This window comes from Limosilactobacillus sp., assembly GCF_041859915.1.
Classification (GTDB): Bacteria; Bacillota; Bacilli; order Lactobacillales; family Lactobacillaceae; genus Limosilactobacillus.
Map to the genome: position 1 here is coordinate 1 of NZ_JBFLGB010000006.1, position 49,109 is coordinate 49,109.

Sequence of the window (49,109 nt, forward strand, 5' to 3'; positions counted from 1 at the left end):
TTTTATTTTCTAACTACCTTATAACGATTACTACGATCTTCTTCAGGTGTTTCAGCTGCATGACCAACTGCAACAATTACAGCAGTCTCATAATCTGAATCGATTCCTAATTCTTTTTGTAAATCTTTGGCGGAATTAAGTGCACCTAATTCATCCAATCAATATGCACCTTGATCCGTTAGTTTGTGCGATTTTTGGTGGTATGATCAATGGTCTAGGTACTGGTTTTGTTGATTAATATGGCTGGTCAGGTCATTGGAATTAACTCGATGAAACTGTCTTCTGATAACCAGGGTTCTTCGATTGAAGGGATGGGCTTTGCCATTCCAAGTAATGAGGTTGTCTCTATTATTAATCAGTTAATCAAGCACGGTAAGATTGAACGTCCAGCCCTGGGAATTGGGATGGTCGACCTGAGTAATGTTACAACTGATCAGCAAAAGTCAGTTTTAAAACTGCCTTCTAGCGTTACCCGTGGGGTTGTTGTGATGCAGGTAGCAAATGGCTCTGCGGCTGCTAATGCTGGCCTTAAACAATATGATGTGATTACCCAATTAGGTAATAGAAGGATAACCAATGCAAATACCCTTAAGGTTGCGCTCTACAAGTATAAAGTTGGGGATAGTACTAAAATTACCTATTACCGCAATGGAAAACAACAGACGAGTACCATTCACCTGACAAAGGCGGCCACGAATGATGACAGCCAGAATAGTCAGGATGGTGGACAATAAAAATTGGCTCAGGATGTTCCCTGAGCTTTTTTCATTAAATTAAAGGAAGTGAGAATAATGAATAATCCGCAGTTTAAGTATCCGGATACTAAGGCTTATAACTTTGTTGTCAATCGTCTTCATGAACGGGGCGTTGATTTAGAAGACTTAGTAGCCATCATTTACCAAACTCAAAAGAAATTTGAACCAACACTGACGGCCGATCGGTGTCGGAAATATTTAACAGATGCTCTTCATAAACGCGAACTCCTTAACAATGCCATGGTGATGCTAGAGCTTGATCGTTTAACCGAGGCCGGTCAAATTGCTGAACCATTATCAAGCATTATTAGAAATGATGTTGGCGTTTTTGGGGTAGATGAAACACTGGCACTCCAGATTGCCAATATTTATGGGACGATCGGCACAACTAATTTCGGTTATTTTGATCGGGTTAAGAAGGGGATCCTAGCTAAATATGATACTGATTCGCATCATGTTAATACTTTTATTGATGACTTATTAGCAGCAATTGTAGCGGCGGTATGTGGAAAGATCGCTCATCAATATGCCTAATTGAAATTACTTGATTGGAATAAAACGAACAATTTGATTTAAATGGTATTAAAAAGTTTAAGTGACCACGAGAAGTTGCCTGATTATCACGTTCCGTGGTATTTTTAATGGGAATTCGATAAAAGTATTCTAAAATAAGGAGCTGTGGATAAGTCCGTGGATAAATCAAACTGAATAAAGAAAAATCTGAAGAATGCTTTTATAACAAGGATAAGTGAAGTTGAAAAGTTATCCACAGATACTTATCAGCATTGTTGATAAGTGGACTTTTAAGACTTAAAGAAGCGCTAATTGCTTGATATTAAAGGGCTAGTGCTGACTTTTACCGAACGGTTGTTTTTGTGGAAAACTGTGGATAACTGTTTTTTCAGAAAGGGCTTTATTAACTTTATTTTGGCCGAACATTCATTAAATGCCTAATAAAAGTTATGCACCTGTGGATAAGTATGTGGATAAAATGTGGAAAGCGGTGGATAGACAGTGAATATCAAAATAATTGGTGTTGGTAAACTGAAAGAAAAGTACTTTAAAGCCGGGATTGCCGAGTATGCGAAACGATTAAGCCGGTTTTGCAAGTTTAAGATTGTTGAAGTCGCCGATGAAAAAGCTCCCGAGTCATTGAGCCAAGCAGAAATGGATGAAGTAATGGCTAAGGAGGGTAAACGGATCTTGGCTAAGATCAAGGACAAGGAGTATGTTTATGCTCTTGCAATTAAAGGAAAGGAACGAACCTCTGAACAGTTTGCCAAAGAAATTAACCAGTTGGCCACTTATGGGCACAGTGATATTACCTTTGTGATCGGTGGTTCCCTAGGATTAAGTCCAGCCGTCTTGAAGCGGGCGGATACGCAGATTTCTTTTGGTCGCTTTACTCTCCCTCATCAATTGATGCGTCTGGTTTTGGCTGAACAGGTTTACCGCGCTTTTACGATTATTAATGGTTTGCCATATCATAAATGAAAAATTATGCAATTAATTGGTTAAATAGCTTTACTAATAAACTTATATATTAAATCACGACCATCATAGTTGATGGTCTTTTTTAATTTATTTTGTTATCATTTGATGGCGCTTACAGTTAAATAACGCTATGTTGCACGGAATAATAAAATAAATTTGTTCATAAATGAACAAAAGCGGCTTTAAATGCCTTGAAATTGATTTCAAATTATGGGATTATGGAAACGTATTCAAATGCCACGAGGAGGCTAATCTATTATGAATAGACAATTTGATTTCTTAATGCCAAGTGTGAACTTCTTTGGCCCTGGCGTAATTGAGAAGATTGGTGACCGTGCAAAGATGTTAAACATGCACAAGCCATTAATTGTTACCCAGGAAAACTTGGAAAAGATTGAAAATGGCCCAGTTGCTCAGACGCGTCAATCATTGGAAAAAGCCGGGGTTGACTACGCTATCTTTAATGGAGTTGAACCAAACCCGAAGATTCGTAACATTAAAGCTGGTAAGAAAGTCTATGAAGAAGAAAAGTGTGATTCCATTATTACTGTTGGTGGGGGTTCCTCTCACGACTGTGGTAAGGGAATCGGTATCATTCTGACTAATGGTGATGACATCACCAAGTTAGCCGGAATTGAGACCCTGAAGAACCCACTCCCGCCTCTCATGGCTGTTAACACGACTGCCGGAACCGGTTCTGAATTAACCCGGCACGCCGTTATCACTAACGAAAAAGACCACCTCAAGTTCGTGGTTGTTTCCTGGCGTAATATTCCATTGGTATCCTTCAATGATCCAATGCTGATGTTAGGTGTTCCAAAGTCTGTAACTGCTGCTACTGGTTGTGACGCCTTCGTTCAGGCAATTGAACCATATGTTTCCGTCGACCACAACCCAATTACTGACAGTCAGTGTAAGGAAGCTATTCAACTGATCCAGGAAGCATTACCAGCTGCCGTTGCTAATGGCCAAAACGTGGAAGCACGGACTAAGATGGTAGAAGCTGAAATGCTTGCTGGAATGGCCTTTAACAATGCTAACCTGGGTTACGTTCACGCTATGGCTCACCAACTTGGTGGTCAGTACGATGCTCCTCATGGTGTCTGCTGTGCTTTGCTGTTAACGACGGTTGAAGAGTATAACATCATTGCTTGCCCAGACCGGTTCGCTCAATTAGCACGGATTATGGGTTACGACACTACTGGCTTAACGACTATGCAAGCCGCTCAAAAGTCAATTGATGGGATGCGTGAGATGTGCAAGGCTGTTGGCATTCCAGCATCAATCAAGGAGATTGGTGCTAAGCCGGAAGACTTCCCATTGATGGCTGAAAATGCTCTTAAGGATGGGAACGCCTTCTCTAACCCACGGAAGGGTAACAAGCAAGATATCATTAACCTTTACCAAAAGGCTTATGATGGTATTTACTAATAATAAAAGCTGCGAGTTTAGCTAAAAATTTTAATTAATAAGGCTGGTCAAGATGAGCAATTCATTTTGATCAGCCTTTTGCTATAATTAAAGCTATAAAGGGAGGGGACCCATGTGGTGAAGTCAGCTCGCAATAAAACCATTGATTTTTCATTAAGTAACGCACCAGCCGGGGTGCTAGAACAGATTCGAACGATTGATGATGATCTCGGGACGTTGGATCAGTTGGTGGATCAAACGATTACTGGGGATGCCTTCCGAGTTTTACCAAAGATGCCGAATCATTTTGCCGACTTAGCGTTGGTGGATCCTCCATATAATCTCAATAAACGTTACAACGGCCTTAATTTTAAAAAGACGACTTCGTCTAAATATGAAGACTTCACTCAGCGCTGGATCAAAGCCTTGTTACCTAAATTGCAAGCCCACGCTAGTGTATATGTTTTTGCTGATTGGGCGACCAGCATGGTTTTGGCACCAGTCTTAGCACGGTACTTTACGATTAAGAATCGGATCACCTGGCAGCGGGAAAAGGGACGTGGTGCTAAATCAAATTGGAAGAACGGGATGGAAGACATTTGGTACCTCGTTTGTGATCCGCAGCATTACACCTTTAATGTTGATGCGGTTCGACAGCGGCGACAAGTAATCGCTCCCTACCGTGAAAATGGTAAGGCTAAGGACTGGCAAGAAACAGCTCAAGGACGATTTCGCGACACGATGCCCTCTAATTTTTGGGATGATATTTCGATTCCTTATTGGTCGATGGCCGAAAACACTGGCCACCCGACTCAGAAACCAGAGAAATTACTGGCTAAGTTAATCTTGGCCAGTTCGAATCCCGGCGATTTAGTTCTCGATCCCTTTGCTGGAGCGGGTTCTAGTCTGGTGACTGCTAAAAAGCTGGGTCGGCATTACGTTGGGGTCGAACAGAGTAAACTTTACACTGCTTGGGGAGCTTATCGTCTACTCAAAGCCGATCATGATAAGAAAATTCAAGGGTATACTGATGGTGTGTTTTGGGAACGCAATACCGGTTGGGCCCAGCATCATAAACACCGAAACAACAGACGTACTAAAAAATGAGGCTAATCGTTAGCCTCATTTTTTAGTAATGTTAGTTTTCTTTTACAAAGCCATCCGGAACGAACTTAGTACCAAAGGCAAGAGTATTTTCAACTGGGCACTTTTTAGCCACATCAGCTAAAAAGTTTTTGATATCTTCATCAGACTCGTTACTGCGCAAGTGTGGTTGATAACGAATTTCGGTAAACTTGTAGCGATTGTCACCATTAGCAACATCTTCATGGCCGAGATCACCCTCAATCTCAACCCAGAAAGATTGGAGATTAAAATGACGTTGTCGGGCTAATTCGGTGGCAGTAATTGCCTGGCAGGCACCGAATGAAGTTAACAGGATTTCAACGGGATTCATTCCCGTGTTGGTACTGCTTGGTTCATCAAAGGTGATCTCAAATCCCCGGGTACCGGCAGAAACCTGCATTCCGGTAGTCGTTTTAGTGGCTTTTACTTTATACGTACTCATATTAAATACTCCCTTGTTTTTTCTTTTAGTGTAGTGGAGAAAGTTAGGAAGCGCAATTTTAATGCCTAAGCGCTATTTGACGTAAAATTACCCGCAGAAAGTAATCAAATTTTCTACGGGTAATTTTTAATGTTATTTAATCTCATGTGGGGATGGCTTTCCATTGAGAATTAGGAGAACATCATTGAGAGAAATGTCGACCATATTCTTAACAGCTAGGTTAGTGAAGAAGGCAATGTGGGGCGTCAAGATGACATTGTCCATATCATGAAGTTCTTGAATTTGTGGCACATCAGCTAACCCTGTCTTGCGGCGGTCGGTTTGAAAGACCGGCCCTTCACCTTCGACTGTATCTAGTGCTGCGGCGGCGATAGTACCATTCTTCAATGCGGTAATCAGGTCGGCTGTCTTAACAACTGGACCTCGGCTGGCATTAACCAGTCCTGCAGTTGGCTTCATCAATTGAAAGTCCTTAGCAGTTAATAGGCCTTCAGAGGTCGGGTTGAGGTCAACATGGAGAGTAACTACATCGGAACGCCTCAACAGGTCCTCTTTAGTAGTGTATTCGACGATGTTCTTCATTTCATCACGGGGCTTGGTATCAAAGCCGAGAACGGTTGCGCCAAGAGCCTTGAGCAATTTAGCTAGGGTGCCGCCGATTCGGCCAACACCGATAATACCGATTGTGGCGGTATGAATTTCTAATGCTTGTTCGTCACTGAACCACCGGTAGTCGTTGTTAGCAACTTGGGTATCAAAGCGGTAAGATTTTCGTAATAGGCGGAAAATTTGCATTAAGGCATGCTCGGCAACGCTGCGTGGAGAGTAAGCCGGAACATTAGTAACGATTAGTCCGTTTTGGCGGGCGGCAGCAACATCAACCATGTCAACACCGGCAGTTCGGGTAGCAAGTTGTTTGATCCCGTTTGCTCTTAGTTTGGCGTAAACATCCGGAGCTACTGGAGTACGCTGCTGGATAACCAAACCATCGACATCGGCAGTCAGATCCACTGCTTCGTTGATGAGCTGGGGAGTTGTCTCGATCTCTACATCATTGTGATTTTTCATAAATTCTTTAATTGCCGGCTGTTCATCATCTCGAACACTGGTCATTAGAATCTTGGTCATATTAATTCTCCTCATCTATAAATTCCTTAATTCGGTTAACTGCTGTTTTGATGTTGGCAAGGCTGGTTGCGTAGCTGATTCGCAGATGGCCCTGACCGCCAGCACCAAAGTAAGCACCTGGGATGACGGCTACCTTACCTTTTTCAGCTAAGTCGGTTGCAAATTTGATGTCGTCGGTGCCAAACTGAGCTGGTAACTTGGCAAAGACGTAGAAGGCACCGTTAGGGGTGGTAATGGTAAAACCGAGTTTGCGTAGGGCAGCTACCAGGAAGTCTCGCCGTTCTTGATAAGCAGCTTTCATTTTCAGCGTAGCTTGCTTTCCTTCTTTGGTTGCAAAGCCAGCTGTAGCAGCGGCCATAGCAGGGTCAGAAGCAGCGGTGACCATCATTGCGTGGGCAGCACTAACCGGACCCATTAATTCCTTTGGACCGGCGATGAAGCCGACTCGGTAACCGGTCATCGCATGAGACTTAGAAGCGCCGTTGAGAACTAATGTCTGACCGGGAATAAATTCAGCGATTGAGGTATGAGTGCCATTGTAAACTAGCTCGGAGTAAATTTCGTCGGCAATCACTACCAGGTCGGTGTCTTTAACGGCATTGGCCAAGGCTTTAATTTGATCCCGAGTGTAGGTTACGCCAGTCGGATTGGACGGATAGTTAAGAACTAATGCCTTAGCATCTGGATGAGCGGCTAGAGTTTGTTTGAGCTTAGTGGGAGTCAAAATAAAATCATCAGCACTGGTATCGATTTCGACTGGGTTCCCACCTAACAGCGTGGTGACAGCCATGTAAAGCGGAAAGGTGGGTGTGGCAACTAGAACCTCATCACCTGGGTTAATCACCGTAGTAAGGGAGGCATAGATTCCTTCCGTTGCCCCAACAGTGACGGCGATTTCATTGTCAGGATTATAGGTTAAACCATAACGATCTTGCATGAAGTGGGCGATTGCCTTACGCAGGGCGACGGTCCCATTGCCAGGTGCATAATGTGAATCATTGTCTTTGATACTTTTAATAGCGGCTTGTTTCATTGGCTCGGGAACATTAAAGTCTGGTTCACCCAAAGTTAATTTGACGATTCCAGGAATGGTACTAGCGTGATAATCAAATTCCCGGATACCAACCGGCTTGAGACGACCAAAATTCTTATTAAGCTTTTTCATAATTGTGGGTTTAGTAGTAGGCATAATTTAACTCCTCCTTAATAAATAATAAAAGGGCCTAGACACTGAATGCTTCAGTATCCGGACCCTTCATCAGATTGGAATGAGTATATAAAGAAGGCTTCCGGATACTTGGGGCTTATCCGGAAGGGCACAATGATGAAATCACTGCTGGCTAGCGGATAAGGATTCGCTAAACCAGTAGTCATACGCGTGTTTCAGTTGGTGCATGGCGTTATTCATCATTGATAACCTCCTTTGATTAACTGATTGGCTCTTATTTTAATGTATTTCTAATAAAAGTCAATAGTAAAATTAGAAAGAATTTAATTTTTATTAATAAAGGACAACTTAAGGATGATTTTGGCCTGTTTTTTAGTGCTAACAATAAGGTACTAAAAAAATCAAAAATATATCACATTTTTCATATATTACACTTGTGTTATATCACAAATGTGGTATAATAATAACTGTGAAGGAAGTGGATAGCGATGCGGATCGATATTAAACGTTACTTGGAGGTCCACAAGTTGACGATCTACCAGGTATCTAAGCGTTCCGGCTATGGCTACACGACTCTCCACAAATCTTTCAATAAACAACAATCGAGTTCCACATCGTTAAATTTGCGTGACCTGGACGCATTGGCCCGTGCTCAACACGAAGCCATGTGGGAGGTTCTCCGTGAGTTAGAGACGCACTATCTGGAGCAAGATCGTGATCAGTCGTCGTAGCAATAGCTAGTAAATTGATTATTAAATATTAAAAACTAATTATTAAGGGAGGTACTGCATAATGGCTCAAAATCCAATGGATCCATTTAACAGCGACATGAATGACATCTTTAACCAATTAATGGGTGGCATGAATGGCTACAATTCAGAAAATCGTCGTTACCTAATTAACGGTCGTGAAGTAACACCAGAAGAATTTGCTGAATACCGGCGGACTGGACAGTTGCCTGGTGGTGCAGCACCACAAGGCGGTCAACCTGGTCAACAAGCTAATAACAATAAGGGTAGCCTGTTGAAGAAGCTTGGTCGTAACCTGACCGAAGAAGCCCGGGAAGGTAAGCTTGACCCGGTCATTGGTCGGAATAAGGAAATTCAAGAAACTGCCGAAATCTTAAGTCGGCGAACTAAGAACAATCCAGTCCTAGTTGGAGATGCCGGTGTTGGTAAGACGGCTGTCGTTGAAGGATTGGCGCAAGCTATCGTTCACGGTGACGTCCCTGCACCAATTAAGGATAAGGAGATCATCAGTATTGACATTTCCGGTTTGGAAGCCGGTACTCAATACCGGGGTTCCTTTGAAGAAAACATGCAGAAACTAATTGATGAAGTTAAGAAGGCCGGGAATGTAATCCTGTTCTTCGATGAAATTCACCAAATTGTCGGTGCTGGTTCTACTGGTTCAGACAGTGGCTCTAAAGGGATGGCAGATATTATTAAGCCGGCTTTGTCTCGGGGCGAAATTACCGTAATTGGTGCTACTACTCAGGATGAATATCGGAACACCATCATGAAGGATGCTGCCTTAGCACGGCGGTTTAACCCGGTAACGGTTAATGCTCCTAGCAAGGCTGATACGGTTGCCATTTTGAAGGGAATTCGGAGCTTGTATGAAAAGCACCACAACGTCAAATTACCTGACGATGTTTTGAAGGCGGCTGTTGATTACTCCGTTCAATACATGCCACAACGGTCACTGCCAGATAAGGCAATTGACTTGATCGATATGACAGCCGCTCACCTGGCCGCTAAACATCCGGCTCATGATGCAAAACAGATTGAAGCTGAGATTAAGTCCGAAGAAAAGAAACAGAAAGAGTCAGCTAAGAAGGAAGACTACAAGGCTGCTCAAGCTGCAAAGGATAAGATTGCGGACTTGAAGAAACAATTGAGTCAAAATTCTGAAGACGAACAAGTAACCGCAACTCCAGCCGACGTTGCTAATGCTGTTGAACAGATGACGGGTATTCCGGTTTCTAAGATCGGTGCTTCTGATGTTGAACGGCTAAAGGACATGGATAAGCGGCTAGAAGGCAAAGTCATTGGTCAGGATGAAGCCGTTGAAGCCGTATCACGTGCTATTCGGCGGAACCGGGCTGGCTTTGACGAAGGCGACCAACCAATTGGTTCCTTCCTCTTCGTTGGACCGACTGGTGTTGGAAAGACCGAACTGGCTAAGCAATTGGCTCTCGACATGTTTGGCTCCAAGAATGACCTGATTCGGCTTGATATGTCCGAATATTCTGACCGGACAGCTGTTTCTAAGTTAATTGGGACAACCGCTGGTTACGTTGGTTACGATGACAATTCCAACACCCTAACGGAAAAGGTACGTCGGCACCCATACTCCATCATTTTGCTAGATGAAATCGAAAAGGCCAACCCACAAGTTATTACTCTCTTGTTGCAGGTACTTGATGATGGTCGTTTGACTGATGGCCAGGGTAATACCATTGACTTCAAGAACACAATCATCATTGCTACTTCTAATGCTGGCTACTCTAATGATGCTCCAGTAAAGCTTGGCAACGAAAAAGATGAGGAAGACTTAATCAAGAAGTTAACTAATTACTTCCGTCCAGAATTCCTCAACCGGTTCAATGCCATCGTTGAGTTCCACAGTTTGACGAAGGATAATCTGCAAAAGATCGTTGACTTGATGCTGGCTGACGTTAACAAGACTTTGGCTAAGAAAGGAATGGATGTTAAGGTAACACCAACCGCCAAGAAGTTCTTGATTGACAAGGGCTACGACAAGGCAATGGGTGCTCGTCCACTTCGTCGGGTTATCGAACGGGAAATCCGTGACAAGGTCACTGACTTCTACCTTGACCACCTTGATGCTAAGCACCTGGTTGCTGAAATGCAGGATGGCAAGTTGGTTATTGTGGATGCCAAGGATGCCGCTAGTGATGATAGCAAAGAATACACACCAGCAGATGACAAGTCTACTGACAAAGAAGATAAGTAATCTACTGGGTTAAGAATAGAAAAAGTCGGTCACCTTGGCCGACTTTTTTGTTTTTAAATTATTAATGCTGGCGATGGGTGAGTGGGGCCATGAAATCGTTGGTGATGTGGTGGAGTGGTGACTGTTTAGGTTGAAGGTTAAGTTCAAACCCAATCCGGTGGGGATTAATCTTATCCTTTACCTCAACGTGGCCACGAGCAACGAAGCCAAAACTTTTAGCCAGTGTCTGCATGGCAACGTTTTTCTTAAAGGTGTCGAGGCGGAAGTTATGGAAGCCGAGGCTAATACCAATTGTCAACAAGTTTGAAAACATAAACCGACTTAAATGCTGTCCTCGGAAATGATCACTAATAGCGACCCGGTGGAAAGTAGCGTAAGGTTGGTCTGGTACCTGCCAATGACCATCGGTAATGACTTGATAATCAGGCTCGGGTTTCAGCAGCATGGCAGTGTAACCGGCTAACTGGTGATTGATAACCAGAACCCAGCCGATTTCCCGGGAAATATCCTCAGTAATCATCGTCAAATTGGGGTGACCATCTTGCCACTGGGGACTGCCAGCGGCTTTAAGAGTGGCTTTAGCTTCATTAATGATTTTCATGATAATATCGCGGTCGGCTAAGGTTGCTTTACGAAGGTAGATTTGTTGCATAAAATTCAGGTCTCCTTTGCATTTGATATCCTTAAAATAACACAATTCAATGGCCATGTTGCTATTAGATTGGTTAGCTGTGCGTTAAAATAGAATTATGCTTAATCGGAAAAGGGGCGTGAATGAGATGGCTTTGACCTGGGCAATCGTGCGTTGGGTATTATTAACGATTATAGTTCTCAACGAAATAGCAGCAATCTATACCGTCTTTCGTGAAAAGCGCGATATTGCTGCCACCTGGGCCTGGTTACTGGTGTTGACTTTGATTCCGGTAATTGGCTTTATTATTTACGCCTTTTTGGGGCGGAAATTGCCTCATCGACGGTTAAACTTGATGAAGTCACAGACCCAGTTGAAATTACGGAAGGCACTTGAACGACAAAAACAACAATTCATTTCGATGCCCAAGCCGCGTCACCAGGTCACTCAAATTTATCGACGAACAATCATGCTCTTTCAAGATCTGGACAATTCCTTCTTAAGTCGTCATAACCATGTTGATATTTATACTGATGGTAATACGCTCTTTCGTAAAATGTTTGATGAAATTGCGGCGGCTACCCAGAGTATTCACATCGAATTCTACACGATCTACAATGATCAGATCGGTAATCAATTGCGAACACTTTTAGAACGCAAGGCCAGTGAGGGAGTCGAAGTGCGGGTACTTTATGATTCTTGGGGATCGATGGGGGTGCGATCTAGTTTCTATGATGGCTTGCGTGAACAGGGTGGTTATGCAACTCAGTTCCTACTAACCCATAATAACTTCTTTGATTTTCGACTAAATTATCGTGATCACCGAAAGATCGTTGTTATCGATGGCAAGGTTGGCTACGTTGGCGGTTTTAACGTCGGTGACCAATACCTAGGACGGGTAAAAAAGTTTGGCAACTGGCGTGATACTCATCTCCGGATTATCGGTGGTGGAGTATATGGCCTTCAGCGTCGTTTTATCAGTGATTGGAATGCTTCTGTTAATAAACCTGAGGAGAAACTAGCACACTACCGAAACTATTTTCCGGAGATCGAAGTCCGTCACGGAACCACTGCTCTTCAGGTAGTTTCAAGCGGCCCCGAAGCATCTCTTGAGAAAATTAAACTAGGCTATTTACGGTTGATCAATGCTGCACAGGATCATATTTGGATTCAAACTCCCTATTTGATTCCTGATGATAGTGTGTTTGATGCCTTACGGGTAGCGGTCCATTCTGGAATTGATGTCCGAATCATGATCCCATGCAAACCAGACCATCCCTTCGTTTACCGTGCAACCCAGTATTATGCGCGTGCGTTAGCCAATGAAGGGGTAACGATTTATGCTTACCAGGATGGCTTTCTTCATGCGAAGGCAATGATGATTGATGGCCGGATGGCTTCTGTCGGTTCGGCTAACATGGATTTTCGCAGTTTTAAGCTGAACTTCGAAATCAACACTTTTATTTATGATCGAAAAACGACAGACCGATTAGAGTGGATTTTCATGGACGATGTCCGGGTTAGTCGAGTCATGACTAAGGAACGGTTTGATCACCAATCGCGTTGGTTGCATTTCAAACAACGTTTTTCCCGGTTGTTGTCGCCAATCTTATAATTTGTATTGCAGTATTTTTGTAAAACATAGAAGGAAGATTGAGTTATGCCCAGTCTCCTTTTTTATTGTCTGAACATATGTTCGTGTGCTAAAATTAAAATACTAATCTATCGTGAAAGGACGTTAAAAATGGGAAGCCTAGGATTTGTTTTAGGGACGGCAGCCGTTGATCACCAGCAGGTGTTGATTGATCAACTTGCCGACCAGTTGCGGACGGCCCCAGCCGGTGACACTTTTTTCTATATTGTGCCTAACCATATTAAGTTTGAGACTGAAATCCATGTGTTGGCTGGTTTGCGAGCACGTCAAGGTAAAAATAATCAGGAACGGTTCGCCGCTAATCGAGTCCAGGTACTATCATTTAGTCGATTAGCTTGGTTCCTTTTACGTGATACACCGTTATTTCGCCGGACCCGACTATCAAAGATCGGCATGGCAATGCTGACCACCAAGATCTTACAAGAGCACCGAGACGAGTTACACCTTTACGCTAGTGAAATTCAGCAACCAGGCTTTGTCCAGAAACTGACGGCGCAGTTAGAGGAATTACAGTCATCGAACATCACGGCAGATGACTTTGCCACGATCATCCAACAGGCCCAAGCTGATCCAAATATTAAGGTGAGTCCGGTTTGGTCAGCCAAAATGCACGATGTAGCTTTAATCTATCGATCATATGAATTGCGTTTGCAAAAACATTTTTTAGGGAATAACGAGCTTTACCAGCAACTGGCTCAGTATTTTTACCAGGAACCGACTAGTCAACACCTGCATTTCTTCATTGATCGTTTTACCCAATTTACCGCTGGTGAGCAACAAATTGTAGACGCAATTATCCTGAACGCTGCTTCTACGACGATTTCGTTGACGTTGGATCGGGGATATCCAGACCAGCGGCACCCATCCACCAGCGAATTACCTAATCGAAATAGTCTTTTTTACCCAGCGGCGATGCAATATCACCGTTTGTGGAAATTTGCCCGTGCTCATCCCAAAGAAGTGCAACTATTGAACAATGTGGTTTACGCTCAACGTCCCCGAGTCAGCGCTGACTTACAAGAATTCGATCATTTCTTTCGGCGTTATGCTGCGGTGCCCCTCGATCTCGATGCTGGTCATCCCTTAGCAAGGTCGTCAAGTATTCAGATCCAGTCAGTTCCCAATCGATTTGCTGAACTAAATAATGTAGCTACTCAGATTCGGCAATTAGTCGCCAGTGGTAAGTACCGTTATCGGGATTTCTTGATATTGAGTCGGCATTTGGATGGCTACCAAACAATGATTGCTCCCGTATTTCATGCTCATCAAGTGCCCATTTTTAATGACCATGAACGACGAATGGATAATCATCCCTTGGTTGTACTACTTTTAACCTTATTAAAGATTCCATTACATGGGTACCGAACTGCTGATATTATCCAACTACTCAAGACCTGGTTGTTGCTACCGGCTGGTGTTGATCAGAATCAATTGACGGAAGCAGTTTTTACTACCGAAAATTGGTGCTTGAAGCAGGCAATTGAAGGCAAACATGCGTGGGTAACTCATGATTCCCAAGAAGTGACCACTCTTTGGCGGGTAAAGGGAACAAACCTTACCCGCCGGCAAAAGCGGGTCAATGACCAGTTAAATTTGATTCGAACCTTTGTTGGTCAAACACTGGTTCCGTTCTTTGATAGCCTAAAAAAGATCCAGACGGGTCGTGAATTAGCCACAAAACTTTACCAATTTTTGACTGACAACGGGGTTACCGACCGTCTCTATGCTTGGCAACAGTACCAGGCTGATACGGCAGGCAATCTTGATTTAGCTCGACAGCCTAAACAGGTCTGGTCAACCTTTTGTCAGATTCTCCAAGAATACGTCACTATTTTAGGCGACCAACAGGTAGGGAATGATAGTCGTGAAGCTTTGTTGACTAACTTTAGTGAGTTGCTCCAGGCTGGCTTTGCTGCGGCCCAATATTCACAGATTCCAGCGACTCTTGATCAAGTCGTGATTTCAGAAACCGGCATCGTTCAAAGCCAGTCTCATCGGATTGTTTTTGTGATTGGAGCTACTGATGACGTGATGCCGGAAGCACCTGATGATGATACCTTACTAACGGATAGTGATCGCGACATTCTGAGCCAATATTTGGATCAGGATTGTCAGTATCTTCCGGCAACAACCAGTGATCAGCTTGCTGCCGAGCCCTTATTGCATTACCAAGGCTTTATGTCAGCTCAGGAACGATTAATTTTATCTGCGCCTCAATTTGGTGATGAAGGCAAAGAATTGCAAATGTCACCATATCTTCGAGATACAGCCCGGTACTTTCAAATTAATATTGATCGGGTTCCTTTGGTTACTAGTCCCGCCGGGCAACAGGCTGCCGAACGTTTTGTGAGTGCACCGGTGGCAACGACTAGTCAGTTAGTTCAGGTAATGCGTCAATTAAGTGATGATCAAGGAGTACAGCTTGGTCAGCGGCCGCAATTACCACTTGGTTGGCGTCGTGTGGCAGGCGTGTTGGCTCAATTGGCTAAACATGATCCAGTATTGCAGGAGCGCTTTAGAGTAATTCACCGAGGTTTTGCCTACCATAACCAAACTAAAAATATTAGTTCTCAAATGGCTCAAGCTCTTTACCTGCATACAACGGTAAACGGTGGGAAACGGGTCCTTTACGCTTCCATTTCACAGTTACAAGATTTTTATGTAAACCAGTATGAATACTTTTTAAAATATGGCTTGCGTTTGAAAAAACGGGATGAACTGGCAATGTCGACTGATCGGATTGGAACTTACTTCCACCGGGCAATGGAGGTGTTTGTTAATCTGGTTCGGCAATCAAGCTTTAGTTTTGCTGATTTAAGTCAAAAAGTTCATCAGAGTGACTTAGCTCGTTTTACCAGTCAAGCCCTGGATGCGGCTGATCAATCGCAGCCAGAGTTACTACGCTTGGTCAGTGCTTCGGCCCAGGCTCGCTTTCAGTACCAACAGCTTACCACGATTGTAAAAACCATGTTGCAGACACTCTGTCAGCAAGCTGCTAATGCCCATTTTGTTCCACGAGCGACGGAAATTCAATTTGGCCAAATTGGTGACCAGGGACCGGCTGAGTTTGCGGCATTGGATTACCCGCTTGATGGGCACCGGCATATTCATCTCCGCGGTCGAATTGATCGGGTTGACCAAATCGATGTCGACCATAACCAATATTTGACGGTGGTTGATTACAAATCTGGCGATCGGACCTTTGATTTAACGGCTGCTTATTATGGCCTCTCTCTTCAGTTATTAACTTACCTTAGTGGGTTACAAGCTAACCTGGGTAAGCTCAATTTAACCCATGCTGACCTGGCGGGTGCACTTTACCTACACCTTAACAATCCAACCATTTCGGCGACTAAGCTAGCTAAGGTATCACCGTTACACGTGAAACAACGATTAACTACATTGCGACTGAAGGCCCACCAGTACAAAGGAATATTGCTAAATAATCCAACCCTGCTTAATAATCTTGCGCAAAAGGGCAAAGCAGACTTGGTTTACCCACTGCACAAAAATCTTAAGCCGGGGAAAGGGGCCTTATTGGTGACACCTGACCAGTTAAAGTGGCTCCAAGATAACAATCGACGGTTAATCGTGGCAGCCGGACAAGCAATCCTTAGCGGTCAACTAAAACTTAACCCATACCGGTTAGTTGATGGTAGTACTCGTCAGACCGGGTTAGATTATACCGATTACTTAGATATTTATCAGTTTGATAACATGCTTGACCAGGGCCTTTATCACGTCTTAGATGCCCAAATTGCTCGAGAGAAGTTTGATCAGGCCCAGCACCACGATGATGGGAAAGGAGAAGATTAATCATGGCGTCATTTAACCCAACGGCGGCCCAGGCTCAGGCGATTAATGACCGGGGAAAGAATATCCTAGTTTCCGCCTCGGCTGGTTCTGGGAAGACGGCTGTCCTAGTAAATCGGGTAATCAAATTACTCCAAGAAGGGCAAAGTATTGATCGGATGCTGCTGGTAACCTTCACTGATGCGGCTGCCAAAAATATGCGAGACAAGATTCACCAAGCCCTACAAAAAATAGCCCAAGATCCGCGTCAACCCAAAGCTATTCGGGACCGGATGGTTAAACAGATGAACCTGCTACCCACCGCTGACATTAGTACGATCCATGCTTTTTGCCTTCGTTTGATCAGGCATTATTACTACTTAATCGATCTTGATCCACAGTTTCGCTTATTGACCGATGATACTGAACGCCTTTTGTTGGAAGAAGATGTTTGGCGGATGGTCAGTGAACAATTTTATGCAACAGCGGATGAGGCAAGCACTGAGACCGCTTCTTTTCGGCAATTAGTATTGAACTTTTCTAGTGACCGAGATGACCAAGGCCTGGATGACCTCGTTTTGCGTCTGTATGAGGTTGCCAATGCACAAGCACAGCCTAAAAAGTGGTTGCAGCAGTTGCCGCAAAACTATGAACTTGGTAATGGCCCAATCCTCAAATCTGATTTTTACCAGCAAAATTTAAAGCCGGTATTAATAGAAAAATTACAGCAGTTACAGCATGATGATGACGAAGCCATTCGTCGGGCTCAGGATACTGGCTTGGACAAGGATGCAACAACCCTAGAAAAAGATCGGGCGGATTTCCAGCAGTTAATCGCGGCCCTAAACGGGGAGACTACTGACCAAGTGAAGGTAGTTCTCCAGCAAGTTAAATTTGGCGCCTTTCGTGGACGGCCTAAGGATGACCAGGCTCAACTAGCAATTTACAATGACCTCAAGAAGCAACGAACGAATATTAAGAAGCAATGGACTTTCTTGGTCAAAGATTACCTAGCTCAACCATTATCTGACGAACAGTTAATTGAGCGAGTAACTACCTTGCAGAAACAATTAGCAGGGCTTGCCGGCCAGGCTGAAAAAGGAGAATTGGTGACAACTCATCAGACTTTGGTTGCTGACCAGCAGCAATTGCAGCTGGTTCTCAACCTGTTTGTGCCAGTCAGTTGGGATACGCTCCGGCTGGCCTTTCAGAATTTATCTTTTGAAAGCATGCCCCGCCTAACAAAAGCTGAGAAAGAATTTAAAGATGACCATGCGGCTATTAAGGCTAGTCGGGATGCTACTAAGAAACAGTTTGCTAAGCTCAATGAACAGTTCTTTGCCTATGACGAACACCAGTTACGAGCTGTTTCTCATCATGCTCATGCCCTATTGACCAAGCTTAGTTTAGTTACTCAGGAGTTCCTAGAACAGTACCAGCAAACAAAACGCAATCGTCACCTGATGGAATTTAGTGATCTTGAACACTACGCTTATCAAATATTGACACCAACTAAGGAAAATACCGACTGGCAGACGCTAGTTGCTAATCTCCAAAACCATTATCAGGCAATTATGATTGATGAATATCAGGATACCAACCAACTTCAAGAAAGCATTCTGATGCGCTTAGCACGTCCACAGGCCCATAACCTCTTCATGGTTGGGGATGTTAAGCAATCGATCTACCGCTTCCGGGAGGCGGATCCTTCGCTTTTCCTCAATAAGTATCGACGTTACCAAAAGAATCCCCACGATGAAGCAATTGTTCTGGGTGAAAATTTTCGTTCAATGAATACCATCACTGACTTTACCAACTTATTATTCGGTCAATTGATGGATCAAGAAGTCGGTGAAATTGCCTACGACCAAGATGCGGAATTGAAATACGCGGCTCATTATTATGACAATCCTCAAAATCAAGCTCAACCAGTTGAAGTATTACTATATGATGCCAACGCTCACCAGAATGATCACGCTCAGAAAACCGATCATGAGAATGATAAACTGGTTGGTGAATTTCGGATGGTTGGAAATAAGATTAAACAGCTTGTTGAAGGTCACCATCAAATTTATGATCCTGACCACCAACAGATGCGTGATCTTCAATACGGTGACATCGTGCTCTTGGAACGGACGAAAGCAATCAACAATACTTTGATGGAAGAGTTTAGCAAGCTATCCATTCCCTTGACCGTTCATGACGTTGAAAGCTATTTTCAGGCGACCGAGGTACGGGTCATGCTATCCTTGCTAAAGGTTATTGATAATCCTCATCAGGATATTCCCTTGGTGGCGGTGTTGCGTTCACCGATCGTCGAATTATCTAACCAAGAATTAGCGTTTATCCGTCTTCAGAACCGGGCAGCGGATTATTATACCGCCTTGCAGACCTTTATGACGACTTATGCTCATCATCATAAGATGCGTCCATATCGAAAAGCTGACCAACTACTAACCCCACCGGCGCAAAAGGTACTTTATCAAAAATTGACTCATTTCTTGAACCAACTCAATCGCTTTCGGCAGACGGCCCGTCAGCAGACTTTGGTTGACCTGATCTGGCAGATTTACCAAGAGACAGGCTATCTTGACTATGTTGGTGCCATGCGTGGGGGACAGCAACGTCAGGCTAACTTACATGCTCTTTATCAACGAGCTCATGATTATGAGCAGACTAGTTTTAAGGGTCTTTACCAGTTCATTCGCTTTATTGAAAAGATGCAAGCACACGACAAGGACTTAGGGATGGCCCCGACCCAGTTAACTGCTAATACGGTTAATGTAATGACCATTCATGGCAGTAAGGGTCTCCAATTTCCGGTTGTCTTTTTGATTGATGCGGCCCACGGTTTTAATAACACTGCTAAGCGGACCAACGCGGTGATCGATCCCGATACAGGAATGGGGATTCGCTGGATGGATCGTGAACGGGTTGTTTACGATACTCCACAACGTCAGGTTGCCTTAGATATGCTTGGGCGAAGTGAACGTGCCGAAGATCTGCGGGTATTATATGTGGCCTTGACCCGAGCAGAACAGCAACTTTACATTACGGCCTCTTTTAATGAAGAACTTAAAAATAAGAGTTTGGCTAGTTCTTGGCAACGCTGGCAAAAGGCTTACCAGAGCACCGGCCAAGTGCTGAGTCCGCAATTGCGAATCAACGCTAATTCATTTATGGACTGGATTGGTTTGGCTTTAACCCGCTATGCTAATTCAAATAATGGCTTTACTGCCAAGCAGGTGACCACGGGGGCAACAACGCTGACTGATAGTGCCCTAGCTGGTTCCAGTCGGGTAAAAGCCACCAATGCTAAATTTCATGTAGTGACTTATGATGCAACAACTATTCAACAAATGACAGTTAAAAAAACTCAGCCTACCTTAAATGGCCAATCATTTTCACAATCAAGTGCAGCTAGTCCGGCTAAGCAGTTGGATGTTACTCAGGTCTTGGCCTACCAATATCCCCATCAAGCGGCGACGGTTACGACTGCTTATCAATCAGTAACGGATGTCAAACGGGTCTTTGAAGATGACGATCCACGACTGGGCCAACCGGATTATTCGCTAACCGCTACTGCTTCTGCCAAAGGCAATAAGCGCCAACAGCGACGCCAGTCAGGAATCTACATCAATCCAGATTTTGCAGTTCCTGATTTTATTCAACAGGGTGATGCCCAACCAAATGCTACTCAGGTGGGGACTGCTACTCACCTCGTTTTTCAAAAACTTCCTTTAAATAAGGGAAAGGTTACAGTTAGTGACGTGACCGCCAAAATTACAAAACTGACCAAAGCGGGCCTTATTTCGTCCGCCGTGGCATCGCAGATTAATATTGCTGGGATTAGTGGTTTCTTTAAGACTACGGTCGGTCGCCAGATTCTTGCTAATCCACAAAATTATCACCGTGAAGAACCCTTCGCAATGATTATGAACGGGCACGAACCCTTTAGTGAAATTGCCGCTAACGATGATGACCAGGTCTTAATTCACGGGATTATTGACGGTTACTTGGTGACGGATTCGGGTATTATCCTAGTGGACTATAAAACCGACCATGTAAGATCACCTAAGCAGGCCAGTATTAAGCAGCTTATGCAAAAGTATAGTGGCCAGCTAAAGTTGTATGCTGAGGCATTAAACATTATGCAGCCAATGCCAGTTGTCCAAATGGGGCTCTACCTGTTAGAATTGAATGAGTTTGTTTCAATTCAGGATAGGGGTGAAAAACGTGGCAACCATTAAGAACATTGCTCGTGAGGCGGCGGTATCAGTGTCGACTGCTTCTCGAGCCTTGAATGATAATCCACGAATTAGTCAGGCAACTCGGCGGAAGGTAAAGCGGATAGCAGATAAACTTGGCTACCAGCCGAACTATAATGCCCAGAATTTGACGCGTGGTGAGTCAAACATGGTAGGCTTGATCTTTCCGGTGACTAGCAGTACAGCGCCGGCTAATCCTTTTCATATTGACCTAATGCGGGGGATCAGTAGTGCCCTGAAGCCACTTCATTACGAAATGGTGGTGGCAATTGCACCAAACACGGCCGATCTTTTGGAAAGTGTTAAATCAATGGTTACCCAATCTAAAGTTCATAATTTCTTAGTCTTTTATACAATGCCTAATGACCCAGTGACTGCGTACCTGCGGGAACATCATTTAAACTTTGTGGTTATTGGTCGACCAACAAATGGACATCAGGATCGGTATGTTGACAACGATAACGTAGCGGCGGGGGCTGCAGCGACGGCTCACTTAATTGATCACCATGGTGTAAAACATCCGCTCTTCTTGGATGCCGGGACAAATTGGCCCTATGAAGTTGATCGTCGTCGAGGTTACCGACAATGCATGGCCGCTCGTCATCTGCAAGCAGCTACTTGGTCAGAGAACCAGGGAACGGCTATTAAGGATTACTTAAATACTCATCCGAAGATTGACGGTATTATTTGTTATGATGACCTCTTATTCGGTCGGCTTAATCATCAGCTACAATCTTTTACACTACCGATTGCTTGTTTTAACAATAGTCGGCTGATGGGAATGTTACTTAAACGCAGTGAACGGATTGACCTCCAACCTCGTGAGTTGGGAAAGGCTGCGGTAGCACTGCTCTTTAATGCGCGTAAGCACCATCAATTGGTAGATTTTAAGATTTATGATTAATGCATAAAGAGAGTTACTGGCTTATTTAGGTAGTCAATAAAAACTACTAAACCGAAGTGACTAAGCTTCTTTTTTGGAGGGGAAATTATACATGGAAAAAGTTTATCTTGTCGCTGCCCAGCGAACGCCAATTGGTAAATTTAATGGTGAATTAGCCTCTTTGAACGCGGTCCAGCTCGGTGCGGCGGTGATTAAGGATACAGTTGCCAAAGCAGGGTTGACCGCTGACCAAGTTGACCAGGTGCTGATGGGTAACGTTATTCAGGCAGGAAGTGGTCAGAATCCAGCTCGTCAGGCCGCAATGGCCGCTGGCCTTGGTCAAGGAACTCCGGCAATTACGGTTAATGATGTTTGTGCTTCTGGCCTTTCTAGTATCAATTTAGCCGCTAGCTTGATCCAAACTGGTCAGGCCCGGGTAGTGATTGCTGGGGGAATGGAAAGCATGACCAATGCTCCTTATGTTCTCAAGAAGGCACGCACTGGCTATCATAACGGGAACGGTACTTTGATCGATGCCATGCAGGAGGACGCCCTTAAGGATGCTTGGGGTGGGTACCCGATGGGCATTACGGCGGAAAATATTAATGAACGCTACCATATTACCCGCCAAGAACAGGATCGTTTTGCTTTAATTAGTCATCAAAAGGCCGTTGCTGCTCAACGACGCGGGGACTTTAATGCCGAGATTACGCCAGTGGTAATAAAGGGTCGCCATGGTTCCCGGACAGTTACAACTGATGAGGCACCGCGACCGGATACCTCTTTGGATGCTTTGAGTAAACTGAAGCCTGCTTTTAAAAAGGGTGGTTCGGTGACAGCCGGAAATTCTTCGGGACTTAATGATGGAGCGGCTGCCGTAGCTTTAGCTTCTGCTACAGCTGTGAATCAGTATCACCTAACCCCTTTAGCGGAGTGGCAAGCGGCATCGTTAGTAGGGGTTGATCCGGCTGTAATGGGACTAGGCCTATATTATGCAGTTAAAAAGTTGTTGCAGACGACAAAATCAACCACTGACGATATTGACCTTTTTGAATTCAACGAAGCCTTTGCCTCTCAAGCCCTTGTTTGTCAAAATTGGTTGAAGGTGGATCCCCGTAAAGTTAATCCACGAGGCGGCGCCATTGCTCTTGGCCACCCAGTTGGTTGTTCTGGAGCGCGAATCTTAGTGACTTTAGTCCATGAACTGCAGGCGTTAGACCAACAACGTGGGATTGCCTCACTTTGTGTCGGTGGCGGCATGGGAGTTGCGGCACTGATCACTAAAGTATAAAGAATTAAGCCGTTGCTAAGCTTATGGTGGCGGCTTTTTGAATACCTTTTAGTGCAAACGGTTGCAAAAACTTTGCGCAAACGGTTGCACAAATTATAAAAATTTGGTATATTATTAAGCGTAAAGTTATGAAGCGCTTACAAGAAGTGCTTCATAAAGAGCAATTATTTGTTGTACTAAGGAGTTGTTTGTTAATGAGTCAAGAAAAGTCAGCGGCTGCTGGACTGCCGACGTTATCGAAGTCAATTATTTGGATGATTAACTTCGGTTTCTTGGGTGTCCAGACCGCCTTTACCTTGCAAAGCTCGCAAATGAGCCGGATTTTCCAGACGATCGGTGCTAACCCGAACAATCTAGGTTGGTTCTTCATCTTGCCACCATTAGCAGGATTGATTGTTCAGCCAATCATTGGTTACTATTCAGACCGAACTTGGGCACCAAAGCTTGGTGGTCGTCGATTACCTTACTTGTTGCTCGGTTCAATTGTTGCCATTATCGTGATGCTGCTATTGCCAAATTCTGGTAGCTTTGGCTTTGGCTATGGTTCATTAGCGGCCTTATGGTTTGGTGCTATCACGGTTGCCTTCCTAGACCTGTCATCTAACGTGGCCATGCAGCCATTCAAGATGATGGTTGGTGATATGGTTAATGATGATCAGAAGAGTTATGCTTACGGAATTCAGAGTTTGTTAAACAACATTGGTTCTGTTTTAGCCGCAGTTTTCCCGTTTATCTTAACCTGGCTTGGATTGCACAACACTGCCGCTAAGGGGGTTGTCCCACAATCCGTTCGGTGGGCCTTCTACCTTGGTGCCATCATCTTAGCCTGCACGAGTGCATTGACTATTACTAAGGTACATGAATACGATCCGGCTACCTATGCTAAGTATCATGGTATTTCTGAAGAAGATAACAAGGAAGGTGGCAACTGGTTCGAACTGTTGAAGCACGCACCAAAGGCCTTCTGGACGGTCTCTTTAGTCCAGCTCTTCTGCTGGTTTGCTTTCCAGTATCTCTGGACTTATTCCGTAGGGGCAATTGCTAACAATGTTTGGCACACTACTAATGCTTCCTCCGCTGGTTACCAGGCTGCTGGTAACTGGTATGGTGTGATGGCTGCCGTTCAGTCCATCGCCGCAGTTGTTTGGTCTTATGTTTTGGCTAAGGTACCAAACAAGTACCACAAGTTAGGGTATTCTGGCAGTCTATTGCTCGGTGCCATTGGTTTCATTTCCATTTTCTTCATTCACAGTCAGAGTGCTTTGATCTTCTCCTACATTCTGGTTGGAATTGCTTGGGCCGGAATGAATACCTACCCACTGACCATTGTTACTAACGCACTATCTGGTAAGCACATGGGGACTTATCTGGGCCTGTTTAACGGTTCCATTTGTCTTCCCCAAATTATCGCATCACTGCTTAGTTTTGCCCTCTTCCCACTGTTAGGCAACTCTCAGGCTCACATGCTGATTGTTGCTGGGATTGTTCTAGCCTGTGGTGCATTGGCTGTTGGTACGATTAAGGAAACTTTTGCTAAATAGCATTGTTAAGTTAACAGTTTGATTTATCATAGGGGCGTAGTGATACACCCTTATTTTATGAAAGGAATTGAGAAATCAATGAAACGGACATTTGATATTGCTCCATGGCACGTTGCCACAAAGACATGGGATCCCCAAGACAAGCGTCTCCAAGAATCAATGACTAGTCTGGCCAACGAAAACCTCGGGATGCGGGGCTTCTTTGAAGAAGGTTATTCTGGTGACCACATGCAGGGCCTTTACCTTGGTGGTGTTTGGTTCCCAGACAAGACCCGTGTCGGTTGGTGGAAGAATGGTTATCCGAAGTACTTCGGTAAGATGATCAACGCCGTTAACTTCATGAAGATGACCATTAAAGTTAACGGTGAACAGCTAGACTTAGCTAAGCAAACACCTAAGGACTTTAAACTCGATCTGGATATGAAGCGTGGTGTTTTGACTCGTGAATTCACTGTTGAAATCGGTGGTACCCAGATGTACTTCCACTTTGAACGATTCGTTTCTATTGTTCAAAAGGAATTAGTTGGTCAACGTTTGCACATCAAGAACCGTGGTCAAGAAGCCGCTAAGGTTGAAATCACGAGCATGATCGATGCCGACGTTTATAACGAAGATTCTAACTATGATGAACAATTCTGGAATGTATTGGCTAAGAGTGCTCAGGGTGAGCATGCCGAACTGACCTCTATGACCAAGAAGAATAATTTTGGCACGCCACAATTCATCGTTGGTATGCAAACAACGACGAAGACTGACTTAGATCATACCGGTGACGGTACCGACGATAAAGATGCCTACAACACCTTTGCCGGCACAGTTGCTCCTGGTAAGGAAATTAACTTTGAAAAGCGCAGCCTGACGGTTACTTCTCGGGATTTTGACACCGAAGAAGCAATTGAAAAACACTTGGATGAACTGAGCGCTAAGTTAGACAATAAGAGTTTTGATGATTTGCTTGATCCTCACGTTAAGGCTTGGGAAGACCGTTGGAACAAGTCCGATGTTGAAATTGAAGGCGATGAAGAGGCCCAACAAGGAATTCGTTTTAACCTCTTCCAGCTGTTCTCTACATACTATGGCAAGGATTATCGTCTGAACATTTCGCCAAAAGGCTTCACTGGTGAAAAGTACGGTGGTGCTACTTACTGGGACACTGAAGCTTACTGTATTCCAGTTTACCTTGGTGTTGCTAACCCAGAAATTGCTCGTAACTTGTTAATGTACCGTTACAAGCAACTCGATGGTGCCTACATCAATGCCAAGGAACAAGGCCTGAAGGGTGCGCTGTTCCCGATGGTAACCTTTAACGGAATCGAATGTCACAACGAATGGGAAATTACCTTTGAAGAAATTCACCGGAATGGTGACATTGCTTATGCTATTTACCTGTACACTAAGTACACCGGTGATAAGTCCTATGTCCTTCATGAAGGTGCCAAGGTTCTCACCGAAATTTCACGGTTCTGGGCTGACCGGGTTCACTACTCACAACGGAAGAATAAGTACATGCTACACGGGGTAACCGGTCCTGACGAGTACGATAACAATGTTAACAATGACTGGTATACCAACCTGCTTTGCCGGTGGACGTTAAAGTACACTTTGGAAATCTTGGATGAAGTTGATGACACCGTTGCCAAGAAGCTCAACGTTTCCGAAGATGAGAAGCGTCACTGGAAAGGTATTGTTGACAACATGTACCTGCCATACGACAAGGAACGGGATATCTTCCCAGAAAATGATGGCTACTTAGACAAGGATCTTAAGCCAGTTTCCGAAATTCCAAGTGATCAACTGCCGATCAACCAGCACTGGTCTTGGGACAAGATTTTACGGTCACCATACGTTAAGCAGGGTGACGTTATCCAGGGCCTTTGGGACTTCATCGATGACTTCACGAAGGAACAGAAGAAGCACAACTTTGATTTCTATGAACAATTCACTGTTCACGAATCTAGCCTGTCTGCTTCCGTTTACTCCATCATTGCTGCTGACCTTGGTTACGAAGACAAGGCCGTTGAGTTGTACGAACGTTCCGCACGGTTGGATCTGGATAACTACAACAACGATACCGTCGATGGCTTGCACATCACTTCCATGACTGGTTCATGGCTTGACATTGTTCAAGGCTTTGCTGGCATGCGGGTTCGTGATGGTCAGCTTCATTACGCACCATTCTTACCAAAGAAGTGGAATTCCTATCAGTTCCGTCAATTGTTCCGGGGCCGGATCCTGAAGGTAAAGGTTGACAAGCACGGTACTAAGATTGACCTGGTATCTGGTGATCCGCTGACCATTGACCTGAATGGTAAGAAGCTGGAATTAAAGTAATCACGGAGGCAAATTGAGAATGAAGTTTGAAGATCTGAAAGGCTTTGCTTTTGACCTTGATGGTGTAATTGCTGACACCGCTCGTTTCCATGGTCAAGCTTGGCACCAATTAGCTGATAAGGTTGGTACCAAGTGGACGTCTAAATTGGCCGATTCCTTAAAGGGAGTTAGTCGGATGGATTCACTAGAATTGATTCTAAAGGCTGGTGGCCATGAAAATGACTATAGTCAGGACGAAAAGGTCGCTTTGGCAACCGAGAAGAATAATAACTATATTAAGCTGGTCGAAACCTTAACGCCGGCTGATATCTTGCCAGGAATGAAAGACTTCTTGGATGAGCTGAAGAAGGGTGGTTACCGCATTGTGTTGGCCTCCGCTTCTAAGAATGCTCCTAAGGTTCTGAAGTACTTGCAGATTACCGATTACTTTGAAGGAATCGTTGATCCAGCCAAGCTGACACACGGTAAACCGGATCCGGAAATCTACAGTGAGGCTGCTAAGTTAATGGGCCTGCCTGCTAACCAGGTTGCTGGTTTAGAGGATGCCCAAGCGGGGATTGAATCAATCAACCGTGCCGGTGAAACTTCCATTGGCTTTGGTGCCACTCTAACAGGTGCCGATGTAAAGTTCGCTCACACAGGTGATGTTTCATTGGCCGCTATTAAGGAACAAATGGATAACTAATAAATCACAAATAACTCTCATACTACAACCTATCAATCTTTAACTATTTGTTTCTTAAATAAAAACGCGTTACCGTAATTGGTAGCGCGTTTTTTGTTTTGCGGGGGGTTAAAAATGAGCTTACAATAAAGAAGTAAATAAGGAGGATAGCAACATGGTTGAACTAAAGAATATCAATTCGATCTATCATTTGAATAACGGGGTGAAGATTCCCTGTGTTGGTTACGGCACTTTTCGAACGCCAGCTAATGTTGCCGAACAAGCCGTAGCCAATGCCATTGAAGTTGGCTACCGGCTAATCGACACTGCCGCTGTCTATGGCAATGAAGAAGCAGTTGGTCGGGGAATTCGTGATTCTGGAATTAACCGCCACCGTCTTTTCGTTACCAGTAAGTTATGGAATACCGAACGGGGCTATGAATCAACGAAAAAGGCATTGGATGAGACATTAAAGAAGATGCGGTTGGACTACCTTGATCTTTACCTGATTCATTGGCCAGCCAATCAAAAGCAATTTGGCACTCGTGCTGCTGAAATCAATGCCGAAACTTGGCGAGCCATGGAAGAGGCCTATCATGAAGGTAAGGTGCGGGCAATTGGCCTTAGTAACTTCATGCCTCACCATGTTATTGACCTGATGAGGACGGCTAAGGTTGCTCCAGCAGTTGATCAGATTGAGGTTCATCCCGGTTGGCCTCATGTTCAAGAGATTAAATATCTTCAAGCACATAACATTTTAGTTGAAGCTTGGGGCCCATTGGGTGGCCAGGGTGCCAAAGTTTTGACTAACCCAACAATGTTAAAACTCGCCGCCAAGTATGATAAGACACCGGCCCAGATTAGTTTACGCTGGATTGTCCAACAGGGTGTTCTGCCATTGCCAAAGTCAGTTCATCCGGAACGAATGGTTCAAAATACTAAACTCTTTGACTTTGAACTCAGTGATGCCGACATGCACACGATCAGTCAACTACCAAACCTAGGTGGTCAGTGTGCTGATCCAGATGCAGTTGATTATTAATCTAATAGAAAGAAAGTGTCGACTAGTTTTAGTCGACACTTTTTATTAATGGAGTCCCTACTTTGTTTGTATAATTATACATCTGATGTTAGACTGTAAGCGTTATCAGGAGGTGTTTCTTATGGGTGAACCAAATACAGCCTTTGTTGACTTTAATGCAACTCTTAAAGACGTTCAAAAGGCCCAGTCCCAATTCAAAAAAGAATTTGGAACAATGCAACCTCAAGCCAAAAATAAGCACTTTGCGGTTCTGGCGCAGGTTGCGATTGCCGTCCATGAACGCAGTGACGAATATATTGCCTGGGCCGTTAATCAAGCAATTGCGGAAAAAGTAACTCGTGATCAAATAAAAGATGCCATAGGCACGGCATTGGAAATGAGTGGCGGTCCCGCATTTGAATATGGGATGCACGCATTGCACGCTTACGACACGTTTACAAAGGGGGATTAATGATGGCCAAGAAAGATTATGCTAAGGAATTAATGGGTTACTTAGATGATAATGATAAGTATAAGGAAGAAATCCCTGGTCCTGGTAAGGGCTTCGATGTGATGTATTGGGCAATCAATAATACCGGTGCTTGTCCTTCTAAGGAAAAAGAATTGATGGCCTTAGCAATTGCCATTACGATGCGTTGTGAAGGCTGCATGGTTCAACACACAGCCGGTTGTCTGATGGCTGGAGCCTCCCGAGATGAAATTAAGGATGCCATCAGTGTTGCCACTGAGATGAGTGGTGGCCCGTCCTTTGTCTTTGGAGCCCAAGTCTTAGACATTGTTGATCAATTATTAGCTAACGATAAATTCCAACAGATGATGAAGCAAAAACAGTAATAACTAAAAAAATTCCCGATCATATCTTTTTTGGATTGATCGGGGATTTTTAGTTAATTAAAATTATAGAAATTAGAATAGTAAAAATTAATTGTCCTTTGGTTCTTGCTTTTAAGCTTTAATTAACTTCAACTCACGATGTTAAAGCCGTTAAAGATTTACTGTTAGCACTAATGGGGAAATCAGTTGCTTATTACAAATTCTGCAAGTTTTTATACGAATGATGCAAAATGAAATAGATTGCATAAAGCTTATTATAATAAAATTGTAATAAAGTTATTGGGTTTAACTAATTACAATGAATTAACTTCTATTTTCAGTATTAGTACAGAGATATATAAGTGGTGATGCCTTGATTGATATATTCAACTTAAGCTCGTTGTAGCTTTTATCGGAGAGTATAAACGGATTCTTCATTTAATAACAAAAATGAGGTGTTTTTATGAAATTAAGGTTTAATCATTCTTTTTATAAAAGTATTACTTTTTATTTGGATATATTCCTTATTATTGTTTGGGTTCAATCGCTGTTAACAACAAATATATGTATTGAGCAAATTATTTGTGCTTTATTCATTATTATTAGTACAATTGATGCTTTTACAGTTACCATTAAGGATAATTAGTTTTGAATATCAATGGTGAGCATTATGAAATGATCACCATTTTTTAGTATGCAATAAAAGGTATTATTAATAAATCTTGCAAAAATTTGCTAAAATTATTGATGGTCGTAAGAAAGCAAGATACAACTGGCATCAATTATGGAAAATGCATAGGAGATAAATTTAACTATGATAGCACTAACAATCTTGCAAGCTTTTGTAACGGATGTCTTAAACCTTATCGAAATATCAATTATATATCGTTTAATAGTACACGAGATAAGTTTTAAATCTATCATTATAGATTGCTTTGTGGCTTTAGTATTTGTAAGCATCCCTTTACCAATTAGTACAATCCAACTCATTTTTCTTGTGATATATTTTTGGTTATATGATAGATTGACTTCGCATCCTAACATAGTTACTAATAACATTATTGGATTATTATGTGCCTCAATAATACCCTTTATATTTGATATGGTTGATCATTTTACTTTTAATCTGATTAAGCAACAAAATATTTTTATTTTTGGTTGGCTTCTACCGTTAGTTGAATTGGTAATTACGATTCTTATTGTGTTATTAATAAAATATGGGTCTCCAATTCAAAAAAATATTCAATGGTTTGAGTATACTTTTCAAACTTTTCAAAATTCATTTCAATTATGGCGTGTCATGGTTATCTTTTTCCTAAGTTACAGTACTTTATCTTTTATCTCTGAGCAAGAAGAAATAGCAAATAAATACGCCTTATTATTATTTGCTGTTTATTTTAGTATGTTATTAGTGGGTAGTGCTGGATTTATTAGTTTAGTTCATAGTTATCAACAAAGTATTAAGCAACAAGATTTAATAAAAAACTATAAAACACAAATAGAATATGTTCAACAATTAAATAAACAATATGAAAGTTTCAGACGTGAACGCCATGATATTAGAAACCTATTGCTCAATATTCAGGGATACATTCAAGAAAAAGATTTTGAAAGGTCAAAACAATTATTGAATAGTATTTTAAATAATGAAGGTACAGATAAAGCGTCCGTTTATGTTGACCATGCTTTGTTAAAATTAAAAATTGCTGGTATACGGAATATTATCAAAGAAAAATCATATCGAATTGTTGAAAAGCAGATACCCTTATCTATTGAGATCAATATTGAAATTACAAAATTACCTGGCTCAGAGATTATTACTGCTAGAATTCTAGGAATTTTACTTGATAATGCTATTGAAGCAACGATTAACCAAAAAAATCCCTTTATTCAATTAGCTATATTAAAATATAACGAAAACTGTTTAGAATTAATTATTAGTAACTCATTGGATCATCCTTTAAATATTAATAAAGCTATGGTTCTTGGTGAAACAAGAAAAGAAGGTCATCAAGGAATCGGATTATCTAACGTTTCAAAGCTTGTTAATAGTGATAACCGTTATTCTTTTTCCGCGGACGTAAGGGGAAAAAGAATTGTAATGAGTTGCTTTATCCAAGAAGGGAAACATCACTGATGTTAAAAGTAATAATTGTTGAAAATAATACTGATCAAGAGAGGTATATACAATCAATAATTGAACACCGGATAATGATTAATTCTACGCCGAATAGTTATGATGACATGAAAATTATGATGCATTCTGATGATCCTTCTGAAATTAAGAAAAGAATTAGTCATGAAGATTATTTTGCAGTTTTAGATATTGAATTAGGAAAGAATACAAATGGAATTGACATTGCCGAAATAATTAGGAAGCGGGCAAATTTTGCCGAAATTATTTTTGTTACGGCATATAAAGAGTATTTGCCATATACTGTTTCTCGTAGGATCGAACCATTAGACTATATATCAAAAGGCAACGATATTACATCAATTGCTGATCGATTACGTCAAGATATAGATGAAGCTTATTCTAGGTACCAATCGTTTTTAACCATTCCTCAAAAGCAATATCAAAAATTTATTTATGAACCGGTACACGGGATAAAACGCCAGATTAGTTTAGAAGATTTATATTATATAGAATCTGTTAAGTATAAAAGTAGACGATTACGAATTGTTGGAAAGAATTTACGAATAGAATATTCTGGCACTCTTAATAAAATTAAGAATGACCAATTATTAAGGATTAGCCAGAGTGCGATTGTTAATCCTAAAAATATAATAGAGTTTGACAAGGGAAATAGGATTATATATTTTTCAAAAGATCATCAAATAAAATGTGACGTTAGTTATCGTAAGGTGAAATTACTTAATAAGTTCTTTTTAAATAACAGTTAATGAAATAAATCAATTTTGATTCAAATTTCTCTTGATTATAAGTGCAGTAATTGAGAAATAAAATTACTCAAAACTGTGTAAAATTAGATATTCTAAAAAGAAATGGTTTCATATATAAGTAACATTATTTTGAAAAGTCGGGGAATGGTATGAGCGCAATTCTACACGAATTTAAGAAACAAACGAGACAATTTGGACGGCGGTGGTGGCTCTACCTGACCCTCTTTATCAGTGTTGACCTTGTTATTCAATTGCTCGTTATTCCAATCTTCCGTTTTGTCACGACTTTTATCCTGCAGGCTGGTGAAATTCCCTTTGTTTCTTACCAAAACGTTTTGACAATTATTCAGGATCATCCATTGGTAGTTGCGGCTTTGATAATTGAGTTGTTCGTTTTGCTTTTGGTGGTTTACTGGCAGTTTGCCATGATCCTACTGGGTGTTCGTGCCATCTACCAAGGGACAGCCAGTGTACGAGGATTACTAATAGAAAATGGTCGTGTTTTGCGACAATTACGGTTAGCTTCGTTGTTTGTTTTGCTTGGTTATTTTGTCCTGGTAATTCCTTTTGCCGACTTTGTTTTCCGGACGCCTTTACTATCAAAAATTCAAATTCCAGCCTTTATTCTGGACTTCATGACGCGTAATGGGATTCTATTAACGATTTTAATTGCTTTTTACGTTGTTATGATCATATTAGGGGTGCGCTTTTTGTTAGCCTTACCACTAATGGTTTATCGTGAGCAGCGTCCTCGATTAGCCTTATTGAACAGCTGGCGATTGACTAAACATGGGCGATGGTGGCCATTAGTTGCACGAATTTTGACCGCCGGTGTAATTGCTAGTGTGATTACCGGACTTTTTTACACTTTCATGGTAGGCTTACAGTTTCTTTTTGATTTATTACCCGGGAAATTAGCATTGACTGCAGCTGTTTTAAACCTGTCAATAATTCAAGTTGGTAGTGAAGCCTTGATGGTTTGGACAGGTGTGGTAACGATTATGTTTTTGATGACCCCATTGAAAATGATGGTGAGAAGCCAACCATTAAGGATAACACGAGGGATTAAACGTATTTTAGTTGTAGCTGTCAGCTTAATGGTCGTAGTTGTCTTAATTAACAATACCTTCTATCTGAATAGTAATCACCAACGACCACTAATAATCGCTCACCGTGGGGTAGCAGATGAAAATGGTGTTCAGAACACTATTCCGGCAATGGAACGAACGCACCGACTTCATCCGGATTATGTAGAGATGGACGTTCATGAAACTCGCGATCATCGATTCGTTGTTATGCATGATGAAAACCTTAAGGAACTGACGGGTGTAAATAAGGCTCCAGACCAATTGACCCTGAAGCAATTAACACACTTAACAGCACGAGAGAATGGTCACCAGGCAAAGATTGCCAGCCTGGATGACTATTTACGGGCGGCAGCTCATTGTCACCAACATCTATTGATTGAAATTAAAACAACACCACATGATTCCAGAGGGATGTTGCGAAACTTTAACCACCGTTATGGCAAAATAATCTTAGCTCACCATGACAAGATCCATTCATTGGATTATCATGTTGTGACCACGCTTAAACGCTTAAATCCCCGCCTGGACGTATTTTATATTCAACCGTATGATTTTACCTACCCTAATACCGTTGCCGATGGTTATTCAATGGAATATTCGACCTTGACCCATGACTTTATTAACCTAGCGCACCTCCAGCATAAGCAGGTTTATGCTTGGACGGTAGATAATCAAGATGTAATGCAACAAGAGATGTATAACCATGTTGACGGGATTGTCACTGATAACCTGCGGGAACTTAACATGGCTGTTAAAGCCTATGAAGGTCACCAATCTGCTGCCCAACAAATCATCAACTATATCATGGTAATTCCAACTAGTCAGGAATTTACGCCTTGAGACTAATAAACGACTAATGAGAAAGTAATGTTTCTTCATTAGCCGTTTGTTTTAGTAATTAGCTTTTATTAGTCACCATTCATGATTGAATTCTTAACAATAACATAATCGACCTTACGAATGGATTCAAGGTCTCGTCCACCAGCGTATGAGATCGATGATTGGAGGTCTTCCTTCATTTCACGCAAGGTATCCTTGATGGAACCCCGGAATGGAACGAGCATTTGTTTACCTTCAACGTTACGGTAGGCACCCTTTTGCACTTCTGAAGCGGAACCCCAGTATTGCTTGTAACGCTTACCGTTGATGTTGATGATGTTGCCAGGTGATTCTAAGTGGCCGGCCAGCATTGAACCGATCATAACCATCGAAGCTCCAAAGCGGACGGATTTAGCGATGTCACCATTGTGGCGAATTCCTCCATCAGCGATGATTGGCTTACGGGCGGCCTTAGCACAGAGCCGAATGGCGGCTAGTTGCCAGCCACCAGTACCGAAACCAGTTTTTAACTTTGTAATGCAAGCTTTACCAGGTCCTACGCCAACTTTGGTAGCGTCAGCACCGGCATTTTCCAAGTCGCGGACTGCCTCGGGTGTGGCAACGTTACCAGCCGTTACAAAGCTCTTTGGGAGGTGTTTCTTGATATACTTAATCATTTTAATGACAAAATCCGAATGACCATGGGCAACATCAATCGTGATATATTCTGGGTCCAAATGTTCGTCTTCTAGTTGATCAATAAAATCGTATTCTGGATCCTTAATTCCTACAGAAATGGATGCAAAAAGCCCCCGGTCGTGCATTCGTTTCACGAAACCGGCTCGTTCAGCGGGTTGGAAACGATGCATAACATAGTAGTAACCGTTCTGGGCTAACCAAACGGCTAAATCCTCATTGATCACACTTTCCATGTTGGCCGGGACGACCGGAATTTTAAAGGTCCGGGGACCAAACTTAACGCTAGTGTCGGCGTCGCGACGACTCTTAATGATGCACTTGTTAGGGACGAGTTGAATATCATCGTAATCGAACGTTTGCACAAGAATAGCTCCTTTTCGTTATTAAATTACCGAATAGTATTATGCGCCTCCGTGACTAACTCGTCAAGGGAAAGCGCGGACTATTTTCAAAACATAGTAAAAAATAGTTCGGAAAAGTATTGACGATCAATTCAAATTTCGGTAATATGAGATAGTAAAAGCGCTTTTTACGAAAATAAACGATGAGGTGAAAAGAATGTCATCAGTTGTAATTGTTGGTAGTCAATGGGGCGATGAAGGAAAGGGGAAGATGACCGATTACCTGAGTCAGGATGCGGACGTTGTTGTTCGGTCTCAGGGTGGTAACAATGCTGGCCACACGATCGTCTTCAATGGCAAGAAATTTGCCTTACGTCTAGTACCATCTGGAATCTTTGGTAAAAACAAGTTAGCCGTTATTGGTAACGGAGTGGTTATCAATCCACCGGCCCTGATTAAGGAAATACACTATCTACAAGACAATGGCATTGATCTTTCTGGGTTACGGATTTCCAATCGTTCACACGTTACTTTCCCATATCATATTTTATTGGACAAGTGCCAGGAAGCGGCCAAGGGTGATCACAAGGTTGGTACCACCAAGAATGGCATTGGCCCAACTTACATGGATAAGGTTTGTCGGGTTGGTATTCGGATGTGTGACCTGTTAGAGAAGGATACCTTTAAGGTAAAGTTGCAACGGAATCTGGCAGAGAAAAACGAGCTCTTCACCAAGCTTTATCATGTTGACCCGATTAACTTTGATGATATTTTCGAAAGTTACTATGAATATGGTCAAGAGTTAAAGAAATACGTTACTGATACGTCACGAGTAGTTAATGATGCTCTCGACCAGGGTAAGAAGGTTCTCTTTGAGGGTGCTCAGGGAGTCATGCTCGATGTTGACCAGGGAACCTATCCATACGTTACTGCCTCTAACCCGATTGCCGGTGGGGTTTGCACTGGAGTTGGGGTTGGCCCGAACAAAATCAATACGGTGGTTGGTATTTGCAAGGCCTACTCTACCCGGGTTGGTGCTGGTCCGTTCCCGACTGAATTGACTGATGAAGTGGGCGACCAGATTCGAGAGACCGGTCATGAATATGGTACAGTTACCGGTCGACCACGGCGAGTTGGTTGGTTTGATAGCGTGGCAATGCGGCATGCACGGCGAGTTTCTGGCCTTTCTTGCCTAAGCTTGAACTTGCTTGATGTCTTAACTGGCCTTAAGACGGTTAAAATTTGTAAGGCTTATAAACTGGATGGCAAGGAGATTGACTATTACCCAGCTAGCCTGAAAGAATTAGACCGGTGTGAACCAGTTTACGACGAGTTGCCAGGTTGGGATGAAGACATTACTGGAATCAAAAAGTTTGAGGACTTACCGGTTAACGCACAAAATTACTTAAAGCGAGTCAGTGAGTTGTCAGATGTTCCATTGGCAACGGTATCTGTTGGTGCTGATCGGATTCAAACGATTATTGTTAAGAATCCATGGGAACTTTAAAATGATATTAAAAGCGGATTGCTCAAGGCAATCCGCTTTTTTTAATGGGGTGGTACAATTAAGAAAAAGAAAATAGGTGGAAGGACAAATGGCAGCATTAACAATCACAACGACCCGCCAGTACCTTGATTGGCCACTCGGGCAAACCATTAATCAAAATGACTTAAAACAACAGCTTGGGGTACACGCAACTGACAGTGATGGAACAGATTTAACCAATAAAGTACTGGCCAATCTGACCCAAGTCAATATCAATCAGCAGGGCGAATATCCGGTGTTGTTTAACGTAATGAATGCGACTGGTCAGACCGCTCAAACAAGCATCACCTTAAATGTTCGGCCAATGCGAACTCAGGCGACAGCTCCCCAACAACCACAAGCAACTCCTCGTAAGAAGAATCGTGGTTGGTTATGGACGCTTCTCGTGATCGTTGTTTTACTATGCTTGGTGTGGGTATTGGTTAACCATCGTAACCAACAAGCTCAGCAAGCGGCCAATAATAATCAGCAGAGTAGTCAGATTGCCAACAATTCTAATAATATTAATAAGCTTAGTAACAACGACCGAAAATTAGCTAATCAGGTGGCGGAATTGAAGGGCGCTACTAAGCAATACGAAAAGGATAAGAACCAGCAGGCCTTAAACCAGCGACTAGATCAAATCGAAAACAAGAACCAGCAGTTAGCTAACCAAACCCAAAGTAGTACGACTCAAAATCAACTAAATCAGGTTACCAATACTATTGAACAGGTTCGGCAAGATCCAAGCAATGGTACTCAAATTGTCAATGAATTACGTCATCAGGATGGGTTTAAAGAAATTTGGGTTAATATCAGTAGCATGGTTCAGAATTGGATGGCTAAATTTGCCGAATAGCATTATTTGACAGGCCAAATTTGACACCTTAAAATGACTATAAACACCTTTAATATGGTCCTGTGAGATCATAAAGGGACGGCAGAAAGTTGTGCTCTTTTTTCTAATCAGGAAGAAGAGCTTTTTATTAATTAAAAAGGAGTGGCAAACATGGCACATGAAGTTGTTGATGGCTCGAGTATGCAACGAGCACTAACCCGGATCACTTATGAAATTATTGAACAGAATAAGGGTGTTGAGAACCTGGTCTTTGTTGGGATTAAAACTAGGGGTGTTTACCTAGCTAAGCGTCTAGCCAAGCGACTCAACCAGCTTGAAAATGTTAATGTGCCAGTAGCAGCTTTGGATGTTTCTCTTTACCGGGATGACCGGCATATTCCTGATCATCATCGAGAACCAACCGTTAAGACCGACCAACTAAATGTTAATATCACCGATAAACATGTCATCTTAGTGGATGATGTTCTCTTTACTGGACGGACAGTGCGAGCGGCTTTGGATGCTTTGATGGATATGGGTCGCCCTAAACGAATTTCCCTGGCGGTCTTAGTTGATCGTGGTCATTGGGAATTACCAATTCGGCCGGATTTTGTTGGTAAAAATATTCCAACGGCCTTAAATGAAACGGTGCATGTCGCAGTTGAAGAATACGATGGTCATGAAGATGTAACGATTGAACATCATAATGAAAAATAAGCGTAGAAATAAAACGTGCCTGGGAATCTTTTCCTAGGCACGTTTTTTTCTTATTTTTCTTTCCAGTATCGCAGCCTGATTAATAATTCACGTGAGCGTTGGTCAGCCGGGTGGTAACCCTTATTGAAAAGGTGTTTAAAATACATCATGTTGTAGAAAAAGCCGAAGAAAATTGACGGCCACGGGAATTGAACCATCCAAGTCCAACCAAAAAATAACGCAACGAGGGCGTAGTCCATGTCTAAGACGATCATGAGGATAAAATTGTAATAATCCCCACGGAATAAAGCTGGTAAGGGGCCAAACCAGAGGGTCGTCCAGGAAAAGCCAACCTTAGCAATCCGGATATCCCCCTGACCATTGACAATTTTAGCGTAATTTGGTGGTAAGGGGAGATTATTTAAGTTAAACGGGTTTTGGTCATTATTATCATTATTGCCAAATGGGTTTTGCATATCTCTTCCACTTCTTTCTGTTAAATATTAATGATAACACAAATGGTCATTTCCTCCTACAGATCAAGTGTCGCTAGTACTAATAAAATATGGTAAACTCGATTTGTGAAACAAGAAAAGGAGACCAACCAATGCTATTCTTTCTAAACGACGGCATTCAAGAGAATAAGTCCGGTATTGAACATGCACAAATTAAGCGTTTAAATCTGTTTAAACACTTTCAACAACCAGCCAAGATTGTGACCCGACAATATTCTAATGAGTTACACCTGGTGACTCGTCATGCTGGGATTGCTGATGAAGATTTTGTAAATTTATTTGATTACTTTCAAAATGCGCGGCTTGTTCCGCAAAAAGATATCACTATTAAAGATATTCAGATTGATTCGGATTGGCAACGTAAGACTGATGGCAATAACTATGTTTACTCTCGTCATGGCCATCAAATTTTGTACGTTCGTCGGCGTAACGATGCTAAGAAGCATATTATTAATCTTCAATATTTCGACCATTTTGGTAAATTATTAAAGGTCAAATGGTATGACGTGCGTGGCTTTATCTCTGTTGAACAAGTTTACGACTGGCAAGGCAACATTGCCACCGAAAATTATTTTCAACCAGATGGGAAATTAGCATTGCAACTGGCCCATTTTAAAGATAAGCGGGACCATGAAATCAAAACTTATCATCTTTTTGATTATCATGGTCGGGATTATCAATTCACTGGCCTAGATGAACTAACGGCTTTCTTTCTCGACCAATTAGTAACTGATCAGCAGATTTGTGGTGATGGCCCGGTTGGTATTGTTGTAGACCGGGTTTATGAAAATGGCTGGTCAGTCCTTCACATGAAGAACCGGGTTCCACGTTATATGCAACTGCATAATGATCATGTTAACCATAATGAAGATATTATGCATTCGACGTTAAACTATAACTACGAATGGGGCCTACGTCATATTCGGGATTGGGATGGTGTCATTACTTTAACGCCCCAGCAACAAGCCGATGTTCAAGCACGCTTTGGTAAATATGGGGTTAAAATTTATCGGATTCCGGGGCCCATTGTACCGGCTGCGGTGCTTGATAAGCCGCATATTCCGTTTGCCAAACGAACTAAGGGTCGGGTAGTAATGGTTGCTCGCCTGTCGCCGGAGAAGCAGCAAGACCAGTTATTAAAGGCTTGGCCTCAGGTGTTAAAGGCGATTCCGGATGCCAAGTTAGATTTTTGGGGTTATGCTAATAACAACTTCGATAAGACTCTCAACAAAATTGTTAAGGAAGAACAGATCGGTAAGTCAGTGACCTTCCATGGTTATACCACGGACGTCAACGCTGTTTATGAAAATGCTCAACTGTTGATTCTGCCGAGTCGGGTTGAAGGATTGCCGCTTACCCTTGTGGAGGCTCAATCGCATGGCTTACCGATTGTAGCAAATGACATTAAGTATGGCCCTGCAGATGTTGTCATTAATGGTCGAGATGGTTTACTGACGAAGAATGGTGATATCGATGGTCTGGCCAAAGCCATAGTTAGTTTACTGACAGATCAAAAGCGATTAGCTCAGATGAGTGCAAATGCCTATGCGGATAGCAAGCGTTACTCAGAACCGAGTGTGATGAAATTATGGCAGCAGATCATTGACGACGTGAATGAGAAGGAGGCCCATAAATAGTGTTTTTCTTTGTTAATCAGTACCTATTGAGCAGTAATTCCAGTGTTGAACACGCGGAAATTAAGCGCCTTAAACTGTTTAAGGCTAATCATACGGTTGCCAAACTGGTAACCCGGGATTTTGATCCAATCATTCACGCAACATTACGCCGCTTTGGCTTGGATGATCACCAACTTGTCAATATGTTTGATTTCTTTGCCGGAACAACTGCTTATCAAGGGAAAGTATTACGTACGAAGGATTTGCATTTACCATTTGATTATCAGGTGGGAACGGGCAATAATTCTCGCGACGTCATGGATGGTCAGCGATTGGTTGCTCAGGTCTTCTTTGTTGGTGGCACAGTCGGTCAAGTTGACCGGGTGGATTGGTACGATCCAGCGGGTAATCTGACGCTACGTGAACGCTATGACCTGCGGGGTTACAAGGCTGTTGACCAATTTTTTGGTGAAAATGGCCAGACTCATTATGAGCGTTATTATCGTCCAGATGGGACCTGTTACATGGACCGTTACTATGTTCAATCCGTGCAGAATACCCCAATTAATTCTTTAAACGTTTTGCGTAATTATCAGGGTAAGGACTACTACTTCGATACGATTGATGATCTTTATGTCTTTTTCTTAAATGAACTTAACAAGGCTAATGGTGGGAATAATACCTTTATTGCCGATCGACCAGCAATGGCGATTCAACCGGTATTGCGGATGAGTGCTGATGCTAAGAAGTACTTGTGGTTACCAATTAATCACGTTGATGATGGACAAAACCTTTTGAACGGTCCAATGAATAGTATGTTGCGAGATCCGTTTACAACCAACCTGAAAAAGTGGGACGGGATTATTGTCATGACCAAGCAACAGGCTCGTAACCTTCAGAAGCGGCTTGGTAAACACGTACCGATTTTGACTATCAATGGGGTCCCAGTTCGGCAAACATTGAAACGGATTAACATGAACCAGCGAATGCCGGGACAATTAATTTACGTTGGTCGGCTTGGTGAAGATAAGCAGATTAGTCAGTTGATTGCCATTTTTAATAGTGTTCACCAACAGGTACCAACAGCTAGGTTAACGCTTTATGGTTACGGTGCGCCGGCAGATGTTAAACGCTATAAGGACCAAGTTGCTCAAGCCAATTTAAATAGTGCTGTTACCTTTGCGGGTTACCAAGTTAATTTACAAGCGGCTTATAATCAAGCCCAATTATTTGTTGATGCTAGTCGCATCGATGCGCAACCATTAGCGATGGGTGAAGCCCTAAGCCACGGAGTACCGGTGGTTAGCTATAATTATCTTTATGGCCCTGCCGGAATGGTAAAGCCTGACGTTAATGGTGAATTAATTCCATTAAATGACCAGGCAAAGTTCATCCAGACCGTTGTTGCTCTTCTTAAAGATCCAAAGAAATTGCAAAGCTTAAGTAACGGTGCTTATGCACACCTCGACAGCATTAGTAATGAAACAACGTGGCGTCAATGGGCACCGGTTGTTAAAAATCAATAATAAGTGATGGGGCAACCAGGATAGGGTGCTCCATTTTTTAGAAGGAAGAATAAAGATGAAAAATACACATTGGTGGAAAAACGCCGTTGTTTATCAAATTTATCCGAAATCATTTCAGGATAGCAATGGGGACGGCATCGGTGACCTTCAGGGGATTATTAGTCGGTTGGATTATCTTCAAAAGCTGGGGATTGATATTGTTTGGCTAAACCCGATCTACGAATCACCCCAGGTAGATAATGGTTATGATATCAGTAATTACCAAGCAATCAATCCTACTTTAGGGACGATGGCTGACTTTGATAAGTTATTGAATGGCCTCCATCAACGGGGGATGAAACTGGTAATGGACCTGGTCGTTAACCATACTTCAAACCAACATTCCTGGTTCTTGGAGTCACGACGGAGCAAAGATAATCCTTACCGTGATTTTTACATTTGGCGTGATGGTCGCGATGGTAAAGCGCCGAATAACTGGGGATCCTATTTTAGTGGCCCTGCTTGGAAATATGACCAACAAACTGGCCAATACTACCTTCATCTTTTCGCACCAGAACAGCCTGACTTGAATTGGCGAAATCCCCGCGTTCGGCAAAACGTTTATCAAATGATGAATTGGTGGGCGGCTAAGGGTGTCGATGGCTTTCGGATGGACGTTATCAATTTGATTTCTAAACCCGCGGGGTTACCAGATGGGCCTCAGGCTGCTGGTGAACAGTACGCTAACGTTGAAAGCCTTGTGCCAAACGGACCCCACATCCATGAGTACCTTCGTGAAATGAATCGGCAGGTGATGAGTAAACACAGGATGATCACAGTTGGCGAAACACCAAATGTTACTCCGGCCGATGCTAGGCGCTATGCGGATCTCCACAACCAGGAACTTAACATGGTTTTTCAATTTGAGCACATGGGCCTGGACAGTAACCCTAATCCAGCGCTTGGAAAATGGAATGATCAAAAGACCAGTTTAACGGCTTTGCGGGCTAACCTCTCAAAATGGCAAGAAGAATTAGCGGGGCGAGCTTGGAACGCCCTCTATTGGAATAACCATGACCAACCACGGGTAGTTTCTCGTTTTGGTGATGATTCGACTGAGGATTACCGGGTCAAGTCGGCTAAAATGCTGGCAACTATGACTCACTTTATGCAGGGGACCCCTTACATTTATGAGGGTGAGGAGATTGGGATGACCAATGCCGGCTTTACCAAACTCAGTGACTATGTGGACCTAGAATCGATCAATGCCTACCACCAAATCGTTGATGAGCAGCACTTGGTTGATGGCAAGACGATGTTAAAATACTTGGCCATGCATTCGCGGGATAATGCCCGGACACCGATGCAATGGAACGACCAGCGTTACGCCGGCTTTTCTACCCATCAACCTTGGGAAAAGGTCACTCCTAATTATCGTCAGATTAACGTAAAACGAGCTTTGGCGGATCATAATTCACTTTTTTATTATTACCAACGGTTGATTCACTTCCGCCACACAATGCCAGTAATCACGGATGGTCGTTATGCGTTAGTACCTGGTAATGACCAGGATCAGCAGGTTTTTGCCTATCTTCGACAAGATCAGGAGACAACTTTATTAGTCATTTTGAATTATACTGACCAAATCGTTCAGCAGCATTATGATGTCCCAGACACGGCTCATTTGCTAATCAGTAACTATGCGGATGACCAGGGTGACACAATTAGACCGTATGAAGCCAAGGTTTATCAATACTAAAAGGAGTAAATAGAACTTATTCGTGAGTCCTATTTACTCCTTTTGTTATTCCCAGAATTCTTCGAAGTTGCCACCCTCTGAAGCGCCAGTTGAGGCATCTGGTTGTGGTGCTTTAGCTGATGGCCTAACGGGTTGTTGTTTTTCCTTGGTAAAGTGAAAGTTGATCTTTTGGCTATGAGTATCCAAGTCGATCGTGGTTATTAGTCCAGAAAAGAACCAGCTGTCGGCAAAATTAATGTGGTAATTGATCTTGTCCTTGACTACCGTTAGCGAAGCACTGGTGAGTTGGTCTTCACGCGTATATCCCTGGTCAGGGCCATGTGTCACGTGGCCGGGTTGGATTGTCTTACCAAAAAATTTAATTCCGGCTCCTGCTGGTAGGTGGAATTGTTGTCTAATCCACCGACTAGCAGTGTTAGTAATAATTAATTGCATTTGCTTGCCTCCCCATTGTTTACTTATTTTGATTGACTCGCAAAGAAAGTTTTACGACGGCCTCACAACGGGCGGTTTGCGGCATCATGTCAATTGGTTGAATGTAATCAACGTGATAAACACTGGTTAAACGACGAAGATTGCGAGCCAGTGAAGCCATCCCACAGGAAACATAGGCAAATTTGCGCGGCTTAGCAGCTAAGACAGCCTTAATCAATCCTTCGTCAAGTCCGGTCCGGGGTGGATCAACGACTAGGGCATCAAAATGCAGCCCTGCTCGTTCCCACTTTGGTAATAGGTCTTCGGCTTTACCAACTTCATAGTGAGCATTAGTAATTTCGTTGCGGTGAGCATTAGCGTTAGCATCAGTAACGGCTTCGGGAATGATTTCCATTCCCCGCACAATTTTGACGCGGGAAGCCAACGAAAGACCAATCGTACCGATCCCGGCATAGGCATCGATTAATGCGTCATTCGGAGTTAATGCTAGAGCTTTAGCTGCTTCTTCATAGAGCGTCTCCGTCTGTTCCGGATTCAGTTGCAGGAAAGAACGAGCAGAAAGATTGAAATCTAACCCCATCAGGCTCTCGGTAATCGTCTCTTTGCCAGCTAGGTGAATCATGCGATCACCCCAAATCAGTGGCGTATCACCTGGATTAACGTTTTGCATTACTGAGACAACCATGGGTAACTGTTGTTTAATGGCAGCCAATAATTGGTGCTTATGGATCAGCTTAGGGGTATTGGTGATGAAGGTTAATTGAATTTCACCGCTTGAACGTGATTCACGGACAACGAGGGTTTTGATGATTCCACTATGGTGATTTTCGTCATAGACTGGAATTTGAAGGTCCTCGATTAGTTGAACAACTGTTCGGATAACCTTCATCGTGTTGGGCATTTGAACAGCACAAGTTTCCATGTTGACAAGGTCATGGCTACCTGGTTTATATAATCCGGCGGCGACATGACCGTTGACTACCCGAATCTGAAACTGAGCTTTGTTACGGTAGCCGTATTCCTGAGGAGCCGCAATCGTTGGGCGTACTTCATAATTACGGTAACCATAGGGTTTAAATTTGGCAAGACTTTCGATCACAACCTGGCGTTTGAACTTTAGTTGTTCTGAATAAGCAAGGTTTTCCAATTCAAAGCCACCAGCTATGTCCGCATAAGGATCCCGTGGCTGAACTCGATACCGACTTCTCTTGCGCAACCGGTGGATCTTAGCTTCCAGGTAACGTGGTCGAACCCGAGTAACCTCGGCGACAATTACTTCGCCAGGAAGGGCTCCGGGGACGAAGCAGACTTTATGTTTGAAGTAACCAATACCGTGACCATTAACACCGAGGCGTTTGATACTCAGAGGGAAACGGTCGCCGACATGGACGTTAACGTTAGAATGAACTGAATTTCGTCGTTTCATGATATTTCTCCGTTCTCTTGGTATGGTGTGGCACCTATTTTAGCACAGACTAAATCTAAATAACGTATGATTAGTGTTGCTTTGGGTGGATATAGTAAAATGAATCTGAAAGTACTACATAAGTTAATAAAAGGAAGTGACAGATCTTGAAGATTGCTGCAATTGCTGGGTCCAATGCCAATCATTCGTATAATCGAATGCTATTGAAATTCATTGCTGCCCAGTACCAAAATACTGACGATATTGATGTAATTGATATCCGAAAAGTACCAATGTTTAACGAAAATTATAGAGGGAAGACTCCTCAAATTATCACTGACCTTAACCGGCGAATTAAAACTGCTGACGCGGTCATCATTGCAAGCCCAGAATATAATCATTCGATTACCTCGGCTCTAAAGAGTGTGGTGGAATGGTTATCTTACAAGGTCCATCCATTAGAGAACAAACCGGTCCTAATTGTTGGTGCCTCGACACATGAACAGGGCTCGTCCCGGTCGCAGGTTCAATTGCGAGATATCTTAATTTCACCGGGAGTTAATGCCCAGGTTTACCAGGGAAACGAGTTTTTTATGAGTGATGCAGCTAACGTTATTGATGAGAATGGTCAGATTACAGATCAGGCAACGGTTGGCTTTCTTGAGAAATGTATTGATGATTTTAAAATTTACGCTCGAGCTATCAACAAAATGGTGACGGACCAAGTGGCAGCTGCCAAGCAGGGGCCAAAGGAGGCGGCAAAGGACAAATGATGAAAATCTTAGCATTGGTTGGTACAAACGCCAGCTTTTCTTATAACCGTTTGCTATTAAAGTTCATGAAGAAACATTTTAAACAAATGGCCGATATTGAAGTTTGTGAGATTAGCCAGTTACCACCGTTTAGTGTGGATGTGCCATTGAAAGAGCAAACTGCCGTATGGAAACTAAAACAAAAAGTGAAAGCGGCCGATGGGGTAATCTTCTCAACTCCGGAGTACGACCATGGTATTCCGGCTGCCTTGAAAAGTGCTGTAGAATGGCTTTCTTATCACACTAAAGTATTAGACCGGAAACCGGTAATGGTCGTAGGAGTTTCCTACGGTCGACAGGCCTCTGCCCGCTCCCAAATCCAGATGCGGCAAATTTTAATCTCACCAGACTGCAATGCCAACTTATTACCAGGTAATGAAGTTTTAATTGGTGGTGCTACCCACGTCTTTTCTGAGGACGGGCGCCTGATTGATCCGACAATGCGGGACAACCTGGAGCAATGTTTTACCCACTTTATTGAATATATTCAAGTTTTTAAAAACGTTAACGAGGAGGAAGTAACGATGCCGATCAAGCAACCAAGCATCAGTGACGCTTATATTAAATTCCCAACGGGACACTTATCCTTAAAAGAAGTACAGCAGATTTTCAGCACCATTCCGTTTGAAATTGACTTAATTGATAGTTCTGATCGGTTTGCCTGGTATTCCGACAAGCCTAATCGTGAACATGTCCGGAATGTGGCTTCTTTGAATGAACCAGTTAGCGAATGCCACCCGCCCAAAGTGGTTCCAGTAGTGATGGACATTATTAATAGTTTTCGTGACGGCCAGCGTGATGTCGTTACTCGACCACTATGGATGCATGGTCATCGTTCTTTGATTCAGTACTATGCCCTGCGTGATGTTGATGGCCACTATTTAGGAACCATTGAGTTTACCGGAAATGTAGAATACATCTTAAACCTTTTCGAAAACGGTGCCTGGGATAAGGGCCAGCATGATACTACTTCGAAGAAAACGGCGACTGATGCTTCCACTGGAGCTTCTGAATCTGGTGTTAAATCAAAAAATGACGCGGTCGCTTCGAATAATGATGCTGACGCTACTACCGGTGCTTCCGAGTCAGGGAGTGTTGATGCTGACGATGAAGCAGCCGACGCTACGACTGGTGCTTCAGAGGATTAATTGTTATGAATGAATTAGCAAATCAGGTTCATACATTAACCCACCATGCCTTAGGGACGCGAATCGTACTAACGGTTTTCGGTGATCGATCGGCGGCTTTCCTTCAACCGGCGATGGATTTGATCGATGGGTACGAAGACCGGCTAACCGTCAATCGTGACCAATCTGAGGTGATGGATATTAACCATGCTGCAGGACGGGGTGCTCGTACCGTTTCCCCAACGACTTATGAATTAATTAAACTAGCAGTGCGTTACAGTCGAGAAAATTTTGGCTTCAATGCCTTAATTGGTCCACTAGTTAAACTCTGGAAAATTGGCTTTAAAGGGGCTAACGTGCCGACTGCCCAGAATATCCGAGACCGGTTACGACTGACTGATCCCAGTCAAGTGGAATTGGATGATACGCGGCGTGCCGTCTTCCTCAAACAAGCGGGGATGGAACTCGATCTCGGGGGGATTGCTAAGGGCTACATTGCTGACCGCATTCGTGATTTTTGGCTGGCTCATAGTGTTGCAGCAGGAATCATTAACCTTGGTGGAAACCTCCTAATGGTTGGCAAGTCACCACGACGGGATGATGGGCAGTGGTTGATTGGCGTCCAGGATCCTCGGTTGCACCGTGGGGAGAACATAGAGGTTGTTCGTCAGCCGGCTTGTTCGGCGGTAACCTCGGGAATCTATGAGCGTTTCTTAATCAAAAATGGTCATCGTTATCATCACCTACTGGATCCACGGACCGGTTATCCGCTGAAGACCGACCTGAGCAGTGTAACAGTCTTTACCGATCAATCGGTATTAGGTGAAATTGAAGCTAAACGGTTATTCTTCAGCGGCCGGCCAATTGCTGGTTGGTTAGACCAACCGGGAAATCGTGGCGCTGTTTTTATTCATAATGATGAGACGGTTGAAAATATTGGAATTTAATTAGTAGAAAAAAATAGTTGGTGAAGTTTTTCCATCAACTACTTATTTTTGGTTTTATTAGTGAAGATAACACGATAAACGTGGCATTACTTCTTAATGCTATTGATTACTTAATTTATTTGTGATTCCAATCAAGTGCTAACCCTTGTTGGTGAAGAGCAGTGATTAATTCATCCCGCTTTGTCGAGTGTTGGTCTAACTTGGGACCACAAATTTGGTGAGTGAAGGAGTCACTGCGCCGGTTGGCTTCCCGTAGATCGTAATACTGGGTAACTTGGTGATCGTAATCCTGTAAGTCACTGGCTTGAAAATCACGAGGATAGTGGTTTTCAAAGGTCATCTTGTCTAATGGTAACCGGGGCTTTAACTGGGGATCTTGATCAGGAATACCAAGCTGCAGGCCCAATAAAGGAAAGGTCATCTTGGGTAGGTCAAGAATTTTAATTAGCTTAATCGGGTCATTTTTAATGGAACCTAAGATGACGCCCCCTAAGCCCATGCTTTCGGCTGCGATGAGAGTATTTTGAACAGCTAAGGTAGTATCTTCGACAGCCTGTTGGAAGACGTCGGCAGTGTGCAAGCGGCCATCATCTTTGCCATGGTTACGGCGAATTTGTTGATTGCGATAAATATCAACTAGGAAAATTAATAAATCGCCATTTTTACC

General features: G+C 42.9%; 39 protein-coding genes and 1 pseudogene. 30 read left to right on the forward strand and 10 right to left on the reverse strand.

Going from position 1 to position 49,109, the window contains the following annotated elements; genetic code table 11:
• Positions 1–2: 2 nt before the first annotated feature.
• Positions 3–158, reverse strand: coding sequence for a hypothetical protein (locus tag ACEYV4_RS01885; RefSeq protein WP_373841749.1), 156 nt, complete (start codon positions 156–158; stop codon positions 3–5).
• A 72-nt stretch (positions 159–230) separates the two neighbouring features.
• Here ACEYV4_RS01885 and ACEYV4_RS01890 point away from each other — a divergent pair.
• From ACEYV4_RS01890 to ACEYV4_RS01910, 5 genes and pseudogenes are all read left to right on the forward strand, one after another.
• A pseudogene (locus ACEYV4_RS01890) lies at positions 231–734 on the forward strand (S1C family serine protease); the annotation flags it as partial.
• Positions 735–791: 57 nt separating this feature from the next.
• Entirely contained in the window at positions 792–1,289 is a 498-nt protein-coding gene (locus tag ACEYV4_RS01895; protein ID WP_373841750.1) for a phosphatidylglycerophosphatase A, read from the forward strand.
• Between the two features lie 480 nt (positions 1,290–1,769).
• Positions 1,770–2,249: a 23S rRNA (pseudouridine(1915)-N(3))-methyltransferase RlmH gene (gene rlmH, locus ACEYV4_RS01900; RefSeq protein ID WP_373841751.1), complete on the forward strand. Its 480-nt coding sequence runs from the start codon at positions 1,770–1,772 to the stop codon at positions 2,247–2,249.
• A gap of 258 nt (positions 2,250–2,507) precedes the next feature.
• Positions 2,508–3,680 (forward strand): iron-containing alcohol dehydrogenase, encoded by a 1,173-nt coding sequence (locus ACEYV4_RS01905; RefSeq protein WP_373841752.1) that lies wholly within the window; start codon positions 2,508–2,510, stop codon positions 3,678–3,680.
• A 117-nt stretch (positions 3,681–3,797) separates the two neighbouring features.
• Complete coding sequence (locus tag ACEYV4_RS01910; RefSeq protein ID WP_373841786.1) at positions 3,798–4,766, forward strand: site-specific DNA-methyltransferase; 969 nt, start codon at positions 3,798–3,800, stop codon at positions 4,764–4,766.
• 31 nt (positions 4,767–4,797) lie between these two features.
• Here the strand turns inward: ACEYV4_RS01910 and ACEYV4_RS01915 are convergent, their stop codons facing one another.
• The 3 genes from ACEYV4_RS01915 to ACEYV4_RS01925 all read right to left on the reverse strand — a co-directional run bounded on the left by ACEYV4_RS01915 (position 4,798) and on the right by ACEYV4_RS01925 (position 7,543).
• A complete protein-coding gene (locus ACEYV4_RS01915; RefSeq protein WP_373841753.1) occupies positions 4,798–5,226 on the reverse strand; it encodes an OsmC family protein in 429 nt (142 codons plus the stop codon).
• A 132-nt stretch (positions 5,227–5,358) separates the two neighbouring features.
• Positions 5,359–6,354 carry a D-2-hydroxyacid dehydrogenase gene (locus tag ACEYV4_RS01920; protein ID WP_373841754.1) on the reverse strand — a complete coding sequence of 332 codons (996 nt, stop codon included), beginning with the start codon at positions 6,352–6,354 and terminating at the stop codon, positions 5,359–5,361.
• 1 nt (position 6,355) lies between these two features.
• Entirely contained in the window at positions 6,356–7,543 is a 1,188-nt protein-coding gene (locus tag ACEYV4_RS01925) for an aminotransferase class I/II-fold pyridoxal phosphate-dependent enzyme (RefSeq protein ID WP_373841755.1), read from the reverse strand.
• Positions 7,544–8,010: 467 nt separating this feature from the next.
• Here ACEYV4_RS01925 and ACEYV4_RS01930 point away from each other — a divergent pair, with 467 nt between their 5' ends.
• Both ACEYV4_RS01930 and ACEYV4_RS01935 read left to right on the forward strand, forming a co-directional pair.
• Positions 8,011–8,253: a transcriptional regulator gene (locus ACEYV4_RS01930; RefSeq protein ID WP_373841756.1), complete on the forward strand. Its 243-nt coding sequence runs from the start codon at positions 8,011–8,013 to the stop codon at positions 8,251–8,253.
• A gap of 61 nt (positions 8,254–8,314) precedes the next feature.
• A complete protein-coding gene (locus tag ACEYV4_RS01935) occupies positions 8,315–10,501 on the forward strand; it encodes an ATP-dependent Clp protease ATP-binding subunit (RefSeq protein ID WP_373841757.1) in 2,187 nt (728 codons plus the stop codon).
• Positions 10,502–10,562: 61 nt separating this feature from the next.
• Here ACEYV4_RS01935 and ACEYV4_RS01940 read toward each other — a convergent pair whose 3' ends face one another.
• Entirely contained in the window at positions 10,563–11,153 is a 591-nt protein-coding gene (locus ACEYV4_RS01940) for an N-acetyltransferase family protein (protein WP_373841758.1), read from the reverse strand.
• Between the two features lie 127 nt (positions 11,154–11,280).
• Here ACEYV4_RS01940 and cls point away from each other — a divergent pair, with 127 nt between their 5' ends.
• The 14 genes from cls (at position 11,281) to ACEYV4_RS02010 (ending at position 34,243) form a co-directional block, all read left to right on the forward strand.
• Positions 11,281–12,747, forward strand: a complete 1,467-nt coding sequence (cls, locus tag ACEYV4_RS01945) for a cardiolipin synthase (protein ID WP_373841759.1) — start codon at positions 11,281–11,283, stop codon at positions 12,745–12,747.
• A gap of 129 nt (positions 12,748–12,876) precedes the next feature.
• Positions 12,877–16,602: a PD-(D/E)XK nuclease family protein gene (locus ACEYV4_RS01950; protein WP_373841760.1), complete on the forward strand. Its 3,726-nt coding sequence runs from the start codon at positions 12,877–12,879 to the stop codon at positions 16,600–16,602.
• Positions 16,603–16,604: 2 nt separating this feature from the next.
• A complete protein-coding gene (gene addA, locus ACEYV4_RS01955) occupies positions 16,605–20,828 on the forward strand; it encodes a helicase-exonuclease AddAB subunit AddA (RefSeq protein WP_373841761.1) in 4,224 nt (1,407 codons plus the stop codon).
• Positions 20,815–21,750, forward strand: a complete 936-nt coding sequence (locus tag ACEYV4_RS01960; RefSeq protein WP_373841762.1) for a LacI family DNA-binding transcriptional regulator — start codon at positions 20,815–20,817, stop codon at positions 21,748–21,750. Before addA ends, ACEYV4_RS01960 begins: the two co-directional genes overlap by 14 nt.
• A gap of 91 nt (positions 21,751–21,841) precedes the next feature.
• On the forward strand, positions 21,842–23,020 hold the full coding sequence (locus tag ACEYV4_RS01965; RefSeq protein ID WP_373841763.1) for an acetyl-CoA C-acetyltransferase: 1,179 nt from the start codon (positions 21,842–21,844) through the stop codon (positions 23,018–23,020).
• Positions 23,021–23,214: 194 nt separating this feature from the next.
• Positions 23,215–24,561, forward strand: a complete 1,347-nt coding sequence (locus ACEYV4_RS01970) for an SLC45 family MFS transporter (RefSeq protein ID WP_373841764.1) — start codon at positions 23,215–23,217, stop codon at positions 24,559–24,561.
• A gap of 78 nt (positions 24,562–24,639) precedes the next feature.
• Positions 24,640–26,892 carry a glycoside hydrolase family 65 protein gene (locus ACEYV4_RS01975; RefSeq protein WP_373841765.1) on the forward strand — a complete coding sequence of 751 codons (2,253 nt, stop codon included), beginning with the start codon at positions 24,640–24,642 and terminating at the stop codon, positions 26,890–26,892.
• A 19-nt stretch (positions 26,893–26,911) separates the two neighbouring features.
• Positions 26,912–27,577 carry a beta-phosphoglucomutase gene (gene pgmB, locus ACEYV4_RS01980; RefSeq protein ID WP_373841766.1) on the forward strand — a complete coding sequence of 222 codons (666 nt, stop codon included), beginning with the start codon at positions 26,912–26,914 and terminating at the stop codon, positions 27,575–27,577.
• A 154-nt stretch (positions 27,578–27,731) separates the two neighbouring features.
• The gene (locus tag ACEYV4_RS01985) at positions 27,732–28,598 is read left to right on the forward strand and encodes an aldo/keto reductase (protein ID WP_373841767.1); all 867 of its coding nucleotides are present in this window, start codon (positions 27,732–27,734) and stop codon (positions 28,596–28,598) included.
• 121 nt (positions 28,599–28,719) lie between these two features.
• The gene (locus ACEYV4_RS01990; protein ID WP_373841768.1) at positions 28,720–29,049 is read left to right on the forward strand and encodes a carboxymuconolactone decarboxylase family protein; all 330 of its coding nucleotides are present in this window, start codon (positions 28,720–28,722) and stop codon (positions 29,047–29,049) included.
• 2 nt (positions 29,050–29,051) lie between these two features.
• Positions 29,052–29,432, forward strand: a complete 381-nt coding sequence (locus ACEYV4_RS01995; protein WP_373841769.1) for a carboxymuconolactone decarboxylase family protein — start codon at positions 29,052–29,054, stop codon at positions 29,430–29,432.
• Between the two features lie 793 nt (positions 29,433–30,225).
• The gene (locus tag ACEYV4_RS02000) at positions 30,226–31,548 is read left to right on the forward strand and encodes a GHKL domain-containing protein (RefSeq protein WP_373841770.1); all 1,323 of its coding nucleotides are present in this window, start codon (positions 30,226–30,228) and stop codon (positions 31,546–31,548) included.
• Positions 31,548–32,315 carry a LytR/AlgR family response regulator transcription factor gene (locus tag ACEYV4_RS02005; protein WP_373841771.1) on the forward strand — a complete coding sequence of 256 codons (768 nt, stop codon included), beginning with the start codon at positions 31,548–31,550 and terminating at the stop codon, positions 32,313–32,315. The genes ACEYV4_RS02000 and ACEYV4_RS02005 overlap by 1 nt, the downstream gene beginning before the upstream one ends.
• Before the next feature lie 149 nt (positions 32,316–32,464).
• Positions 32,465–34,243: a glycerophosphoryl diester phosphodiesterase membrane domain-containing protein gene (locus tag ACEYV4_RS02010; RefSeq protein WP_373841772.1), complete on the forward strand. Its 1,779-nt coding sequence runs from the start codon at positions 32,465–32,467 to the stop codon at positions 34,241–34,243.
• A 68-nt stretch (positions 34,244–34,311) separates the two neighbouring features.
• Here ACEYV4_RS02010 and ACEYV4_RS02015 read toward each other — a convergent pair whose 3' ends face one another.
• Positions 34,312–35,283, reverse strand: a complete 972-nt coding sequence (locus tag ACEYV4_RS02015; protein WP_373841773.1) for a GMP reductase — start codon at positions 35,281–35,283, stop codon at positions 34,312–34,314.
• A 196-nt stretch (positions 35,284–35,479) separates the two neighbouring features.
• Between ACEYV4_RS02015 and ACEYV4_RS02020 the strand changes: the two genes are divergently transcribed.
• The 3 genes from ACEYV4_RS02020 to pyrR all read left to right on the forward strand — a co-directional run bounded on the left by ACEYV4_RS02020 (position 35,480) and on the right by pyrR (position 38,342).
• Positions 35,480–36,769, forward strand: coding sequence for an adenylosuccinate synthase (locus ACEYV4_RS02020; protein WP_373841774.1), 1,290 nt, complete (start codon positions 35,480–35,482; stop codon positions 36,767–36,769).
• A gap of 88 nt (positions 36,770–36,857) precedes the next feature.
• Positions 36,858–37,646 (forward strand): hypothetical protein, encoded by a 789-nt coding sequence (locus ACEYV4_RS02025; protein ID WP_373841775.1) that lies wholly within the window; start codon positions 36,858–36,860, stop codon positions 37,644–37,646.
• A gap of 150 nt (positions 37,647–37,796) precedes the next feature.
• Entirely contained in the window at positions 37,797–38,342 is a 546-nt protein-coding gene (gene pyrR / locus ACEYV4_RS02030; protein WP_373841776.1) for a bifunctional pyr operon transcriptional regulator/uracil phosphoribosyltransferase PyrR, read from the forward strand.
• 50 nt (positions 38,343–38,392) lie between these two features.
• Here pyrR and ACEYV4_RS02035 read toward each other — a convergent pair whose 3' ends face one another.
• Positions 38,393–38,797: a hypothetical protein gene (locus ACEYV4_RS02035; protein ID WP_373841777.1), complete on the reverse strand. Its 405-nt coding sequence runs from the start codon at positions 38,795–38,797 to the stop codon at positions 38,393–38,395.
• 131 nt (positions 38,798–38,928) lie between these two features.
• Here ACEYV4_RS02035 and asp1 (ACEYV4_RS02040) point away from each other — a divergent pair, with 131 nt between their 5' ends.
• The 3 genes from asp1 (ACEYV4_RS02040) to ACEYV4_RS02050 are packed head-to-tail and all read left to right on the forward strand — an operon-like array spanning position 38,929 to position 43,716.
• Positions 38,929–40,473 (forward strand): accessory Sec system glycosyltransferase Asp1, encoded by a 1,545-nt coding sequence (asp1, locus tag ACEYV4_RS02040; RefSeq protein ID WP_373841778.1) that lies wholly within the window; start codon positions 38,929–38,931, stop codon positions 40,471–40,473.
• Complete coding sequence (asp1, locus tag ACEYV4_RS02045) at positions 40,473–41,978, forward strand: accessory Sec system glycosyltransferase Asp1 (protein ID WP_373841779.1); 1,506 nt, start codon at positions 40,473–40,475, stop codon at positions 41,976–41,978. Before asp1 (ACEYV4_RS02040) ends, asp1 (ACEYV4_RS02045) begins: the two co-directional genes overlap by 1 nt.
• Before the next feature lie 55 nt (positions 41,979–42,033).
• Positions 42,034–43,716, forward strand: coding sequence for an alpha-glucosidase (locus ACEYV4_RS02050; protein ID WP_373841780.1), 1,683 nt, complete (start codon positions 42,034–42,036; stop codon positions 43,714–43,716).
• A 45-nt stretch (positions 43,717–43,761) separates the two neighbouring features.
• Here the strand turns inward: ACEYV4_RS02050 and ACEYV4_RS02055 are convergent, their stop codons facing one another.
• Both ACEYV4_RS02055 and rlmD read right to left on the reverse strand, forming a co-directional pair.
• On the reverse strand, positions 43,762–44,151 hold the full coding sequence (locus tag ACEYV4_RS02055) for a Fe-S cluster assembly protein HesB (RefSeq protein ID WP_373841781.1): 390 nt from the start codon (positions 44,149–44,151) through the stop codon (positions 43,762–43,764).
• A 19-nt stretch (positions 44,152–44,170) separates the two neighbouring features.
• Positions 44,171–45,577, reverse strand: a complete 1,407-nt coding sequence (rlmD, locus tag ACEYV4_RS02060) for a 23S rRNA (uracil(1939)-C(5))-methyltransferase RlmD (RefSeq protein WP_373841782.1) — start codon at positions 45,575–45,577, stop codon at positions 44,171–44,173.
• Positions 45,578–45,723: 146 nt separating this feature from the next.
• Between rlmD and ACEYV4_RS02065 the strand changes: the two genes are divergently transcribed.
• The 3 genes from ACEYV4_RS02065 to ACEYV4_RS02075 are packed head-to-tail and all read left to right on the forward strand — an operon-like array spanning position 45,724 to position 48,442.
• On the forward strand, positions 45,724–46,329 hold the full coding sequence (locus tag ACEYV4_RS02065; protein WP_373841783.1) for an NADPH-dependent FMN reductase: 606 nt from the start codon (positions 45,724–45,726) through the stop codon (positions 46,327–46,329).
• Complete coding sequence (locus ACEYV4_RS02070; RefSeq protein WP_373841787.1) at positions 46,329–47,516, forward strand: NAD(P)H-dependent oxidoreductase; 1,188 nt, start codon at positions 46,329–46,331, stop codon at positions 47,514–47,516. The genes ACEYV4_RS02065 and ACEYV4_RS02070 overlap by 1 nt, the downstream gene beginning before the upstream one ends.
• Before the next feature lie 5 nt (positions 47,517–47,521).
• Positions 47,522–48,442: an FAD:protein FMN transferase gene (locus ACEYV4_RS02075; RefSeq protein WP_373841784.1), complete on the forward strand. Its 921-nt coding sequence runs from the start codon at positions 47,522–47,524 to the stop codon at positions 48,440–48,442.
• 115 nt (positions 48,443–48,557) lie between these two features.
• Here the strand turns inward: ACEYV4_RS02075 and ACEYV4_RS02080 are convergent.
• Positions 48,558–49,109 (reverse strand): nitroreductase family protein (locus ACEYV4_RS02080; RefSeq protein WP_373841785.1); only part of this gene is annotated, 552 nt, incomplete at its 5' end.

Coding starts and splice junctions, on each gene's coding strand:
- ACEYV4_RS01990 (WP_373841768.1), top strand. CDS start 28,720: ATGGGTGAACCAAATACAGCCTTTGTTGACTTTAATGCAACTCTTAAA.
- ACEYV4_RS01995 (WP_373841769.1), top strand. CDS start 29,052: ATGGCCAAGAAAGATTATGCTAAGGAATTAATGGGTTACTTAGATGAT.
- ACEYV4_RS01940 (WP_373841758.1), bottom strand. CDS start 11,153: ATGCAACAAATCTACCTTCGTAAAGCAACCTTAGCCGACCGCGATATT.
- pyrR (WP_373841776.1), top strand. CDS start 37,797: ATGGCACATGAAGTTGTTGATGGCTCGAGTATGCAACGAGCACTAACC.
- ACEYV4_RS02025 (WP_373841775.1), top strand. CDS start 36,858: ATGGCAGCATTAACAATCACAACGACCCGCCAGTACCTTGATTGGCCA.
- pgmB (WP_373841766.1), top strand. CDS start 26,912: ATGAAGTTTGAAGATCTGAAAGGCTTTGCTTTTGACCTTGATGGTGTA.
- ACEYV4_RS01950 (WP_373841760.1), top strand. CDS start 12,877: ATGGGAAGCCTAGGATTTGTTTTAGGGACGGCAGCCGTTGATCACCAG.
- ACEYV4_RS02005 (WP_373841771.1), top strand. CDS start 31,548: ATGTTAAAAGTAATAATTGTTGAAAATAATACTGATCAAGAGAGGTAT.
- ACEYV4_RS02050 (WP_373841780.1), top strand. CDS start 42,034: ATGAAAAATACACATTGGTGGAAAAACGCCGTTGTTTATCAAATTTAT.
- ACEYV4_RS02010 (WP_373841772.1), top strand. CDS start 32,465: ATGAGCGCAATTCTACACGAATTTAAGAAACAAACGAGACAATTTGGA.
- ACEYV4_RS02000 (WP_373841770.1), top strand. CDS start 30,226: ATGATAGCACTAACAATCTTGCAAGCTTTTGTAACGGATGTCTTAAAC.
- cls (WP_373841759.1), top strand. CDS start 11,281: ATGGCTTTGACCTGGGCAATCGTGCGTTGGGTATTATTAACGATTATA.
- ACEYV4_RS01895 (WP_373841750.1), top strand. CDS start 792: ATGAATAATCCGCAGTTTAAGTATCCGGATACTAAGGCTTATAACTTT.
- ACEYV4_RS01985 (WP_373841767.1), top strand. CDS start 27,732: ATGGTTGAACTAAAGAATATCAATTCGATCTATCATTTGAATAACGGG.
- ACEYV4_RS01930 (WP_373841756.1), top strand. CDS start 8,011: ATGCGGATCGATATTAAACGTTACTTGGAGGTCCACAAGTTGACGATC.
- rlmD (WP_373841782.1), bottom strand. CDS start 45,577: ATGAAACGACGAAATTCAGTTCATTCTAACGTTAACGTCCATGTCGGC.
- ACEYV4_RS01970 (WP_373841764.1), top strand. CDS start 23,215: ATGAGTCAAGAAAAGTCAGCGGCTGCTGGACTGCCGACGTTATCGAAG.
- ACEYV4_RS01925 (WP_373841755.1), bottom strand. CDS start 7,543: ATGCCTACTACTAAACCCACAATTATGAAAAAGCTTAATAAGAATTTT.
- ACEYV4_RS02075 (WP_373841784.1), top strand. CDS start 47,522: ATGAATGAATTAGCAAATCAGGTTCATACATTAACCCACCATGCCTTA.
- ACEYV4_RS02055 (WP_373841781.1), bottom strand. CDS start 44,151: ATGCAATTAATTATTACTAACACTGCTAGTCGGTGGATTAGACAACAA.
- addA (WP_373841761.1), top strand. CDS start 16,605: ATGGCGTCATTTAACCCAACGGCGGCCCAGGCTCAGGCGATTAATGAC.
- ACEYV4_RS02035 (WP_373841777.1), bottom strand. CDS start 38,797: ATGCAAAACCCATTTGGCAATAATGATAATAATGACCAAAACCCGTTT.
- asp1 (WP_373841778.1), top strand. CDS start 38,929: ATGCTATTCTTTCTAAACGACGGCATTCAAGAGAATAAGTCCGGTATT.
- ACEYV4_RS02020 (WP_373841774.1), top strand. CDS start 35,480: ATGTCATCAGTTGTAATTGTTGGTAGTCAATGGGGCGATGAAGGAAAG.
- ACEYV4_RS01965 (WP_373841763.1), top strand. CDS start 21,842: ATGGAAAAAGTTTATCTTGTCGCTGCCCAGCGAACGCCAATTGGTAAA.
- ACEYV4_RS01905 (WP_373841752.1), top strand. CDS start 2,508: ATGAATAGACAATTTGATTTCTTAATGCCAAGTGTGAACTTCTTTGGC.
- ACEYV4_RS01975 (WP_373841765.1), top strand. CDS start 24,640: ATGAAACGGACATTTGATATTGCTCCATGGCACGTTGCCACAAAGACA.
- ACEYV4_RS01920 (WP_373841754.1), bottom strand. CDS start 6,354: ATGACCAAGATTCTAATGACCAGTGTTCGAGATGATGAACAGCCGGCA.
- ACEYV4_RS02070 (WP_373841787.1), top strand. CDS start 46,329: ATGAAAATCTTAGCATTGGTTGGTACAAACGCCAGCTTTTCTTATAAC.
- ACEYV4_RS01915 (WP_373841753.1), bottom strand. CDS start 5,226: ATGAGTACGTATAAAGTAAAAGCCACTAAAACGACTACCGGAATGCAG.
- ACEYV4_RS01935 (WP_373841757.1), top strand. CDS start 8,315: ATGGCTCAAAATCCAATGGATCCATTTAACAGCGACATGAATGACATC.